Genomic DNA, 57,671 nt, shown 5'->3' on the forward strand with positions numbered 1-57,671 from the left:
TCCGTGCCCATGTGCAGATCCGATGCGACGACCGCACGAGTCCGGTCCGGGTCGAAGACGACGAGGTCGGCGTCGTAGCCGACGGCGATGGCCCCTTTGCCCGGCAACCCGTTGATTCGGGCCGGGGCCGCGGCGAAGACCTCCACGAATCGCTGGAGCACGGCGGGATCCGAGGGCGCGCCCAATGCGTCCGACAACATCGTGAACGTGACCGGCATCCGCGTCTCGACTCCGGGCAGGCCGTGTGGCATCTGGCGGATATCGTCGCGGCGCTCGCGCTTCTGCGTCAGGTCGTAGCAGGAGTGATCGCTGGCGATCGTATCGATCGCTCGGGCGGCGAACCGTTCACGCAGCGCCGCAACGGTTTCCGGCGAGCGCATCGGCGGGCAGCAGGCGAACCACTCCGGGAATTCGGCGGAGTAGACGCGTTCGTCGAGCGCCAGGTAGTGCGGGCAGGTCTCGGAGTGCACATCGAGCCCGGCGGCCCGCGCCGCGCCGACCAGATCGACCGCGCCGGGAGTAGACTGATGCACGAAATACACTGCTGCACCGACATATTCGGCCATTGCGAGCACCTCGCGCACCGATGTCTCCTCGGCGAGTTCCGGGCGGGTCCGGTGCAGATGCCGGATTCCCGCCTCCCCCGCGGCGGCGTGGTGCTCGGTGCAGTCCACGATCATCGCGTCGTGCTCGGCATGGACGTAGGTCAGGCCATCCAGCCGGACCATCTCCCGCATGACCTTCAGGACGGTGTCGTCGTCGGCCATCGTCGTCCCGCGATTGGTCGTGTACACCTTGACCGATCGGATGCCGAGATCAGCCAGTTCCGCCAGTTGGTCGGGAACGGTTGGGTCCCAGGCGATCACGCACGCGTGCAAGGCGACATCGCAGCGGGCCTGCCGGGCCAGTTCCAGCTTGTTGCGAGCCGCGGCGAGCGGGGTTTCGGTGCCGTCACGAGGGATACCGAAGTCCATGATCGTGGTGGTGCCGCCCCACAGCGCGGCACGGGAGGTGAGCGCATAGTCGTCGAGAGTGCGGTAGCGGCCGGTGATCTGAGCTACGTGACAATGTCCGTCGACACCGCCCGGGATGACGACGCGGCCCGCCGCCTCGATGACCCGGGTGGCCGCCGGGACCGGCTCCGTGGCGTCGAGGACCGCTGCGATCCGGCCGCGATGGACGACTATGTGCGCGGGTCGCGCACGAGTCGCGTCGACGGCGAGAGCATGGGCGACAACGAGATCCGGTATGCGTCCCTCGATCACAGCGTCACCCCGTTCCCGGGCGGCGGCCCGGTTCTGCGCACTCGTTGCACGATAGCCTCCCGTCGGAATCAGTTTGGTATACCAAAGAGTGCCCAGCAGGGCGCCCCGCGTCAAGATTGCTTGGTATACCTTAATCAGGGATTAACATGGTCAGGACCGGTGAGGACCTACCCGGGAGCACTGCTCACGATCGCCGAAGCCGCCTGACCGCGAGCGACCCGGTAGTGTGGAATCACTTTGGTATACCGCAATCCCGACACAACAGGGCGATACCGAGATTCGACGGATGAGGTGATCAATCCAGTGACGACAGAGCAGACCGCGACCGTCCTCGAATGGACGCGACTGCGCGACGAGGTCTGCGAACAGCTGCGGGATCGGATCATCGCCGGACAGTTCGAGCCTGGGCACCGGCTCGTGGAACGCGATCTCGCCGAGCAGTTCGGGGTCTCCCGGATTCCCGTCCGGGAGGCGATCCAGACCCTGATCACCGAGGGTTTCGTGGAGGTGCTGTCCCCGCGCAAGATCGTGGTGAAACGGATTTCGCAGCGCGATGTCGAGGAATTGTTCGGCGTCCGCGAGGCGCTGGAGACATACGCGGCCCGCGAGGCCACGCTACGCGCCGACGCCGGCGACCTGCGCACGCTGGCGCGCCTGGTCGAGAAGGCGCGGCGGGCGACCCTGTCCGGCCATCCCGACCGGATCAGCCGGGCCAACGCCGAATTCCACCGGCACATCATCGATATGGCCGGGAATCGGCTGTTGGCCGACCTGCTGCGGCCGCTCGAGGGGCGGCTGCGGTGGCTGTTCCAGCAGACCGACGACCCGGGCCAGTTGTGGTGCGAGCATCGGGCGTTGTACGAGGCGATCGCCTCGGGCGATGCGCAGATCGCCGCCGACCACGCGTTGCGCCATGTGCGGGAGAACCGTGCCATCGCCTTGAACCTGCTATTCGGCGACGACCGGATGCAGTGAGCGCGTGGCGATCTCGGCGTCGTCCAGGATCTGCGCAATCGCGTCCACCGCGACGTGCAAGGATTTGCGGTCCGCCTCGCCCCACTCCCGTTCGCGCAGACTGTGCACCGACAGCCATCCCGCCATGGCCTCGCCGCGCACGACCGGGCCGAGCATCTGCGCCCGCACGCCGTAGACCTCGCGCAGTGCGATCGGCGGCAGCGGATCGTCACGGAAGTTGGTCTGCACCAACAGCTCCCGATGTTCTTCCAGCCACTCGACGGTGTTCAGCCGACGCTGGTCGAGCGAGGCGTCCCGCCGGATCGAACGCACCCCGTCACGCAACGCCTCGGCAGCGGTGAGATCGACCTGCAACCCCAGTTCGGGCAGATCGATGCGCAAGGTGGTTCGGTCTGCTCCGGTCGCATCCAGTAGCGCCTCGGCCGTGCGCTGAAATTCATTGCGCACGTTGCCCGCCCACAGCAGCTCCCCCCAGCCGGGCACCCTCGCCCCGGTGGCCCGCAGGGTCCGCCAGAGCGTCGCGGTGACGCTGTCGAAGACCGGAATACCCAACTCGGCCTCGGCGCCCGCGGCCACCGCGGCCCCGAAGACGTTCGTGCACACCACCGCGACCGCGTGCGCGCCACCGGTCCCCGCCGCGGTCACCATCCGCCGCACCCGAGCCTCCGGCACCTCGGCGAACGCCGCGTTGTCGGTCAGACCGAGATGTTCCTGTGCGACACAATCGATTCCCGCATCCCGATACACCGCGCGAATACGTTCGGTCACCTCGGTCGTATACGGCACGACGAGCCCGAGGCGGGTGACGCCGTAGGCGCGGCAGGCTTCCAGCAGCGCCAGAGTCGATGTGGTGACCTCGATTCCGGTCGCCTCCGCGAGCGTGGCACACAGTGCGCGGTCGTGGTCTATTCCCAGCCACGATCCCGCGGTGCCGTTCCAGGCGATGATGTCCACGCCGGCGTCGGCCAGCGACCGCGCGGCCGCCAGCATCGGTTCGGTGGCGAACTGCCTGTCGGCGGCGGGGTCGAGTCCGATCCGGGTGACCGGCACGCGAGCGAAATGTACTGACACCCGGTCGATCTCGGACAGCATCCGCGACGTCGTCGGCTCCAGGCAGGTGTTCGACGAGGGGACGATCATTCCGACTCGGTACACGTGTCACTCCTCCATACGTTGAACCGGACCTTCGCACCGAGTTTGGTATGCCAAATCGCCGCACCTGTTACAGGCAGGTTCTCACTCTGTTTCCCCGGAAAACGGCACGTTAAGTTTGGTATTCCAAATTGCTTGCACAGTTCGCCCAACGAAGCCATAAGCACAGGTAGAGGGAAATTTTTGCGACGAGGAAACCGGCGGGAGAACCGGTTGACATCCGGCGCGACGCCCCCGAATCTCAGTGCTGTCCGGCTATTTGGAATACCAAAGAGGCCCGAGGCGTCCCCTCTCTTCCGCTGGAGCAGTCATGTCCGCAAACTCCCACGAGCCGCACCTCGAACTGGCCGAGGAATACGAGCACGAACCCGTTCCCCACACCGCCCGCCGCAGCACGCTGTCCATCGCCGCGGTGTGGTTCGGCTTCCCGATGAACCTGGGCAACGCGGTCTTCGGCGGCGTGATCGTCTACAACCTCGGCGTCATCGCGGGCCTGTCCGCGCTGCTGCTGGGCAACCTCATCCTGTTCGGCTACGTCGGCGCGCTGAGCTACATCGCCGGACGCACCGGCAAGAGCTTCTCGTTGCAGGCCGCGGCCACCTTCGGCAGTACCGGCCGCCGGATCGCCGCGGCTTTCCTCGCGACCGTCGTCATCGGCTGGTTCTCCTTCCAGATCGGGCTCACCGGAACGACTCTGCGCGATGCGCCGGGCTGGCCCGCACTGCTGGCCGCCGCGGCCGGCTGTGTGCTGTACACCCTGGTGACCATCGTGGGCATCCGGGCGCTGTCCTGGCTCGGGATGATCGCGGCGCCGCTGTTCGTCGTGCTGGCCGCCGTGGCACTGTGGTTCGGGGCGGCCGGCAACGGGCTGACCGTGCACCAGGTGCTCGGCTACCACGGTGGCGGGACCGCGCTGTCGTTCGGCGCCGCGGTCAGCATCGTCGTGGCCGGATTCGCCGACTCCGGCACCATGACAGCCGATTTCACCCGCTGGGCGAAGAACGGCCGGGCCGCGGTCGGGGCCACTTTCTGGGCCTTCCCGATCTCGAACTTCATCGCCTACGCCATCGGCGGTCTGGTGGTCGCGGTCGGCGGATCGGCGCATCCCGCCACCGACGGTGGCGGCTTCCTCGGACTGCTGACCGGGCACGGCCCGCTGCTGACCGGCATCGCGGTCGCGTTCGTGTACATCAACCTCGGCTCGGTGGCCTCGCACTGCCTGTACAACGGGGCGCTGGGGTGGTCCGGCATCACCCGCCTCGGGATGCGGCCGGTCGCGGTGATCCTCGGCGTGGTCGGCCTGGTCACCGCACTCACCGGGGTGTGGAGCCATTTCCTGGACTGGCTCAATCTGCTCGGCATCTTCGTACCGCCGATCGGTGCGGTCCTGATCGTCGACCAATTGGTGCTGCGCCGCGCGATCGGGCGAGAGTCGTTCCGCCCCACCGCCTTCGCCGCGTGGGCACTGGGCGCCGCGGTCGCCACCGTGGCGCACTATCTGGTGCCGGGCTCGGTCGACGCCGTGATCGGCATCGTGGCCGCCGGACTGGTGTACGCCGCGATGGAGAAGCTGCGGCGGCCCCGAACCGTCGCCGCGCTGGTCACCGAAACCCAGGTGGCACAGGCATGATCGATACGCGAACAACGCAGCCGAGCGCCACCGAACTGGCACGCGGACTCGCCACCGGTGCACTGTCCCCGGTCGAGATCGTCGAGGACGCTCTGGCGCGCGTCGCGGAGGCCGACTCGCAATTGCACGCCTTCTGCACTCCCACTCCCGAGATCGCCCGAGAGCGGGCCCGGCAGTCCGAGCGAGAACTGCGCGCCGGAACGGCCGGGCCGCTGGCGGGGATCCCGTACGCGGTGAAGGATCTGATCTGCACCAAGGGAATTCGCACCACCTCGGGTTCGGTGGTGTACGCCGATTTCGTCCCCGAGCAGGACGACGTCTGCGTCGAGCGGCTGGACGACGCCGGTGCGATCAGCTTGGGCAAGACCAATGCCAGCGAATTCGGTTACAGCGCAACGGGAGCCAATCCGTTGTTCCCGACCACTCGCAACCCGTGGGATCCCACGCGCACCCCCGGTGGGTCCAGCGCCGGATCGGCGTCCGCGGTGGCGGCGGGCATGGTTCCGTTCGCCCTCGGCAGCGACGGCGGCGGCTCGATCCGCATCCCGGCAGCGCTCACCGGAACGGTCGGGTTCAAACCGTCGATGGGACGAGTGCCGGTGTATCCGGGCTGCCGGGACGAGCGCTATCCGGGCGTCTCGGGATGGGAGAGCATCGAACACATCGGTCCCATCGCGCGCACCGTGCCGGACATCGCCCTGGCGATGACCGTGCTGGCCGGGCCAGATCCACGCGACCGGCACACGCTGCCCGCAGGTGACCTCGACTGGCAGGCCGCCGTCCACGATCCGGACATCCGCGGCATCCGCATCGGCTACAGCGCCGACTTCGGCTACCTCACCGTCGATCCGGAGGTGCGCGCGGCGGCGGACCGCGCCGCCGCCGCATTCGAATCCGAACTCGGCTGTGTGGTAACCGAATTCGTGCCGGACTGGGAGGATCCCGCGCAGCACTTCACGGCACTGATCATGGCCGAGACCGATCTGGTGGGCATGCGCGCGCTGCTGCCCGAGTTCCGGGAGCGGATGTCCCCGCACCTGGTGGCCATGCTGGAAACCGACTGGACCGCAGAGGATTTCACCCAGGCGAACCTGATGCGCAAGTCCGTGGTCAACCGGATGGCCCGGATCATGAGCCGCTTCGACCTGCTGCTCACGCCCACCGCGGCCGTCCCCGCCTTCCCGCTCGGCATCGAGGGCCCCACCGAAATCGACGGCCGGGCGGTATCGGCGACCGCCTGGCAGGGCTTCACTCCGATAGCCAACCTCACCGGCCAACCCGCGATCAGCCTCCCCGCGGGCACGACCGCCGCGGGCCTGCCCATCGGCATCCAGCTCATCGGACGACACCTCGCCGATGCCTCCGTGCTGCGCGCGGCGACAGCCTACGAACAGACCGATCGCTGAGCCGATCCGTATGGTGCCGCACACGTTTCCCCTGGTGCGGGTCGGCCCCGGGAGGCCGCGGCTCGTCGATCGGTGTGCTGTCACCCGCAACGGCGAGGCGCGATGGAACAGCACCGTAATGCGGCCGAAATATGGTGTGCCGATTCGCAATATCAGCGCAACCGACCGCTCCTAGGGTGGCCGCATGAACAAGCAAGCCGCGGGCACCGGGATTCACATCAGCGGCCTGAGCAAGACGTTTCGAGCGGGACGGCGCACGGTGTCGGCGCTGGATTCGGTCGACCTGCACACCGAGCAGGGCGCATTCGCTTCCCTGTTGGGCCCTTCGGGGTGCGGAAAGTCGACGGTGCTCAGGATCCTGGCCGGACTCGAGACACCCACCGCGGGTGCGGCGAGCATCGACGGTGCGACACCGGCGGAACTGCGGCGGCGGCACGGATTCGGGATCGCGTTCCAGGACTCGGCGTTATTGCCCTGGCGCAGTGTGGAATCCAATATCAAACTGCCGTTGCAGGTGGCCGGGCTGGCGGTGGATCCCGCGACGATCGCCGAACTGATCGCGCTGGTCGGGCTGGAAGGCTTCGAGAAGGCCAAGCCCGCGCAGCTCAGCGGCGGCATGCGACAACGGGTCTCGATCGCGCGGGCACTGGTGCTCGAGCCGAGCGTGCTGCTGCTCGACGAGCCGTTCGGCGCCCTCGACGATATGACCCGGCAGCGGCTCAACCTGGAACTGTTGCGGATCTGGACCGAGAAACCCGCCACCACACTGATGGTCACGCACGGTATCGGTGAGGCGGTGTTCCTGTCCGACGTGGTGGCGGTGATGAGTCCCCGGCCCGGCCGGGTCGTGGAGACGGTGAAGATCGACCTGCCGCGGCCCCGGACACCGGAGATGATGCGCAGTCCCGAATTCCACCGGCTGCACGACTACCTGTCCGAGCTGCTGTTCGGCCGCGGCGGACACGGTGGTATCGAGGCGGAAGCCGAAGCCGCCCTGGATGTTCCGGAGGCTGCGCAGTGAGGCGCGTCGGCGGCCTGCTCGGACTGGCATTGCTGGTCGCGCTGTGGTGGCTGCTGGCCGACCTCGAGGTCGGCGGTGGCACCATACCGAGCCCGTGGCGGGTGCTGCACGTCATGTACACCGACGGCTGGGCCCTCTACGGGCCGAACTTCCGGATCACGGCTTCCGGTGCGCTGCAAGGGTTCGCGTGGGGCAACGGGCTGGCGATCGCGCTGGCGATCCTGGTGATGCTGGTGCCGCCGATCGAGTCGCTGGCCACCCAGCTGGCGATACTCAGTTATTGCACACCGCTGTTGGCGCTGGGGCCGATCATCCTGGTGGTCTTCGGCGGCCGCACGCCGACGGTCTTCCTGGCAGCCATGTACTGCTTCTTCACCACCATGGTCGGCACGGTGTCGGGCCTGCGCTCGGCCGACCGCACCAGCCTGGATCTGGTCCGAGCCTACGGCGGCGGGCGCTGGCAGCAGCTGCGACGGGTGCAGCTCATCGCCGCACTGCCGAATACCTTGGCGGCGTTGAAGATCGCCGCGCCCTCGGCGGTGCTGGGTGCGATCATCGGCGAGTATCTCGGTGGCATCGATAGCGGCATCGGCGTCGCCTTGACCGCGGCTCAGACCTCCTACAACGTGCCGCGCACCTGGGGTATGGCCCTGGCCGCCGCCGCACTCGCGGGGATCGGCTATGCGGCGGTGGCCCTGGTGGCGCGACTGGTGGCGCCCTGGACAGCACAGGAGGTGCGCTCGTGAACGCACTGTGGCGGATCGTGAAATTCCTGCTCCCGCTGGTTGTTTCACTGATCCTGATGTTGGCGATCTGGTACGCGTTCCTGAACGCCTTCCCGCAGGTCGGGCCGCGGGTCGGCAAATCCCCGGGCGACGTGTGGAACTATCTGGTCACCGGCCCCGGCTCCGATACCGCCCGCCAGGCGATCCTGTCCGATCTGCGGATCACCCTGCGCGATGCCGCGGTCGGGTTCGGCGGCGGGATGGCCGCGGCACTGGCGGTGGCGGCACTGTTCGTCACGCTGCCCGCGGTCGAGCAGTCGCTCATGCCGGTGGCGATGCTGTTGCGGTCGGTCCCGCTCGTGGCACTGACGCCGATCATCGTGCTGGTCTTCGGGCGCGGGGTCCTCGGGGTGACGGCGCTGGCGGGGATCGTGGTGTTCTTTCCAGCATTGGTGATGATCATCACCGGTCTGCGCTCAGCCTCCCGGCAGGCGATGGAACTCGTTGCCGTATACGGCGGTTCACGCTGGACTCGGCTGCGGATGGTCGCGGTGCCAGCCGCGCTGCCGTCGGTGTTCGCGGCGGCGCGCGTCTCGGTGCCGGGCGCGCTGATCGGTGCGCTGCTGGGCGAGTGGCTCGGCAGCGGAACGGGTTTGGGCGCCGGTCTGATCCGGGCCATCCCCACCTTCCAGTACAACAAGCTCTGGGCATCCATCGTGCTGGTGACGATCGTGTCGGTCCTGCTGTACGCGATCGTGGGCGTGCTGGAGAACCTGGTCCTGGCTCGTTTCGGTCCGGCGGCCTAATTTATCCAGCGGCAAAGTATTCGAAATCGAAGCACCTTACATTTCCGACATGACACGCATGAGTGGCCTCTCGTCGGCCCAGAAGTCTCCATCCCTGGACCGCCGGTCCTTCCTGCGCTTCTCCGCGTTCGCCGGTGTCGCACTCGGCGGCTCCGGTGTATTGGCAGCCTGCGGTAAGAGCTCGTCGGGCGGGAACAACGGCACCACCGCCGACGGGTCGAAATACGGAACCGTCGCGATCCAGTTGTCCTGGCTGAAGAACATCGAATTCGCCGGTGAGTACTTCGCCGACAGCAAGGGCTACTACCGCGACGCCGGATTCGGGCACGTGGATCTGATCTCGGGCGGCGCCGCAAGCACGTCGGTGGAGGCGGGCCTGGACACCGGCAAGATCTGGCTGGGTACCTCGGCGCCGCAGACGACCGCGCCGGCGGTTCTGGACGGGCTGAAGGCCAAGATCGTCGGCACGACGTATCAGAAGAATCCGTTCTGCATCGTGAGTTCGGCGGCGAGACCGATCACCTCACCGACGGAGATGAAGGGCCGGAAGATCGGTGTGCAGGACACGAATCAGTTGATCTTCCAGGCATTGCTCGCCGCGAACGGCATGACGCCCGGCGATGTTCGGATAGTGCCTGCCCAATTCGACCCGACCCCGCTGGCCAGCGGTGAGGTGGACGGCTGGGTCAGCTACGTGACCAACGAGCCGATCACCCTGGCGGCCAAAGGTTTTCCGACCGCGCACTTCCTGTTCGCCGATTACGGTCTGCCGCTGACCGCCGAAACGCTGACCGTCCGCCAGCAGACCATCGACTCCGAGCGCGACAAGTTGAAGGCTTTTCTCACCGCGGAGATCAAGGGGTGGAAGGCCGCGGTCGCGGACCCGGCACAGAGCGCACATCTCGCGGTCGACGTCTACGGCAAGGACCAGCGCCTCGACCTCGGTGAGCAGACCGACGAGGCCAAGGCGCAGAGCGATCTGGTCGTCTCCGGCGACACCGACGCCAACGGCCTGCTCTCCATGACCGACCACCTGATCGCACAGAACATCGAGGCCCTGTCCAAAGCCAAGATCGACATCAAGGCCGAGCAACTGTTCGACCTGTCCGTGCTGCGCGAGCTCTACTCCGAACACCCTGAGTTGAAGTAGAACTCCTTCGATTCCGCGCGGGCGTTTCAGGCGAGTCGGGTGATCTCCACGATCACATCCAGATCGGTGGAACGACCGCCGTGGAATATCCCCTTCAGGGGCGGGACGTCGGCGTAATCGCGGCCGACACCGACGGAGATGTGTTGTTCATCGATGTCGGTGGCATTGGTGGGGTCGTAGCCCCACCACGTTCCGGTGAACGCCTCGATCCAGGCATGGCTCTGACCGGCGACGGTCTCACCGATACCGGCATCGGGGTCGGGGTGCAGGTAGCCGGAGACGTAGCGGCAGGGAATTCCCATGGCGCGCAACAACAACAGCGTCAGGTGGGCATAGTCCTGACAGACGCCTTTGCGATCGGTCCACGCCTGCACCGCGGACGTGTGCACCGAGGTGGTGCCGGGGACGTAGGTCATCTGCGAATACACCCAGTCGGCCGCGCGCAGGACCGCCTCGTGCGGATCCACGCCGCGCGCGAGTTCCTCGGCCGCACCGGCCAGTTCGCTGTCGGCGGGGACATACCCGGTGGGAACGAGGAATTCGGCGTAGAGATCGAGATTGTCGTCGGAATGTAGTTCCGCCCAGGACCAGTGCGGTCCCGGAGGCGCGGCGCCGGACTCGGTCTCCACCACCGAGAGTCCGGTCACCGCCAGGGCCGAATGCGGGACGTGCAGGTCGAAGGCGGTGACCGCGCTACCCCAGTAATCCGTGTACCGGTACGGACGGGTCGCGGGAGTGGTCTCGATGCGGTTCAGGATCACGTTCTGCCGACCGTCGGTCAGCGGCGTGAGCCTGGCTTCGTTGAAGGAGCGGGTGACCGCGTCGTCGTAGGCGAAACCCGTGGTGTGCACCACCCTCATACGCCGGCCCATGGCTGTTCCTCTCTCACAGTTCCCCGTCCACCACCGCGGTGGCGCCGAGACAGTGGCGCGCGTCGGTCCAGGCGACCCACGGCGCGGCATGGAAATACTGCAGGGCGATGGCCTCGTTGACCTCCCGGCAGGTCTGCTGCAGATCGGCCAGCCGGGTCTGCAGGGCTTCCAGAAGTACTCCGGGAGCGAGGAATTCGAGTTCACTGCGGGCCCGGCCGAGCAGGCGCCGCGCCTCGTTGCGGGACCCGACCCGGCCGCCGGGGACCTGGTCGAGTTCGTGCAGGCAGGTCTCGGCCAGCTGCACCGAGTGGAAGACCGAACGGGGAAAGAGCCGATCCAGCAGGATGAACTCGGCCACCAGACGTGCGTCGAGCACTCCGCGATGAGTCCGCAGATACGCGTCGTGCGCCCCGGCCGAACGCAGCACACTGACCCACGCGGGGGAATTCGCGGGCTCGCCGCCGCGCGAAAGCAGCAGGCGCACAGTCATATCCACGCGCTCGAGCAGGCGCCCGAGCAACAGGAAGCGGTACCCGTCGTCGCGGCTGAGAGTGGAGTCGGCCTGACCGGCGAACATCGCCGCGCGGTCCTCGACGTAGCGGAAGAACTCGTAGGGCCCCAGATCCCGGGCCGCGCGCATCGCGCCGCCGAGCCCGTTGTAGGCGGTGTTCAGGCATTCCCACAGTTCGGCCGAGGTCGCCTCCCGCGCACCCCGGGCATTCTCCCGGGCCGCCGAGATCGACGCGACGATCGAGGCCGGCTGGCCATGGTCGAAGGCCACCAGTTCGGTCAGCGACCACACGTCGAGCTGCCCGTCGGGCAGGTCGATTCCTAATACCCGCAACAGTTTTCGTGCCGCCCGGTCCGGATCGACGGTGACGTCCTCGAGGAGTTGGTGAACCGTGACGTCGAGGATCCGGGCGGTGTCGTCGGCTCGTTCCACGTAGCGGCCGATCCAGAACAGTGATTCCGCGTTCCGCGCCAGCATCACGCCTCCTACTGCTGTTGTTGCTGTTGCGACTGGGTGACCGCCAGGGTGGGGCTCTGGTCGGCGTGATCGGTCACGTCGGGTTCACCCACGAGTTCGAGGGCGGCCTCCTCGCGCTCGCCGATGCCGCGCGAGGACAGCACCCAGGTGTCCTTACTGCCGCCGCCCTGACTGGAATTGACCACGAGCGAGCCCTCCGGCAACGCGACCCGGGTGAGACCACCGGGCAGCACCCACACGTCGTTGCCCTCGTTGACCACGAACGGCCGCAGATCCACGTGCCTGGGCGAGAGCGAGTCGCCGATCTTGGTCGGCACCGTGGAGAGCTGGACCACGGGCTGGGCGATCCAATTGCGCGGCTCCGAGCGGATCTTGCCGCGCACGATCTCGAGTTCCCGCGGGGAGGCATCGGGCCCGAAGACGATGCCGTATCCGCCGGAGCCCTCCACCGGTTTGATCACCAATTCTTCGATCCGGTCGAGCACTTCGGCACGTTCGTCGTCGAGCCAGCAGCGGAAGGTGTCCACGTTGGGAATCAACGGGCGCTCGCCGAGGTAATACTCGATCATGGTCGGCACATAGGTGTAGACCAGTTTGTCGTCGGCGACACCATTGCCGACGGCGCTGGAAATCACCACATTGCCCGCCCGCGCCGCGTTCAGGATTCCGGCCACGCCCAGCACCGAATCCGGATTGAAGTGCATGGGGTCGAGAAAATCGTCATCGATGCGTCGATAAACCACGTCGACCTGACGTTCACCGTGCGTGGTACGCATGTAGACCACATTGTCGCGGCAGAACAGATCCCGTCGCTCGACCAGCTCCACACCCATCTGCCGGGCCAGCAGCGAATGTTCGAAATACGCGGAATTGAACACTCCCGGCGTGAGTACCACGACGGTCGGATCGGCGGCATTGGTGGCCGCCGAGGCGCGCAGGGCCCGCAGCAGATGGCTCGGATAGTCCCCCACCGGACGCACCCGATGGGAGGCGAACAGATCCGGGAAGACCCGGGCCATCGTGCGCCGGTTCTCCATCACATAGGACACCCCGGACGGCGAGCGCAGATTGTCCTCGAGTACCCGGAACACCCCCTTTTCATCACGCACCACATCGATTCCGGCGACGTGGATGCGCACGCCGTTGGGCGGTGCGATACCCATCGCCTCGCGGTGGAAATTCGGGCAGGTGGTGATCAGCCGCCGCGGGATCACGTGATCCCGCAGAATATTCTGCTCACCGTAGATATCGGCCAGGAACATCTCCAGAGCCTTCACCCGCTGTTCGAAACCCTTTTCCAGCAGTGACCACTCCGTCGCCGCGATCACCCGCGGCACCAGATCCAGCGGAAAAGGCCGTTCCTGTCCGGAAAGGGAGAAGGTGATGCCCTGATCGATGAACGCCCGGCCCAGGGCATCCGAACGGGACACCAGCTCACCGACGTCCATCCGCATCAATCCTTTGTGCACACCACGGTAGGGCTGACGAATCCGCCCCACCCGGTCGAACATCTCGTCGTGGGCATCCGAGTGCTGCTCGACGTGGTAGCCGTCGAAAATCCCCGGTGAATACTGCATGGGCTTGGCGACCGCTGTCATTGTCCGATGGTCCCGCATCGCGCGGCCCCGGTGTCGTCACACAGGTAAAATTTTCGAACCAACCATGTTTCGCCGCAAAGGTTTTCGGTGCTATCCCCGCGCCAGCCGACGCATTCGCACGCCGAGCGCCGCGACGTGCGCGGCCGCGGCCCGCTCGGCGCAGGCCGCGTCCCCGATCTCGATGGCATGCACGATCGCGACGTGCTCGGCGACCGCGAATCGACGTCCGGCCTCGTCCGACCACAGCCCGGTGTTGTACAGGTGCGCCTTCGCGTCGAGCCGGTGCAGCGCATCGCTCAGCGCCCGGTTGCCCGCGAGATCGCGGACGGCGGTGTGGAATTCGAGGTCGTGGCGCGCCTCGGCGAGCGCGTCGGCCGGTTCGGCCAGCCGTGCCTGCTGACCCTCGACCAGCGCGGCCAGTCGCCGCACGTCGGACGTCGACGCCCGCAGTGTCGCCTCCCGCGCCGCATACCCGTCGAGCAGCTCCCGCACGGCGAGCACGTCGGCGATTTCCCGCTCGTCGACATGCGCGACGCGCGCCCCCGCGTGCGGGGTGTGCACCGCCAGACCGTCGGCCACGAGCCGCTGCACCGAATCGCGCACCGGGCTCCGGCTCACATCGAGCGCGGCGGCGAGGGCGGGGACGCTCAGCGGTGCGCCCGGTGGCAGTTCGCCGGTGAAGATGCGGTCCAACAGCTGCTTGTACACCGCCTCCCCGAGCAGGGAGTCCGAACCATCGCCCATCAGCGACGTCCTCCTCCCACGCCCGGCTTCGACCGGCGCGCTCACGCCGTACGGCCCGCGTAGTTCGCGGCAACCCGCTGTCGAAGGTACTCGGCCGCGGTGATCGGCGGGTAGGTGCCGCGCGGCGGTGCGATCACGACATCGCGGTTGGCCTGGGCGAAGAAGGGGATCGAGTAGCGCGACCCGGCGTACTCGCCCGCGCCGGGCACCCGGACCCGGTGGAACGTCGACAGCAGTGCGTCGTCACTCCATCGCATGAGCATGTCGCCGATGTTGCAGGTGATCACGTCATCGGACGGTACGACCGGAGTCCACTCCTGGGCGTCCGCCTCGCGGCCGGGACAGACCTGCAGGCCGCCCTGCCCGTCGCGCTGGAACAGCAGTGTGAGGCAGTCGAAGTCGGTGTGCGCGCCCGCCCGCCAGGTGCCGGAGCGACCGCGCAGCTCGTCCGGCAGCGCGTAGTAGTGGATCAGCCGCAGCGTCGACTGGTACTCCGCGGAGCCGGGATCGTGTGCGCGAGCGAAGAACTCGCGATCGAACCCGAGCCGGTCGGCGAAGCAGGACAGCACCCACATCGCCAGCTCCCAGCAGTGCCGCTCGAACTCCAGCATGAAGTCCCGGAACCCCGGCAGCTCCTGTTCGACGGGCCACAGCCCGGCCATGTGCGGGCGGGTGATCTGGTACGACTCCTTCTGGTCCGGAGTGCCCACCGACGGGCGGACCTGACTCGAGTACTCCCATCCCGCGTTGTTCGGTTTATCCAGCGGCAGTGCGGATTTGGCCGGTTCGGGCAGTGTGAAGAACTGTGCGGCACGCGCGAACGCCGCGTCCACCAGAGGCTGCGGGATCGAGTGATTCACCAGCTGGAAGAAGCCGATCTCGGTGGCGGCGTGCCACAGCTGATCGGTGATCTCGGCACGCCGTGCCTCGCGGTCGGTCAGATCGATCCGCGGGACGCTGCGCGCCGTCTCCACTCCCGGGCCGCCCATCCGGCTCTCCCGGTCCAGTTCCTGCATGCGGTTCTGCTCGGTCATCGTATGTCTTCTCCTGTCGGGAAGGGCTTGTCGAAGTCAGGTGCGGGCGCCGCGCACCCGGGCGGCCTCGCGGTCGGCCCCCGCGGGCGCGGTGCCGAGCTTCATCCCGGCCAACTTGGCCTGTAGGTGTGCGGCGATGGTGATCGGCGGGTAGGCCTCCACCCCCGGCTCCACGGTGCCGGGCAGCGGCTCGATCACCGCATCGTGGTTGCCGTCGAAGAAGAAGGCCGCGGACCGGCGGCGCTCGATCCGGCCGTCGACCACCGGCGGATCCACCCGGTGCAGGGTGGAGCGCCACCGGTCGTTCGTCCAGCGCGCGAAGGCATCGCCGAGGTTCACCAGGAAGGCCCCCGGAGCCGGCGAGACCGGGTGCCACACCGCATCGGGTCCGAGCACTTCCAGCCCGGGGACGCGGTCCGCCCACAGCACGGTGAGAATTCCGAAATCGGTGTGCGCGCCCATTCCGGTGAGTGGGCCGTCCAGCTCGATCGCGCCAGGCGCCAGCGCGTAGTTGTTCATCTTGAGGGTGTCGATGGAGTGGTCGACGAGGTCGTCGAAATGGTGCGGGCCCAGCCCCAGTGCGTCCGAGCAGGCCCGCAGCAGGGCCCGAGACAGGAATGTCACCTCGCGCAGGTAGGCCGCTACCGAGCTGCGGAAGCCCGGCACTTCGGGCCAGCGGTTCGCCGGGTAGTCGGCCTCGGGCAGGTCCAGGCCGGGATATGCGGCGGCCTCGGTCCCGACGGTGAACGACTCGTAGAAGTCGTGCATCCGATTCGCCGGGGCCACACCGAGACTCATACTCAGCGACTCCGATTTCGGTGGCGTGTAACCGCGGTTCTCACCGGGGCGACGGAGCTGTCGCTTGCTCTGCGCGGGCGCACCGAAGAAGCCGTCGATCGCCGCGGCCAGCCCGTCGATCGCGGATGCGGACACGCCGTGCCCCACGACCTGCAGGAAACCGACCGTGCGGCAGGCGTCATCGATACTCGCCGCGACCGCTTCGCATGCCGCGTCCGTGGCGGCGCACGCCGACGGGTCGAGGTAGGGCGCGATGTCGACGGTGGGGACGACGAAAGCGCTGTCGGGAGTGGTGATTTCGCTCATCGCACACTCCCCGAGCCGTGCCAGCGCCCCACGGCGAGCCGGGACACCACGGAGCAGACGACGAAGACGGCCACGCCGAACGCCGCGGCCAGCACGATCGCCGCGATCAGGTCGGTGGAGCGCAGCTGGGCCCGATAGTCGTCCATGAGGGTGCCGATGCCCGGCTCACCCTGTGCGAAGAACATGTCGCCGATGATGGCGCCGATGATCACCTGGCCGGATGCGATCCGCAGCCCGGTCAGGATCGCGGGCGAGGCCGCGGGCAGCTCGAGCCGGACGAGGCGTTGCAGGCGCGACGCCCGGCCCAGCGTGAACAGCTCGTGCAGTCCCGGGTCGACCGAACGGAACCCGAAGTGGGTGTTGGTGATGATCGGGAACAGCGCGATCATCACGCACACGGCGACCCGGGAGGTGGTGCTGTAGCCGAACCACAGGCCGAGCAGCGGGGTGATCGCGAGGATCGGAACAACCTGCAGCACAACGGCATACGGGAAGATCACCCGTTCGAGCCACCAGGTCTGACTCATCAGCGCGCCGACGGCGATGCCGATCACGGCCGCGGCCACGAACCCCATCCCGGCCACCTCGGCGGTCACACCCAGCGCAACGAGCATGGGACGCAGGTGCACGGAATCGAGCAGGGACTGTGCCAGCACCGCGTGCGGAGGCGGCAGCAGGAACCGGCGCTGCGGGCTGAGCACCAGATAGGACACCGCGTACCAGAGCCCGATACCCGCAGCCAGCGCGGCCACGGCCACCGACCCGCGCCCGAACCGGGCCGCGAGCCCACGCGACGCGACCGGGTCCGCCTGCGCGACCGGGGCGATCGGCAGATTCAGCACGGTACTCATGCCACACCTCGCAGCAACCCCGAGATCCGCGCGACGGTATCGGTGTACTCGGGCGCGAACCGCAGCTCCGCGCCCCAGGATCCGCCGTCACCGCGTGCACCTCTCGGCCGCGGCAGATCGACCTCGATCTCGGCCGCGATCCGGCCGGGCCGGGCCGACATCACGACCACCCGGTCGGCGAGCAGCACCGCCTCGGACACCGAGTGGGTCACGAACACCGCGGTGAAACCGCCGCGCTCACACAGCCCCAGCAGTTGGAGCTGCATCTCCTGCCGGGTGAGCTCGTCGAGTGCGCCGAAGGGCTCGTCGAGCAGCATCAGCTCGGGCTCGAGTGCGAGCGCACGAGCCAGCGACACCCGCATTCGCATGCCGCCGGACAGCGCCTTGGGCAGCTGGTCGGCAAAGTCCGGCAACCCGACCGCGGCCAGTGCGGCATCGACCCGGGCGCGGCGCTCGGCGGCGGGCATGCCGGCGAGTTCGACCAGCAGAGATGCGTTGCGGCGCACCGAGGCCCACGGCAGGAGCGTCGCTTCCTGGAATATGAAGGCGACCGACGAGGTGTCCACGGCGACCGTGCCGGCGGACGGTCGCTCCAATCCGGCGGCCAGACGCAGCAGGGTGGATTTACCGCAGCCCGAAGGCCCGACGATCGCCACGAACTCGCCGCGTCGCACCGACAGCGAGACCGAGGACAGCGCGGTGGTCCCGGTCGGGTAGGTCATCGACACCTCATGGAACGACACCTGGTCGTCCGCTCTCAGGTGCCGCGCGTCGACATCGTTTCGCGTGTCGACCAGCGGGGCGAAGGATGGCAAGGGAACCTCCGATATGGGAACGATCTGCGGGCAGATTCGTCTGGTGTTGTGCATCAATGTTCTCGATTGCATGTAATTATTGCGTGAACTACGCCGTGAACATCTTGTTACATGCATCGTCCGGGCTTGTGGACCATCGTCCGGTACGCGACCGTGGAGACGCCCCCGACGCCGCTCGCCTCTTCGGGCCACCACACCCGCGACCGCCTCCGGTCCCTCGAACCCGCTCTCGATCACGTTGCAGGAGAACAGATGTCCCCATTCCACAACCGCATCGCGCGACGCGCGGCCGGTATCACCGCCGCGCTGACCGTGGGCCTGTGCACCCTCACCGCGTGCGGCTCGTCGAGCACCCCCGCCCCCTCGGTTTCCCTCGCCCCGGCGCCCGCCGCGCAACGCCTCACCGGCGTCTGCCCGGACACGCTCACCGTGCAGCTGCAATGGCAACCGCAGGCGGATATGGGCGGGATGTTCCAACTGCTCGGACCGGACTACACCGTGGACACCACCACCAAGTCGGTCACCGGAACCCTTGTGGCGCAGGGCAAGAGCACCGGGATCAAGCTGCGGCTGAAGTCCGGCGGCTCCGCCATCGGGTTCCAGTCCGTCGCGTCCCAGATGTATGTCGACTCGTCGATCGACCTCGGGCTGGTGCACGGCGACCAGATCGTCTCGGCCAGTGCGGATCAGCGCGTCGTCGGGGTCACACCGCTGCTGACGCACAACCCGGCGATCCTGATGTGGGACCCGGCCAAGCACCCCGGGCTCACCCTGCGCGGCCTCGCCGCGACACACGCCACCGTCGTGGTGTCCAAGGAGCAGGCGTTCCCGACCTGGCTGCTCGCCAAGGGGTACGTCACTAAATCGCAGCTCGACAAGAGCTACGACGGCAGTCCCGCACGGTTCGTGGGCGACTCGTCGATCGTCCAGCAGGGATACGCGGACGCCGAGCCGTGGGAGTACGAGCACAACACCCCGGCCTGGAACAAGCCCGTCGCCCACGGTCTGCTCTCGGAGCTGGGCTTCGACCCGTACGCGTCCAACCTGTCCGTCCGCGCAGACCGGCTCGCCCAGCTGACGCCGTGTCTGCAGAAGCTGGTGCCGATCGTCCAGCAGGCCGACGCCGACTTCGTCACCGCGCCCACGGCCACCGACAAGCTGATCGCCGACGTGGTCGCGAAGGACCCGACCTACTCCACCTACTCACTCGCCGAGGCCGAGTACGCTTCGGGAATCCTGAAGTCCGAGAACATCATCGCGAACGAGAACGGCTCGGTCGGCACCTACGACCCCGCACGCGTACAGGCGTTCGTGAGCGACCTGGCACCGTTGCTCGCCGCGCAGGGCGCGAAGGTGGACCCGAAGGTGAACTCCGCCACCCTGTTCGACCCGCAGTTCGGCGATCGATCGATCGGCATCCGGTGAGACCCGTGGTGCTGCGGCCGGACGCCGCGCAGACGCGGATCGACACCATCTCCGACGTGACGGTGTGGACCGGCGCCGCCTGGCGCCCGCACACCGACGTGCTGATCACCGACGGCGTCGTCACCGAGGTCCGCGACCATGTCCCGGGTACCGCCGGGCCGGGCGTGCTCGACGGCGTCGGCGGCCACCTCATCCCCGGTTTCGTCAATACGCATACGCACGTGCAGCAGTCGCTGTGCCGCGGTGTGGGCGAGGGCCGACCGCTGCTGGAGTGGTTGCTCGCGGTGGGCGAGGCGATGAACGCTGTCACCCCCGAGCGGGCGTACCTCGCCGCCGTGGCCGCCGCACTCGAGGGCCTGCTGTCCGGCACCACGACCCTCGTGGAGCACATGTGGCCGCATCCCGACCCCGAGGTACACGACGCGGTGCTCGCCGCACTCTCGGACGTCGGGGTGCGGGCCGTCCTGGGCCGGGGTATCGCCGACCGCGAAGATCCCACTCGCCGTTGGGGTTTCGACCCGAGGCTGATCCAGCCGCTGGATACCGCGCTCGCCGACACCGACCGGCTCGCCGCGGCCGCCGGCGACCGCATCACCCTGGGGCTGGCCGTCCCGAACGCCCGCTCGATGACGATCGAGGGCATGCGCACCGCAGCCGCATTCGCCCGGGACCGCGACCTCACCGTGATGATCCACCTGTCCGAGACGGGCACCGACGACGCGATGTGCCGTGCGAATGCCGGTCTGTCAGCGATCGACTATCTCGCCGAGGGCGGTCTGATCGGCGAGCGCCTGCTCGCCGTGCACGGTGTCGAACTCGACGCGCACGCACGCCGGGCACTGTCCGCCGGAGGCGTTGCCGTGTCGTGGAACCCGGTGTCCAACATGCGACTCGGCTCCGGGGTCGCCCCCGTCCGCGAACTGCTCGCGGACGGGGTCGCCGTCGGGCTGGGCGTGGACGGCGCCGGGTCCAATGACCGCCAGGACATGCTGGAAACGCTGCGCGCGGGCGCATATGTCCAGCGCGCCCACGCACGCCGAGCCGACCTGTTCGATATCGGGTCGATGCTCGCGATCGCCTGCGATGGCGCCGCACGGGCACTCGGGCTGCCCGTCGCGCCCACGCCGGGCGGGGTGAGCGTCGGACGCCTCGCCGACCTGACGCTGCTGCGGTTCGATCGGGACTTCGCCTGCCTACCGGTGAGCGATCCCGGTGCGACGCTGCTGACCTGCGGCACACCACGCATCGTCGACACCGTGCTGGTGGGCGGCGATGTCGTCGTGGCTGACGGCCGTAGCGCGCGCATCGACGTCGACGCACTGACCGCGGCGCTCGTCGCGCTCGGCCCGCACGGGACACTGTGAGGACAGGGGCAGATCACCAAAAATGTTGGCCGCGTGAGCATCTTGATGCGGCCGATATCGATTTCGCACGTGCCGGCGGTCCGGCTCACGGCCCCGGGGACGTCGCGGGGCGCGGGGCGCTACTCGCCGGATCGGACGAGTTGCTCTGTTGCGGTGCGGTATTCGACCGTGGCGCCACTTGACAGTTGTCGGCCGCCGGGACACCGGACAACCGCTCGCCCAGCCAGTGCGTGGACCCCAGGAACCCGTCGAAGTACCCGAGAATGTGCTCACCACCCACGATGCTCTTCGTGGCCGGGACTCCGAGGGCACACTGCTGGTCGAAGAACGCATCGGCATTCGCGACGGGTATCCAGGGGTCGTGCAGGCCGTTGTAGACGTAGATCGGCATGCCCGCCTTCTTGCCCTTCAGGCTCAATCGCCGGAACAGCATGTCGGCGAATTCGGTGTGCAGCGGATCGCGCATATTCGCCAGGGCCGCATAGGGTACGAACACTCCGACGTCCGCCATCGTGGAGCTGCACACGTCTTTGAGCGGCGAGATCGCCGCCCACTGCGCGAGATGATTCATGCGGCCGAGGATTTCCGGATGTTCTCGGGCCAACGCGAGGGTGACGCTCAGCATCAGTCCCGAGGCGTAGGTGCCGTCGAAGGTCCTCGCGAAGGATTCGTAGTCGACGGGCAGCCCGCCCATCGCCGCGCCGACCAGGTAGGGGCTCAGTTCCGGCGCGTATTCGCTCGACAACATCGACGCCGAGTAGCTGGCGATGGCGCCGCCGGAGTAGCCGGTCATCGCGAATCGGCTCTCGCCGAACTGATCCGGCATCAGGTGGCGCACCGCACGCACGGTGTCGAGCATGATGTGCCCGGCCACGGTCGGCTCGGCGTACGACATCAAGGGACCTTCGTGGTCCGGGATCACCACCGCGTAGTTCTGACTCGCGGCCCACATGGTCGGCGACGGGACGAAATCGTTGCCGTTGCCGGAGGTGAGGTCGTATCCGTGGGAGAACACATAGCCGGGTGTGCAGCGCCGGTTGAGCGCGTTGATCGGCGGCGCGTTCAACAGCACCGGGCGACTTCCCGGCCCGGTCCACTTGTTGAAGGGCAACAGGAGCGTCGCGGTCCCGAACGAGGGCTCACCGGCGGAGTTCGTGGTGCGGAACTTCAGCTGAACCGCGTGCTGAACCGGCGTCAACACCGTCAGGAAGACCATCGGCACCGCGGGCCAGGTGACATCACGCGTTTGGATGATGTCACCGGGTGCGTACTGCGCAAGATTCGCCGGTGCGACATCGAAGAACGGATCTCCGGTCGGACTGGACTGAATCGCCTTCCACAACCCGCCCGGCGATGCCTCGGGCGCGGCGGCAGCGGATCCGGTCCGGGGCAGGATCGAGGCCGGTCCCGGAATATGGTCATCGATCCATCGCTGGAACGCCGACGGCCCCGGATCCGCTTGTGCGGCAGGAGGAGTCGGTCCGACGGCAGGCGGCGCGGTCGGATCAGCGGCGGAGGGCGCAGCCGGAACGGAGGTGGCGGGAACAGCCGGGTCCGGCGTGGACGGCGCGGCCTGATCGAAGGTGGACCGCGCGCCCGGTTCGGGGGTCGACGACACGCTCGAACCGGGTGCGGACGGAGCTGCCGGTTCGGCAGTGGTCGGTGCAGGAGTCTCGGACGACGGGTCGGCCACCGCGGCGGGCACCTGCCCGAGCGTCAGCGAACAACCCATCACCATCGAGACCGCAATGCTCCGTACACGTTTCACGACAACACACCCGCCCTGTAGGAGTTGTACTCGAACCGAAGACTGTGCAGCTGTGGAGAGTCCCGGTAGTCCGGCAAGCACGAAAACGAGTCGGCAAAAGGCCGAGGCCGCACCGACTTCCGAAAGATACCCCCGGACCAGCACAATTCCGCGGATCTGCGACGACACACCGAATCGTGTCGGCCCGCCGATCCTGGTCGAGAGATGACCGCCGGAGGCGGACAACCATGTTCAGGCAGACTGGACGGATGCCACATTCCGCCGCGTACCGCCCCACACCGGCAGATCTGGCCGCAGCGGAGGGCCGGACCATTCCCGATCTGCTGGCGCCGGATCTGCGGGTTCTGTTCTGCGGGATCAATCCGGGCCTGTGGTCGGGGGCGACCGGTCACCATTTCGCCCGGCCCGGAAACCGCTTCTGGCCCGCGCTGTTCCGGTCCGGCTTCACCCCACGTTTGTTCCGTCCCGACGAGCAGGAAGAACTGCTCGCCCTCGGGCTGGGCATCACCAATGTCGCCGCGCGTACGACGGCGAAAGCGAACGAACTCACGTCGCAGGAATTGCGCGAGGGCGGCCGCGCGCTCACCGAACGAGTGCGAGACAATCACCCGCGCATTCTGGCCGTCCTCGGCCTGGGCGCCTACCGCACCGCGTTCGGCCGACCGAAGACCACTGTCGGACCACAGTCCGAGACATTGGGCAGCACCCGTATCTGGGTGCTGCCCAACCCGAGCGGTCTCAATGCCCACTACACACTGGATGCGTTGGCCGTCGAATTCCGAAAGCTGCGGGAGACAGCAGAATTCGAGTGAGATCGACGGACCCCTCGCCCGCGACGACCGGACTCATCCGCTCGTCGCGGGCAGGGGCTGCCGGGTGCGAGTCCGGCACACCCGGCATCAGTTGCGGTACCGGAACAGGATCCGGCCGCGCGTGAGGTCATACGGACTCAGCTCGACCAGTACCCGATCCTGCAGCTGGATCTTGATGTAGTTCTTCCGAATCTTCCCGCTGATATGCGCGAGCACCTGGTGCCCGTTCCGAAGTTCCACCGTGAAAGTGGCGTTGCGCAGGCACTCGATGACGGTGCCCTCGATCTCGATTCCCTTCCCGTTGTTACTCATCGCAGCACCAGCTCGAGGTTGCTGCTGACACGCTGCGCTCCGACACCGTCGAACAACGCGACGGCGGCAGCGTTCGATTCGTTCACTTCCGCTGTCGCCCTTGGTATCCCGCGCTCGTGTAGCGCACCCAACGCGTGCGCCAGCAGCGTCCGCGCGATGCCGCGCCGCTGCTGATCGGCCCGCACGGCGATCAGCCCGATCCGCGGCAGCCGAGTCACCTGCACGACGCGGATCAGTCCGACATATCGATCGGGCTGTGCCGCCACCGCGTATTTCGACGGATCCACCAGGGTGTCGCCTCCGGCGCGCGGCAGCACCTCGGCAGGCATCTCCCGCCACCCGACGGTCGCGGCCACCTCGTCGCGAATCGCTCGATCCACCTCGCGCAGTGCGGTTTCCACTGCGGCACCGGCAGCCACGATCGTCGTATCCGACGGCGGGACAACCGAATCGAGCCCGGTGACCCGCGGATCGGTCGGCACGAGACATTCCCATTCCCGGCGACGGATGGTGAAACCCGCACGCTCCCAACAGGTTGCCAGGTCCCGATCGGCCTCGTCGAGCACCGTGTACAGCGGTCTGGGCAGCTCTGCCAGCATCGCGGCGGCCAGCGGCGCGAAGGCCTCGTCCAGCCAGGTGTCGATGCTGACGAACAGCCGGCCGTCGGGCCGCGGCGAAACATCACCGGACCCGATCAGCAAACCGCGATTCACCGCCTGCCACTGCGTCTTCGAGACGCGTGTAATGACAGTGGTGTGTCCGTTGGAACCGGACGTGAAATCTACAGAATTCAAATTTATCGCCCTTTCGGAGCAGCCTTGACGACAGGCGCTCCCGGCGACAGCTAGATCGTTCGCCCAACCGTGACGTCGAGAGGGAGCTCCCACTTCGATACAACGTTCATGGGTCTCACCTCCTCGGGCATTGTCACGGTCCGGATGACGCTACCGGCCACTCCCACACCGGGCAAATGATTTTCCGCCGATCTCCCCGGCGGCAGCCTCGGCGGGGAATCAGGCGGCCATCGTCGCGTGCATCTCCCACACGATGACCTCGGCGCCCGTATCCGTGGTCAGCGCCTGTCCGCCGCCGCGCAGGCGAACGGCGTCACCCTCGTCCAGGACCCCGGCGCCTTCCATCGCGACCCGCCCTCGCGCGAGGAAGACGTGTAGGAAGGGCGCGTCCGGGAGCGTGATCGGATCCTGCCCCGGCTGCATCCGCGCCACGTGCATCGTGGCGTACCGGTTGCTGATGCGGATCGCAGCGTGGTCGGCGTGCTCGGGCATGCCCGATGCCACGGGAACCAAACCGCCGGACAGCAATTCGCCGTCGATCTCGAGCTGCTCGTACGACGGCGTGATTCCGGCCTCGTCGGGCAGCACCCACATCTGGACGAAGTGCACGGGATCCTCGTGGCGGGCCGCGTGTGCGGAATCGGCGGCGGACAGGCGCCAGGAGTCGTTCTTCTCCGAGTGCAGGATGCCGGTACCCGCACTCATCCGCTGCGCGAGCCCGGGGTAGATCACCCCCGAATTACCCATCGAGTCCTGGTGCACGAGCGACCCCTGCAGGACCCACGTGACGATCTCCATATCCCGGTGCGGGTGCGTCTCGAATCCCATTCCCGGCGTGACGATGTCGTCGTTGTTCACCAGGAGCAACCCGTGGTGGGTGTTGTCGGGGTCGTAGTGGCCGCCGAACGAGAACGAATGCTTCGAGTCCAGCCACCCCGCGTCGGTGGCGAACCGCTCGCCCGCGCGGCGGATGTCGACGGATGGTTCGGCGTGCTGCATATCGGTACCTTTCACGCTCACAGGATCCGGCTTCCGTACATCTGGCCCAGCGGGTCGGCGATCAGCTCGATCCGGGCGCCGTCGGGGTCGCGGAAGTACATCGACACCTCGCTGTGCTCGGCGAACTCGACCTCGGCATCGGTCAGCCTGTCGCGCAGCCTCTCCCACTGCGAGAGTTCGAGGCTGATCGCCACGTGGTGCAGGCCCCCGAGAACCTCCTGGTACGGACCGAGGTCCAGGCCCGGAAAGTCGAAGAACGCCAACAGATTCCCGTTACCGATGTCGAAGAAGAAGTGCGAAGACCCCGGGTAGTCGCGGTTCTCGATCAGCTCGACCAGCGGGAATCCGAGCAGGTCCTGGTAGAACCGGACGGTCCGTTCGACATCCGCGGAGACCAGCGCCGTGTGGTGCAGCCCGCGAGCGGTGGATGCGGGAGCGGCGTCGTGCGGGCGCATGTACTTCTCCCGCAGCCGCGCACGCATCGTTTCCTGCTCCGCGGAACGCCGCTGCTCGGTCTCGTTCATCTCTCCCGCTCCTCCTGCCCGTTATCGAGGCGACTCCCTAACGGTACTCCAAGTAGTTTCCTAGTCAACTATTTCGCGACATGGGTCGACACATGGCCGGCAGGGGGATGCCGTCAGGCCCGGTGTCGGGCGGCGGCTCGCTGCGCGGCAGCGGGGTCCATATGTTCGACAACTCGGGTCAGGACATCGCCGAGCCGGGCGACCTCGTCGGGGGTCACGGCATCGAACAGATGCTTGCGAACCGTGTCGACATGCCCTGGAGCGGTGTCGACCAATTTCTCCCAGCCCGCGGCGGTCAATACCGCCCACACGCCACGGCCGTCGTCCTCGCAGTCGACCCGCTCCGCCCACCCGGCGCGAACCAACCGGGCCAGCGCACGAGAGACTCCCCCGCGGGTCGTCATGATCCGGTCGGCGACATCGGCCATCCGCAATCGCCGATCGGGAGCCTCCGACAACGCGACGAGAATCTCGAAGTCCGCGAACCCGATCCCGCTGTCCCGGGACAGCTGCCGCTCCATCGCTCCCTGCAGCAGTCGCGATGCGTCGATATACGCCCGCCACGTTCGCGCCTGCTCCGGCTCGAGCCACTGCGGTTCGGATACCTCCACTCCCCCACCGTACCCGGATGGTTGACGGCGAAATTACCCACTGGAAATGGCTCGTCGCACACCCACGCCGTAGCCGACCGCATTCTGATTCGTGCTCGAAACCGCTGGCGGTAGTGCGAAATGCGGCCCCGGGCCCTACGGTCGGGAGATCTTGTGCACTGGCGGCGAGGCCCAGGAACCGTTGAACGTGAGGAGAGATCGGTGGACACCGAGCGACGGATCGGTATCCTCGCGTTCGACGGGGTGAAATTGCTCGACGTCGCCGGTCCCAGCGAGGTCTTCCAGGAAGCCAACCGATTCGGCGCGCACTACCGGCTGGTGATGTGCTCGCCCGACGGCCGCGACGTGTCCACTTCCACCGGCCTGCGGATCAGTGTCGACACGGCAGCGGCCGAGGCCACGCACCTGGATGTGGCGATGGTGGCCGGTGGCGACGCGCTGCCCACCCACCCGATCGATCCGCAGCTCACCGCCGCGGCCGCGACACTGCACCGACAGGCCCGGCAGACGGCCTCGATCTGTACCGGCGCGTTCATCCTGGCCGCCGCGGGTCTGCTCGACGGCCGCCGGGCCACCACCCATTGGAAGCACGCCGGCACGCTCGCCCGCGCCTATCCGGCCATCCGGGTGGAGCCCGATGCGATCTATGTGACCGACGGACCCGTCCTGACCTGCGCGGGCGTCACCGCAGGTATCGATCTGTCGCTCGCTCTGGTCGAACGTCATCACGGTCCGGAGCTGGCCCGCGAGGTCGCGCGTTCGCTGGTGGTCTTCCTGCAACGGCCGGGCGGGCAGTCGCAATTCTCCCCCGCGATGCGCGCCCCCGTACCGCGCACCGCGCAACTGCACGAACTGTGCGCCACCATCGCCGCCCAGCCCGTCGGCGACTACTCGGTCGCCGCGCTGGCCGCGCTCGTGCACCTCAGCCCGCGCCACCTCACCCGGATGTTCCGCGACGAACTGGACACCACCCCCGCGAAATACGTCGAGTTGATTCGGCTCAACACCGCGAAGGATCTGCTCGACGCCGGGGAGTCGGTGACCGCAGCCGCCGAACACAGCGGATTCGGCAGTTCGGAAACCCTCCGCAGGGTGTTCCTGCACCATTTCGGCGTCTCCCCACGCGCCTACCGGCACCGCTTCCACAGCGCACTGCGCGAGTGACCCGAACGGTAGCTGCGGAGTAGCCTGACACCATCTGTCCGGCGAGTTGTATTCGCCGGGATCGGCACACAGTCGGGTCCGTGCACGACGTCTCGATCTGTGGGATGTCCGGCGCGGATCGCGGGGCGCGGAAGCTGTCCAGCGCGAGAAGCTGCATCAACGGTATTCGTCCACACCGATCGAGGAGATGATCCGATGACATCCGAGCAGACGCACCGCACGACCACGGAGGCAGGCATTCCGGTCGCCTCCGACGAGCATTCGCTCACCGCCGGTCCGGACGGCCCGATCCTGCTGCACGACCACTACGTGATCGAGCAGATGGCCAACTTCAACCGCGAGCGCGTGCCCGAACGGCAGCCACATGCCAAGGGCGGCGGCGCATTCGGCCGGTTCGAGGTCACCGGCGACGTCAGCGGGTACACCAAGGCCGTGCTGTTCCAGCCGGGCGCGGAGACCGGCGTGGTGGCTCGGTTCTCGACCGTGGCCGGTGAACACGGCAGCCCGGACACCTGGCGTGATCCGCGCGGTTTCGCGCTGAAGTTCTACACGCCCGAGGGCAACTACGACATGGTCGGCAACAACACCCCGGTGTTCTTCATCCGCGATCCGATGAAGTTTCAGCACTTCATCCGTTCGCAGAAGCGCCGCGCCGACAACAACCTGCGCGACCACGACATGCAATGGGATTTCTGGACGCTGTCCCCGGAGTCGGCGCATCAGGTCGCCTGGCTGTTCGGTGACCGTGGCATCCCGCGCAGCTGGCGGAATATGAACGGCTACTCCAGCCACACCTACATGTGGGTCAACGCGGCCGGTGAACGGTTCTGGGTGAAGTACCACTTCATCACCGATCAGGGCATCGAGTGCCTGACCCAGGCCGAGGCCGATGCCCGCGCCGGATCGGATTCGGACTTCCACGTCCGGGATCTGTGGACCGCGATCGAGCGGGGCGACCACCCGGCCTGGACGCTGAAGGTGCAGATCATGCCCTACGCCGACGCGGCGGAATACCGGTTCAACCCCTTCGATCTGACCAAGGTGTGGCCGCACGCGGACTATCCGCTGCACGAGATCGGGCGGATGGTGCTGGACCGGAACCCGCAGGACTACCACTCGCAGATCGAGCAACTGGCCGTCGAGCCGAGCAACATGGTCCCCGGCATCGGCCCGAGCCCGGACAAGATGCTGCTGGGGCGCATGTTCGCCTACCCCGACGCGCACCGCGCCCGGATCGGCGTCAACTACAACCAGCTCCCGGTCAACAGCACACTCGCCCCATCGCACAGCTACGGCACCGCCGGGCACATGCGCTACCGCTACGCCACCGACCCGGTGTACGCACCCAATTCCAAGGGCGGACCGAGCGCGGCCACCACCGGCCCGGTGGACAACGGCTGGCACGTCGACGGCGAGATGGTGCATGCGGCCAACACCCTGCATCCCGCCGACGACGACTACGGCCAGGCCGGGGAGCTGGTGCGCCACGTCATGGACGACGCTCAGCGAAACCGCCTGGTGGACAACGTCTCCGGCCATCTCACGGCCGGAGTGAGCGAGCCCGTGCTCGAGCGCGCCTTCCGGTACTGGCGCAACATCGACGCCGACATCGGCAACCGGATCGAGAAGAACGTCCGAAACCCGCACAGCTGAGCCGAATCTCGACACCGAAGGCGTAAACAATGACTCTCATGCACGAATCCGTCGCCGGGATCACGATCCCGGACACCATGCTCGCCCGCGAAACCACCGAACTCGTCCGCGAGAGCACCAGCGAGCTGATCTACCACCATTCCCGTCGCGTCTACCTGTTCGGCAGCCTGCAGGGGCGCAACCGCGACCTGAGTTACGACCCCGAACTGCTGTACATCGGCGCGATGTTCCACGACATCGGACTGAACGAGCGGTTCCACCACAGCGGACACCGCTTCGAGGTCGACAGCGCCGACGAAGCCCGCCGCTTCCTGCGCAGCCACGACGTCCCCGAGGACAGCATCCGCCGCGTGTGGACGGCCATCGCCCTGCACACCACCCCGGGCGTTCCCGAATTCATGGAACCCGAGATCGCGCTCGTGACCGCGGGCGTCGAGTACGACGTGCTCGGCATCGGCTACCACGACGTCGACGCGGCCGACCGCCGGGCGATCACCGCGCTGCATCCGCGGCCGGACTTCAAACGCGACATCCTGCGAGCGTTCACCAATGGTGTCGCGCCCAAACCGGATACGGCGTTCGGCACGGTCAACGACGACGTCCTGGCCCACTTCGTGCCCGGCCACCAGCACACCGACTTCGTCGACATCATCCAGAACTCCCCCTGGCCCGACTGACCGAAACAGGAGCCCGTCATGACCACCATGCACACCGCCACCGGATTCCGCGCCTCGGTCCGGCTCAGCGCCCACCTGCAGCGCATTCTGATCGATCTGATCACGTTGCAGCTCAACGCAAAACAGACACACTGGAATCTGGTCGGCCGCAATTTCCGCGATCTGCACCTGCAACTCGACGAAATCGTCGATCTGGCGCGCGAATCCGCCGACACCGTCGCCGAACGCATGCGCGCCGTGCACGCGGTCCCCGACGGCCGTCCCACCACCGTCGCGGCCGACACCGATCTGCCGCAGCTGCCGCCCGGCGAGCAGAACACCAGCACGATCGTGGACCTGATGACCGATCAGCTGTACCGCACCGCCGGCGCACTCCGCACGGTCCACGACGAGGTGGACGCCGAGGATCCCACCACCGCCGATCTGCTGCACCAGATCATCGGTGGCATCGAGAAGCAGGCCTGGATGCTCGGCTCGGAGAGCCGGAGCGTCTGATCACTCGCGGGCACCGAACCGGGGGCCGCCGAGGAATGTCAGGGCTTGTGCGCCACCACTGCGAACATGGTCACCGAGAAGTGATAGTCGCCGGACTCGGTGCCGCGCTCGATGTCGGCAAGGACGCGGTCGCGCTGGGCAGCGGTGATCAGCCCGTCGGCGAGGCCCCGTTCGGTGACCGCGGTGTACATCGGGAGTATCGACTCCGGTTCCCAGATCACGGCCTCGGAACCAACGTCGTCGATCACCAGCCCCGCCTCGACCAGTCGGCCACGCAAATGCCTGCCGGAGTTGCGATTCGGGCTGTTGGTCTCCATTCGCTGCTGCAACGCCGCGATCACTTCCGGATCGCCGGGATGGAAGATCGCGGTGGACCAGTCGCTGTCGATCAGCACCGCGCGTCCGCCCGGTCGCAGCACCCGCGCGATCTCGGCGGTGGCCTTCGCCGGATGGTCGAGGTGCTGATAGACCCGTTCGCAGCGAACCGCGTCGACGGAGGCGTCCGGCAGCGGCAGGTCGTAGGCCGATCCCTCGATGAACTCGGCCTTCACATCCGCGGCGCGCTCGCGTGCCACCGCGAGCATCGCCGGATTCGGATCGATACCGATGGCCCGTCCGGACTCGCCCACCAGGGCGGCCATATCCACGACCTCGGTTCCGGTCCCGGAGCCCAGGTCGACGGCCGTATCCCCGGGGTGCAGGGCCAGCGCGGCACGCGCCCACTCGCGCATCCGCACCACACCCGGTAAGGCGGCCTGGTTGTCGAGTATCCGGACGATCAGGTCCTGCTCCGGGTGGTCGACTCGGTCGATGTGGAAGGACGGGAGGCCCTGTTGATCGCTCACCCACGCCAGTATGCCCGCGCGTCCGGTCGAACACGCTCAGCGGCGGGCGGGTCAGTACCTCCACCGGGACGCGTCGGTGATCTCTTCGGGCGTGGCGTCGGCGAACAGTGCGATCTCACCGCGCCGGACACTGCCGATGGTGTCGGCGAGTTCGTCGCCGAATGCCGCGCACAGCACGTCATCGGTGGCGAACGCGGCCACCGCGTCCGCGAGCGTCGTCGGCAACCGGGTGATCCCCCGCGCGGATCGGGTGGCGGAGTCCAGCCGGGCCGGGTCCCCGTCGACCGGCTCGGGCAGGGTCGCGCCCGCGCGCAGACCCGCCCGGCCCGCCGCCAGCAGGCCCGCCAATGCCAGGTAGGGGTTGGCGGCGGCGTCGAACGTCTTGACCTCGATATTGGCCGCGTGATCGCGTTCGCCCTCACTTCCGGTGATGTAGCGCACGGCGGCCTCCCGGTTCTCCAGACCCCAGCATCGAAAGACACCGGCCCAGTGACTCGGCTGCAGCCGCAGATAGCTCGCCACCGCCGGGCAGCCGACGGCCAGCAGCGCGGGCAGATGCTCCAGGATCCCCGCGGCGAAGTTCTCCCCTTCCGCACCGATTCCGAAAGGCCCGGGGCCGCCGCACATCCGGTTCATGCCCTCGCGCCACAGACTCAGATGTACGTGGCCGCCGTTACCGACGACACCGGGCACGACCATCGGGCTGAACGTGGCCCGCAATCCGTGCGCGCCGCTGACGGCCCGGACGACCTCGCGCACCAGCACCGCGTTGTCGGCGGTGTGGACGGGATCGCCTGCGGCAACGGATAGTTCGAACTGACCGACCTCGTATTCCGGATGGATCTGCTCGACGGCGACGCCGCTGTCACGCAACTTCGACACCACGTCGCGCAGGTAGGCAGCAAGCTCGCTCACTCTGGCCATGCCGTACGCGGGCGCCGAGGTGGCGGGGTGAAAAGTGTCGGGGTCGTGCGGGTCGGGGTGTGCGACGGTCCATTCGAACTCGATCGCGGTGCACAACTCGTAGCCGTCGTCGGCCAGTTCGGCGACGAGCCGACGCAGCAACAACCGGGGGTCGCGCGGATGCGGCGCGCCGCTCTGCGCGTAGCGGTCCGCGGGGGCCCACGCCCAGCCCGGGAGCGCGGCTACCGGGGTGACTCGTTCGACATCGGGGTACAACCGCAGGTCGCCGGTCGGGCCACCGGCGACATGGCCACTCAGGATGGAGTCGTCGACCAGGAAGGCGTCGAAGACCGGCGAGGCTCCGACGCCCCACGCGGCGGCATGGGAGAACCGTTCCACCGGAACGGCTTTCATGCGGACGATACCGCTGGTGTCGACCCAGGTGACCGCCACGAGGTCGATGTCCCGGGAACTCAGTGTGGCGGCGACGGCACTCGCCCGATGAGCGCGGTCGCGGCGCAGTTGCTCGGTCAGTGGTTCCATATCGACTCCCCGGAGTTCGATGGAAGCCGGCACAACCAGACATTCACCGGCAGATCGGCGTACTCGAGACTACGCGCCTACGTGAAAAAGGAAATTTCGATGCGTAACCGATGCGCACATCCTACTCGATGGCGAACCACAGGCACAGGCTGCCAATCCGGCAGCAGATGACCGAGGTTCCGCAAACCAGGAATGAGCCCTCGTCGCACCTCGATACCGCACCCCGGCCGAAGTCGATGATTTCCATCCACTGATGCATCGTTCATGCATCGATTGCTGTAGTATTGGCTGCAGACGTCGAGGGAGGACCCCCATGGGCCGAAACGCATCCGACCAGCCCGCTCCCGACCTCGGAGAACCGTCCGGCACCCATATCGCCGCAACGCCGACCCGAGGAGCGGACGTGCGCGCCACCGTCGATAGTTGGATTCAATTGTGTTCTCCCGCAAAGCTTCTCACTGACCATCCGATGGACACGGCGGATGGCGTCGCGTGGTGGCGTATCGCGGTGCGGGATCGGGTTCTCACCGAACTGGACGCATTTCTGCGCGAGAACCGGATCGGCGCCGTGCACGGGATCGCGCTCGACCAGGTCGCCCGCCGATACGTGGCGGGCGGCAAATGCCTGCGATCGACGTTCATGTACATCGGCTGGTTGTGCGGCGAGGCGCCCGATGCCGCCGCACTGCGAGCCGCCGCCGCGCTCGAACTGGTCCATGCCTTCGCGATGATCCAGGACGATGTGATGGACGAGTCGGCGCTGCGCCGTGGCGCGCCCACGGGACACATCGCCTTCGCCGACGCACACCGGGATCGGCGGATGCCCGGCGACGCAACGCGTTTCGGCGAATCAGCCGCCGTGCTACTCGGCGACATCTGCTTGGTGTGGGCCGACAAGATGCTGCGCGACAGCGGGATTCGTCCCGAGTACCTGCACCGCGTGTGGCCCCGCTTCGACGCGATGCGCATCGAGCTGGCCGTGGGCCAGTTCGGGGACCTGCTCAACGACGTCCGCACGGATCCAGATTTCGCACAGGTGTTGGCGCTGGCACGGGCGAAATCCGGCAACTACACCGTGCGCCGCCCGCTCGAACTCGGTGCGGCGATGGCCGGATGCGACGAGGCGACCCTGTCGGCGCTGAGCCGGTACGGGCACGCGGTGGGCGAGGCATTCCAGATGCGCGACGACCTGCTGGGCGTATTCGGAACCGCCGCCGCCACAGGCAAACCGGGTGACGGAGATCTGACCCAGCACAAGGCGACCACCGTGGTGATCGCCGCCCGGCAGTTCGCCGCACCTGCCGCCCGGCGCCAAATCGACACGCTGCTGTCCGCGCCGGTCCTCGATGCCGCGGCGACCGACAGACTCCGGGCCCTGATCACCGCATCCGGAGCGCCCGCCCGAATCGAGAAGATGATCGGCGATCGCCTCGGCGAGGCGCGGCGCATCACCGAGGGCGCGGCCCTGGCCGAGCCGATGCGGCGCGTGCTCGACGGTATGGGACTCATCTGCGTCACCCCCCACTCATGAGGAGGAAGCCCCATGCGCACGACCACTGGTCGTAGCGAACGCGTCGTCGTGGTCGGAGCCGGCCTGGCCGGACTGTCGGCGGCGCTGCATCTCACCGGTCGTGGCCGTGAAGTCACAGTGCTGGAACGTGATTCGGTCCCCGGCGGCCGCGCGGGTCGCCTCGACGTGGGCGGCTACCGCCTCGACACCGGCCCGACCGTGCTGACGATGCCGCACGTGGTCGAGGAGGCATTCGCCGCCGTCGGCGAGCGGATGGAGGACCGTCTGTCGCTCGCGGCGGTGGATCCGGCCTATCGCGCCCATTTCGCGGACGGGCGGCACCTCGAGGTCCACAGCGACGGCGATCGGATGGCAGCCGCGATCACCGAATTCGCCGGGACCGGGCAAGCAGCGGGATACCGGCGTCTGCGCACGTGGCTGACCCGGCTCTACCACGCCGAATTCGACTCGTTCATCGCCGCGAATTTCGATTCACCGCTGTCGGCGCTGCGTCCCTCGCTGGCCCGGCTGGCGGCGCTGGGTGGATTCCGCCGTTGGGACCGCGCGGTCGCAGCGCACATCGATGATCCGGATCTGCGGCGGCTGTTCACCTTTCAGTCGCTCTACGCCGGCGTCGCGCCCGGCCGGGCGATAGCGGCATACGCGGTGATCGCCTATATGGACACCATCGCCGGCGTCTGGTTCCCGCGCGGCGGTATGCGGGCGCTGCCCGACGCCCTCGCTGCCGCGGCACACGACGCCGGTGTGACGATCCGCTACGACACCGCCGTGACGAGCCTGGAACGCACCGGCTCCCGGATCCGCGAGGTCGTCACCTCGACCGGCGAGCGCATCGCATGCGATGCGGTCGTGCTCACCACCGAGTTGTCCGAGACCTACCGGCTGACCGGCCATTCCCCGCGCCGCCCCCTGCGTCCCACGGCGGCGCCGTCCGCGGTCGTGCTGCACGTCGGATGCGAGGCGATGCCCCGGGCGGCGCATCATCACCTGCTGTTCGGCCGCGTCTGGGACGAGGCGTTCGACGACATCATCACCCGCGGCGGCGTCATGACCGATCCGTCGCTGCTGCTCACCAGGCCCACCGCCGCGGATCCCACCCTCGCCCCACCCGGTCGCGACCTGCTCTACATCCTCGCTCCGGTACCCAATCTCGTTCGGGGACCGATCAATTGGGACCGATTCGGTCCCGCCTACGCCGAGGAGATGCTGACCACCGTCCGCGACCGCCTGCCGATCCCGCTGTCCGATCCCCGGTTGCTCCACATCACCACGCCCGCCGACTGGGCCCGGCGCGGGATGCTGGCCGGCAGCCCGTTCGCGTTGGCGCACACCGTCACTCAGACCGGCCCCTTCCGTCCGGCCAATATGATCCGTGGGCTGGAGAACGTGGTGCTGGCGGGCGGCAGCACCGTCCCCGGTGTGGGCATACCACCGGTGCTGATCTCCGGGCGGCTCGCAGCCGACCGCGTCACCGGACCGATACCTTCTGCCCGGCCCGCACGCCGCTCTGTCCGCTCGACACCGACCGCCGCCATCATCCGCTGATCGGAAACTCATGTCCCCCAACGTTTTCGTCGACAACGGCCGCACCGATGCCCAGCTGCAGCGGTCCTATCGGGCCTGCCGGGCCCTCAATGCACGCCACGGCAAGACCTTCTTCCTCGCCACCCGGTTGCTGGCCCCCGATCAGCGTCCGGCGATCCACGCGCTGTACGGCTTCGCCCGCCGCGCCGACGACATTCTCGACGACATCGACCCGAGCCGTGCGGTCACCGAGCGCGCGGCGCGACTGGACGCGCTCGCCGGGCAATTCATCGCCGAGGACGCCGATGCGGACGCGGTCCTGCCCGCCGTCCTGCACACCGCACGCTCCTACCGGATCTCTCCGGAACTGTTCGCCTCGTTCCTGGATTCGATGCGCATGGACCTCACCGTCACCGACTATCCGAATCGGCGCGCGCTGGACCACTACGTGTTCGGTTCCGCCGAGGTCATCGGATTACAGGTGCTACCGGTGCTGGGCACGGTATGCCCGGTCGACGAGGCCGCCCCCTACGCCGCCGCGCTCGGAAAAGCCTTCCAGCTGACCAACTTTCTGCGCGACGTGGATGAGGACCTGGTCCGGGACCGGGTGTATCTGCCGGCGGACGAACTGGCCGCGCACGCCGTCGATCGGGATCTGCTGCAGTGGTGTCAGGCGCATCGCCGCACCGACCCCCGTGTCCGGCGCGCTCTGATGGCCCAGCATGCGTACACCCGCGACGTCTACAACCAGGCCCGCGCCGGTATCGCTCTGCTCGCGGCGCGGTCACGGCCGTGCGTGAGCACCGCGCTGACCCTGTACTCGGAGATCCTGGATCGCATCGAAGACCTGGATTTCGACATCTTCGTGCACCGTGCCCGCGTCGGCACCCCCCGGCGCGCCGCGGTGGGCAGCCGCGGCCTGGCCCGCGCGCTCTGGTCCCGGCACGCCTTTCCTGCGACTACGAAACCGGCTGGGCCACAGCCTCTTCAGCCGCTCCGGTGATATTGCGGGTCATCCCGCCGAAGACGAGCGCGTGGAAGGGAACGATAGCCTTCCAGTACAGATGACCGGCCAGGCCGTGCGGTTCGAACACCGCACGCTGCCGGTAGACCGTGCCACCCGCATCCGTGTCGACGCTCAGCTCCAGCCACGCCCATCCCGGCACCCGCATCTCCGCGCGCAACACGAGGGTGTTCGACCGTTCGATGCGTTCCACTCGCCACCAGTCCAGTGCCTCACCGGCGTGCAGCCGGTGCGGGTCCCGTCTCCCCCGGCGCAGTCCGGCGCCTCCGGCCAGGCGGTCGATCCAGCCACGCAACGACCAGGCCAGCGGAAACGAGTACCAGCCGTGTTCGCCACCGATGGATTCGATCACCGACCACAGCGTCGCCGGATCGGCCCGGGTGTGCCGTTCTCGAACGTCGAGGTAGACCGACCCGCCCGACCATGCGGGGTCGGTGGGTAGCGGCGAGGACGGTTCACCACCGAGTTGGTCGGCATCCGACCAGCGGGTGGGCACGTCCAGTTCGCGGATGCGCGCCAGCGCCAGTTCGACCGCGGTGCGATAGCCGATCGGCCCCCTCGCCGGATCGGGTATGTGCTCCGCGATCACGTGATCCGCACAGATCACATCGTTGACCAGCGATTCCATCAACGGCACCGCGATCGCCCTGGGCACCGGGGTGACCAGATCGACCCACTGCGCCGACAGCCACGGGGTGAGCACCGGGACCGGCAGAATCACCCGCCGCGGCAGCCGCGCCACTTCCGCGTAGTCGCGCATCATCTGCTCGTAGGTCAGGACGTCCGGGCCGCCGATATCGAACGCGCCCCGCACATCCGGCGGAAGTTCCGCCGCACGGGTCAGGTAGTACAGCACATCCCGCACCGCGATCGGCTGGATGCGGTTGCGCACCCAGCGCGGGGTGACCATGACCGGCAGCCGTTCGGTGAGATAACGCAGCATTTCGAAACTGGCCGAACCGGATCCGATGATCACCGCGGCCTGCATCGCGATGGCCGGCACCGACCCCTGGAGCAGAATTCTGCCGACCTCGGCACGGGAGGACAGGTGCCGGGACAGCCGCTGGCCGGGCGGAACGATGCCGCCCAGGTACACGATCCGGCGAATCCCCGCCCGCGCCGCCTGTTCGGCCACCAGTGTCGCCGCCTGGCGGTCGATTTCGTCGAAATCCGCTCGCGTCAGCGAATGCACCAGGTAGTAGAGCACATCCGCATCGGCGCACGCCGCGGCCACATCGTCGACGCAGAGCACGTCACCGCGCAGGACTTCCACCTGGTCGCGCCAGCGGGCGTCGTCGAGTTTGGCCGGTGTGCGGGCCAACACCCGCACCTGGTGGCCCGCGGCCAGCAGCTCGGGTACCAGTCGGCCGCCGATGTAGCCGGTCGCACCGAACACCACACATCGCATACCGTCTCCTGATCACCGAATCGGTTACATGCCGGGCACTTCCACGATCGGCGCGGGATAGGTCGCACGGTCGACGTCCTCACGCCACGGCCGGTGTATCGCCGAGCCCGGCAGCTGGGCGAGTTCGGGCAGCCAGCGGCGGACGTACGCACCGTCGGGATCGAAACGTTGCGCCTGACGCAGCGGATTGAGCGTTCGATCGGGGCGGGTGTCGGTTCCGGTGCCCCACCCATTGCCAGTTCATCTGATTGTCGTGCACACGCAGATCGCGGGTGAACAGGGCTACCGACACGCCCATCGCTGCGCACCTCCACTCACCGCACCTGCCGTGGCAGGTGATTCGCATCGAGTTCGACGCATCGCTGTTGCAGCGAATACCGCCGGGCGACCGATACCACCGATCAGCGCTTCCGCCACTTTCCCGCCGAAGCCACCGAGTAGATCCACCTGCGAACGATGTCCGAGCACCCGCCCCTCCTTCGTTCAATGAGCACGGACGTGACGACCTACCCAATCCTACATCAATCGATGCATGATCGATGCATACTGGGGGTATCGCCGCACGCTCCACCTCAACGGCGCGGCCGCCGCAACATTGCGATGTTGCGGTGTCCAGGCCCGCGAAAGGCAGAATGATCGTCATGTCCGATGACTCGCCCCCCGACACCGACGCAACCGGATTCTCGGTACGCACCGTCGCAGAGCGCATCGGAATTCCCACCGCGACACTGCGCAGTTGGAATCAGCGCTACAGCATCGGCCCCTCCGAGCATCGGCGCGGTCGCCACCGCCTCTACTCCGAGGCCGATATCGCCCGGCTCGAACGCATGGTCCTGCTCGTACGAAGCGGCTCGAGCCCCGCGCGAGCGGCCGAGTCCGTGCGCGGGCGGCTGTCCGTCGCCGGTGACCACGCCTCACTCCTCGAGGCCGCCTTCGCCTCCGACCCCGGCACCGTACAGTCGTTGCTGCTGGCCCACATTCGCGCGTCCGGCGTCGTCGACACCTGGGATCGACTGTGCCGCCCGGCATTCGCGGAGATCGTCCAGCGACAAGGGGCGGGCGAAGGCTGCATCGACGTCGAACACGTACTCTCCTGGTGCATCACGGCCGCACTGCACCGCGCGATCCCGCCGCCGACCGATGCATCCGCGGCCACCGTCCTGCTCGCCTGCACCAGCGGCGAAGCGCACTCCCTGCCGCTCGAAGTCCTGCGCGCAGCACTCGCCGAACGCCACGTCGCGGCCAATATGCTCGGCCCCAACGTCCCCACCCCCGCCCTCGGCGACGCCCTCGATCGCAGCGCGCCGGGCTCGACGGCGGTGCTGTGGTCACAACAGGAATCCACCGCCCTCCTCTCGGCCGTACGCAAATGCGCCGAACGCGGCGCCCGAGTCCTACTGGCCGGCCCCGGCTGGCAGGACATCCCCACCCCCGACCCCGCCGAATTCGTCGACGACCTCCAGTCCGCGCTCTCGGAGCTACTCGGCGCCCACACGGCCGAGGTCACCGTCTCCGGAGGGTGATCGCCCCTCGATCCTCCTACTGCCTCACTCGTCCTGCGGGGTCGCTGATTCGTGCCAGCGGTGCAGCAGCAGCCACTCGATCAGCGTGACGAGGCCGAAAAGGACGAGGGCGATCACGCTCGCGACGATGACGGCGGCGAACAGCTGCGGAGTCTGCAGTTGGTTCGCGTACCGGGTGATCGCGTAGCCGAGGCCACCGGCGCCGCCTCCGATGCCCGCGGCGAACTCGCCGACGATAGCGCCGATCGCGGCCGAACTGGCGCCTATCTTCAGTCCGGTCATGATCTGCGGCACGGCGTGCGGGATCCGCAGGGAGAACAGCTGAGTACGCGGCGGCGCCCCGGCCATCCGGTACAGCTGCACCAGGTTCCGGTCGGTCGAGCGCAGTCCCTGGAGCGTGTTCGCCGCGATGGGGAACACCGCCAGCATGGCCGCGATGATGATGTTCGTCGCATTGCCCGCGCCGAACCAGACCACGAAGATCGGCGCGACCGCGATGATCGGCACGGTCTGCAGGATCACCAGGTACGGGTAGACACCGAGCTCCGCGACACGCCACCGCGCCATGACGAGTGCCACGGCGAAACCGCTGACCGCGGCGAGCAGGAATCCGAGATACGCCTCCTTGATCGTGACGATCGTCGGCTCGATGAGGTCGCTCGCGCCGGTTCGCAGCGCATCGAGGACGTCCAGGGGCCCCGGCACGAGATAGGCCGGTTGTCCGGTCACCTTGACCACGAGCTGCCACAGGGCGATCGCCACGACCGCGAACACCAGCGGGATTCCGATGCGGGCCAGCTGTTTGGCCCGGCTGCGCCGCGGCGGCCGTACCAGTTCCCGGTCGTCGGCGACGTCAGGGTGTTCCGCCGCCGCTTCCATCACGGTCACGGCGGTGGCCGGATTCTCTTGCGCTACATGGACAGAGCGTGTCATCGAACCATTCCTCTAATGCGTACCGGCGAGCATGCCGGCGATCTCACGTTCCATCTCGGCCAGCGCATCACGATCACGCGGCGCTGCGGGGTCGGCCGTGGGCGGGCTCGGGGACGTCAGGACCTGCTCGACCCGGCCCGGATGGGCGGCCATCACGACCACACGGTGAGCGATGTTCACCGCTTCCGCGATGGAGTGGGTGATGAACAGGGCCGAGAAGTCCTGCAGCCGCCACAGATCGAGCAGGACCTCGGACATGTGCGCGCGGGTGAACTCGTCCAGGGCCGCGAACGGCTCGTCGAAGTACATGATCTTCGGTGCGCTCGTGATCGCCCTCGCCAGCGAGACCCGCATCTTCATCCCGCCGGACAGCTGACGGGGCAGCGCACTCGCGAAGTCCGTCAGTCCGACCGTCTCGATCGCCTGCCGCGCGGCCGAACGGCGTTGCTGCTTCGGCATTTTCTTCAGCTTCGCGACGAGTTCCACGTTGCTCCGGACGTTGCGCCACGCCAGCAACGTCGGATCCTGGAACACGTACGCCTGCTCGGTGGCGTGCCGGGTGAGCGTGCCGCGGCTGACCTCGGTGAGCCCGGCGGCCATGCGCAGCACCGTCGTCTTGCCGCACCCGGAGGGTCCCACGATGGACACGATCTCGCCGGTGCGCACCGTGAGGTCCAGGGGCGTGATCGCGTGGTAGCCGTTGCGGAAGATCTTCTCCACCCCGCGGAACTCGAGCATCGGGGCCCGTCCGCGAGTCCCGGAGGTCGTCGTCTCGGTGGCGCTGGTCGTCATCAGTACGTGATGGGGTCGTAGGAACCGCTCGGGGCGGCCGGTTGCTCGGCGGCGGGAGCCAGGTCGCCGGTTACGTCGAAGTCCGCGACATCGTCGACCGAAATCGACTTCTTCACGACACCGAGCTTTCGCATCTGGTCGATCAACGCCTGCCACCGTTCCCGGTTCATCGCGCCGATCCGCCGCGCGCCGTCGCCCGCCAGGATGTACTTGCGCTGCGCGTCCCATTCGAACCACACCAGCGCGGCGTCCAGAGTTTTGTCGACGTCCTTGGTCAGGTGAGTGTTGACGTCCGTGGCGACCTTGACGTCGCCGACGTAGTCACGCCAGCCCTGGTTGCTCGCGGACACGAACTTCTTCACGATCTCCGGCCGAGTCTTCAGGAAGTTGTCCGTGACGTAGGTGACCGTGTTGTACGGGTTGAAGCCGATGTCGGAGAACGGGAGGAACTTCACCGCCGCACCCTGCTCGTGGGCGACGTAGGGCTCGTTCGAGGCGATGCCCTGCTGGACGAGCTTGTCGTCGTGCAGGAAGTTGGCGAGGCTGCCGGTGTACTGCTGCTGGGCGAAGGTGATGCCGAGCGTTTTCTTCGCCCACTCCGGGCCCAGGACACCCGGCGAGTTGAGCCACGTCATGCCCGCGGTGTCTTTCAGGCTGGCGATGCCGGTGTCCGCGTGCACCATCATGCCGGTGGCGCTGTCCTGCATGATGGCGTTGACGGCTTTGAGGGGGATCCCTTGTTCACGGGCAGCGACGATCTCGTTGGACCCGGAGCCGGTGATGCCGAATTGCACTTTGCCGCTGGCGACCAACTGCGTCCCCGAGACCTGCGGGCCGCCCGGTTCGATCGTGACGTCCAGGCCCGCGGCCTTGTAGTAGCCGAGTTGCTGTGCGGCGTAGAACCCGCCGCTCTCGGCGGTGGGCAACCAGCCCAGCACGACCGTGACCTTGGTCAGCCCGTCCGCGCTCTCGGCAAGGGTGCTCGCCGTGCTCGAACAGCCCGTCAGGACGAGAGCCGTGGTGGCCGCGACGGCGGCGACGCCACGCAATCTGGTGAGTATCTTCGACAAGGCGATCTCCTCGGTGGGGTGGTGAACTCGACGCCTGGCCCGGCTGCCGGCGGGTTGCGGAGGTAGGTGAACTTCGTTCGGGCTCAAGGTAAGACGACGGTGTAACGCGATCGTTCGGCGATAATTGCGCCGACGTTTCACACCGACCGGTTCGGTTACTTCCTGGGTCAGCTCACGATCGCGAGCGCTGGATTGATGATGGTCAGCTCGTCGAACTGCCGCTCGTCCACACCGCGAGCCAGGAGGCGGGGCCGGATGTTGCTGAACAGGTGGCTCAGCCCCCAACCGCCGTAGTGGGTGAACTGCGGTTTCATCGCGATGTCGTGGCTCACCAGCAGCTGGCCGCCGAAACCGGCGTCCAGCAGGGACAGCAGCAGGTCGATGCGATGGTGGTCGAACGATCGCAGGGGATACTCCCCACCCCTGCGCGCGGAGCTGGCCCACTGTTCCATTCCCCAGGTGTCGAGCTCGACCCAGCAGCCACGCCGGGCGACCTCGAAGGCGAATTCCGGCTCCGGGCGCTCGTCGCAGTGGCTGATGATCAGCTTGGCCGGATCCACGCCCAGGGCCAGTACCTCGTCGATCACCGGCAGCGTCGCGAGTGGATCGGGGTAGATCGTGCGATGGATGTTCAATGCCAGCCCGGATTCGAGCTGAGCCAGCGCCGCGCCGCGGACCACCTTGCGCTCGTCCTCGGTGGCGGGATTGCCGGTGCCGATCTCGCCGATGACCCCGGGACGCACGCCGGTCGCGCCGGCGCCGTCGTTGATCTCCTCGAGCAGCACATCCCGGATCACCTCGGCCGAGCAGTGGCGCACGTACGGCGAATGTGAGTGCTCGACGTACTCCCCGCACCCCATCACGACCGTGACCCCGGTCAGTTCGGCCAGCGCGCGCAACGCCTGCGGATCTCGGCCATAGCCGGGGATGCCCAGATCGACGACCGTGGTTCCGCCCACAGCCGCGAAACCGGCCAGCTCCTCCCGCGCGACGCCGAAATCGAGTTGCCGCATCGCCGACCGGTACGAGAACGGCTCCAGCTGAACCGCTCCGTGCAGCTCCGCCCGGTAGGGCTGGGTGTACTTCGCCAGCGAATCCGCATCGGACGGGTAGATCCACTGCGTACCCGCGTTCGCGATCAGATGCTCGTGCGGCAGCGTCACGCCCAGGGCGGTGGCCGCCACCGGACCGGTCACGCTCATCACGGTCTTCCCGGTCAGCGCCGCGCTCATGCGACCACTCCGGACCGCACCGATGCCTCGACCGGGATGCCCGCGCGACGCCGCACCTCGGCGATCAGCTCGGCTTGCTCGGCTGACGCGGTGAGCGCGTTCTGCCTGCCGGTGACCGGGGCGAGCAGGCATCCCGCCACGCCGTCGGTCTCGTGCAGCTCCCGCACGGTCTCGGCGGCGATGTCGAGTCCGGTGTCCTGTGGATTCTTGGCGTGGCGTAACCGTTCGAGGATCTGTTCGGGAATCGAGAATCCGCGCAGCCCGGCGTTCACCGCCCGCGCGATCGGCTCGCTCGGCATGATCGCGACACCGCCGAGCAGTGCGAAGGGACGCTCGTCGCCACGCAGGGCGTTGACCCCGGCGATGAACTCCCGCCAGCGGGGCAGGTCGAAAATATGTTGCGTGACAATGAAATCCGCGCCCGCACGCACCTTGCGCAGGACCTGCCGCGGGCGGTCGCCCAGTGGTGGCGCGAACGGGTGGGCCACACTGCCGAGGTGCAGATCGGGTTTGACCTCCACCGCTCGGCCGTTGTCGAATCGGCCTTCGGTGCGCAGCCGGTCGGCGATCGCCAGCAGGCGCGGGCTGTCCAGATCGAACACCGCTGTCGCCGAGGGTGAGTCACCGACCAGAACATGGTTGCCGGTGACCAGCAACGCATCCCGGACGCCGAGACTGGCCGCGCCCAGCAGGTCTCCCTGCAAGGCGATCCGGTTGCGGTCGCGGCAGCCGAAGGTGGGCATCACCTCGAGTCCGGCCGCCTTCAGATGCGCCACCGCCGCAATGTTTCCCATATGCACGTTGGCGCCGGAGTGATCGGTGACCGACACGATGTCCGCGACGTCCGACACCACGCGGGCCGCTTCGACGAACGTGCTCGCATCGGCGCTGTCCGCGCCGTTCACCTCGGCGATCACGGCGAACCGTCCCGAGTCCAGGTGCTGTTTGAACCGGCTGCCCGCACCGGCGGGGCCCGGCACCGAAAGATTCGCCAGGAACGCGGTTTCGTCCGCCGTACGCCGCGCCGCCAGGCCGGGATCGAGGAATACACACGTGCTTTCCGGCGCGGTCTCGCAGCCGCCGTCTGCGAAAACCCCGCCGCAGGGACCGATTTTCATGGATTTGGGACAGTTATAGTGAACGGGCAGCGCGGTCTGCATGGTTGTCCTCGATTCGGATTGTGGAGAGTTCAGCGGAATGGCTGCGTCGTCAGCGCGGGTTGGAGTGGCGGTCCCGGCAGCGGACCGGGATGAAGGATGGGTCGGCGGCGCGTGGCACGCGGTCGACCGCCTCACCGCGGCCGGGCTGGAGGTCGAGGCCGCGGTCGGGGACGTGCCTCGCGAATGGCTCGGCCCTACCGCACCCGATGTCGTTGTGCTGCACGGCATCCAGTACTACAACGCGGCGCTCGAACTGCTCGGCGCGACGGAGAGCGCCGTCCGGTCGGTGATCCTCAGCGACGTCCCGCTGGAGTACACCGACGGGACATCGGAGCCGCCGCCCGGCCTCACCCTCGTGGACTGGCGCTGGTGGGTGGGCGCGGAGCACGCGGGCCGAGCCGCGGCAGCGGAGACGGCGGGGCCGATCGGTTTCGTCGCGGGGCCCGCGGTGCCGACACAGCGGCGAACGGCGGCCGCTTTCGTCCGGGGCGTGTCCGATGTGGATGAGCGGCGGTCGGTCGTCGTGGTGCACCTGCCCGATTTCCGTGACGTCGACCGAGGCGCGGCCACCGGCGAACACCTGGCCCGGCATTTCGGGTGCGGCCTCGTCGCGCATTCGGCCGATGAGGCGGGCGCCGCGGCAACGGCTGCTGCCCGAGCGCTCGGCGCGACGACCTACGGATTCCTCACCCCGGTCGGCGATGACGCGGCGAGCATCCGAAGCGCGATCGCGCCGGTGCTGGAAAACCTGGTCCGCACAGCTGTAGCCGGAACGAAACTGCCCGGCATTCATACGTGCACTTGGGAGGCCGGTGAGATCTGGCTCGAACGCGCACCGTCGTGAAGACACCGGGAGTACGGGGAGAAGCACACCCCGAAGGTAAGACAGCGTTGTAAAGGTCTCGGGTCGCAGCGGTTTCATTCCTGTTGCGTCACAGGATGATTCGGCGAGCACCGGCACATCGGCCGGGTTACCCTGCTTTCTCACCACCAGAGGTACCGCGGCAACCGAACGGGAGCATCGATGGCAGACAGGGCAGGATCCGATTCGCTCCACGAGCAATTGCAGCGCATTTGCCGTGAAGCGGCGGAGATGGGGACGCCCCTGCCGCCGGAGATCGAACTGGCCCGGCGACTGGGCGTGTCCCGGCCCATGGTGCGCGAAGCGCTGGTGGGGCTGGAAGCGCACGGGCTCGTCGCCCGCCGGGCTCACCAGGGTACGTTCCCCAACGTGAGCGCCTTCTCCGTGGCGTTGCGGATCGACCAGTCCTACGAGCTGTCGACACTGCTCGAGGACGCTGGTTTCGAGGTCGAGGTGGACGTCATCAGCGTCGAATGGTCCACCGTGAACGATGTCGAGGCCGCGGATCTCGCGGTGCCGACCGGATCGCAGTGCCTGCGAGTGGTCAAGCGCTGGCTCGGCGACGGCACGCCCCGGATCGCCGCCGAGGACGTGATCCCCGCCCGGCGGCGCGACGACGTCGTCTTCGACACCAAGTACTCCGTCTTCGAGATCGTCGAGGTGCTGCGGGGCGAGTCGGTGGAGTGGGAGTCCGCGAAGATCGGGGCGGTGGTCCCCGAGGGCGCGTGGCGTGAGGTGCTGGCACTCGACGACGCCCGCCCGGCTCTATCGATCACGCTGGTGGGAGCGTCGCTGCACGGCACGCGCCTCTACCGGGCACACGAGTTGCATCTGATGGACGGCCTGGAGTACGGGATGGTCCGCCGGGCCGTCCGTCGCGGGTAGCGCAGGGTCGTTTCGTTTCACGGGCATAAACGTCGCGTAATTCCGCCGTCATGGCGCTGTCTGACCATGGATTACACGCGAGAAGTCGCGATCGCACACTTGCCCATCGAGGAGTTCCCTTGGCCGAAGCACCTGTGGTGAAACACGTCGACGACCTCGTCGCGCGCCTCATCGCCCCCACCGACCTCGTCAAACTCGTGCCGTTGACCGGTCCTGCCGACGGCTCGCCCGCGAGTGTGTTCTTCGAGATCTGGGAGCCCGGCGGAGCGCAACCGAAGAACTCCCACCCGGAATCGGTCGAGATCTTCCTGATCCTCAACGGTGAAGCCGAGGCCACGAGCGACGAGCACATGGTGCGACTCACCCAGGGCGATGTCCTGGTGCTGCCCAAGGGATCGACGCACACGATCCGGAACACCTCGGCGACCGAACGCCTCTACGCGGTCACGATCATGGCGACGGACAACGAGGGTTCCCTCCCGGACGGATTCGAGCACCTGGTGACCACGGGCACCCCGACGACGTTCGACGACCAGGACAAGCAGGCGATCTTCGCCGGTCTCCGGCAGTCATGATCCGCCAGTCCTGGCTTCGTTCCGCAACACACGTCGACCTACATCCCCCGGCCCCCGCGCCGCGCATCCGCGGCCTTCCCGCAAGGCCGCAGCAACTCGGCCTCGACCTGCGCCGAGCCGCCGTCGTGGTGATCGACATGCAGAACGACTTCTGCCATCCCGAAGGATGGCTCGGCTCCCTCGGCGTCGATGTTTCCGGTCCTCGCGCGGCCATCGAGCCCTGCCGGGCGTTGACCGAATCGGCCCGTGCCGCCGACATTCCCGTCGTGTGGCTCAACTGGGGCAACCGGCCGGATCGGGCGAACCTGCCCGCGAACGTCGTCCACGTGTACGATCCGGACGGCTCCGGCGGCGGTATCGGCGACGCGGTCGGGCGCAGCGACGCGGTCCTCACGGCCGGGAGCTGGGGCGCCGCAGTCGTCGACGAGCTGACCGTCGCCGAGGACGACATCCAGGTGGCGAAGTACCGGATGAGCGGCTTCTTCGACACCGAACTCGACAGCGTGCTGCGCCTGCGCGGAGTCGACACACTGCTCTTCGCCGGTGTCAACGCCGACCAATGTGTGCTGTCCACACTGTCCGACGCCGCCTGCCTCGGCTATAACACCGTGCTCGTCGAGGGCGCGGCCACCACCTCCTCCCCCGCCTTCTGTCTCGAGGCCACCGTCTACAACGTGCGCCAGTGCTTCGGTTTCACCGCGGCATGGCGGGACGTCGTCGCCATGCTGGAAGAATCCGATGTCTGAGCACACCCCGCGGCGAACCTCGTCGCTGCTGATCGCACACGCCCGGCTGATCACCGGCGCCCCGCCGGAGTCCGGCCTCCCCTACTATCTGGACGACGGGTGGGTACGGATCGAGCACGGGATCGTGACCGAACTCGGCGAAGGTACTCCGGTCCACGGCGATCTTCCCCTGCTCGACGCCGCGGGCCGGTTCGTGGCGCCCGGTTTCGTCTCCTCGCACAGCCACCTGTGGACCTCGGGCCTGCGCGGGCTCGCCGCCGATGACCAGCTCTACGACTGGGCGAACGTCGTGATGAGCGCCGCCCGCGAAGCCACCCTCGACCAGATCTACTGGGCGACACTGCACGGCGCTTTCGACTTCCTCAACGCGGGCGTCACCACGGCGTTCGACTTCACCGACCCGCGCGAACCGTGGGCGGACATGATCGATGGTCACCGCACCGAACCCGGTACTCACCTGCGGCCGCTCGAGCACATCCTGCGTCAGATCGACGCCAAGTACGACGCCGGAATCCGGTTCGTCAACGCCACCCGCCCGGACTCCGACATCGGCACCTTCGCCGAGATCCGCGCACGGTTCCGGGCAACGGTGGAGCACGTGCTCGGACTGGACCGTCGCTACGCGCTGGCCGCCGCCGTCATGGGCGGGGTCCAGTGGGCCGAGAACCGCGACGCCGCACGGCACGAGGTCGCGCTGATGCGGGAGTTCGGCGTCATCAACCAGGCACATTTTCTGGAGACGTCCGTGGCGCTCGCGCGCCACCGGGCGAAGTTCGACTGGTACGACAGCGCGGGCGCGCTCGGGCCGGATTTCATCTTCGGTCATTTCGTGCACCCGACACCGGAGTTCATCGCACGGACCGCGGCGACCGGCGCACGGATGAGCTGGCAGGCTGCCGCCAACGGACGGCTGGGCTCGGGTGTGGCGGACATCCCGGCCTTGGAACGGGCGGGCATCGAGATCGGCATGGGACTGGACGACCAGGCTTGCTCGGACCTCGCCGATCCCTGGCAGAACATGCGCATCGGCGCGTACAGCGTGCGGGCGAGCACGCAGGATCCGACCGCGATCTCGATGCGGCGCGTCCTGGAGATGCACACGCTCGGTTCGGCCCGGATCCTGGGCATCGACGACCGCGTCGGCAGTTTGGAGCCCGGCAAGTTCGCCGATTTCGTGCTCGTCGACCCCACCGCTCCCGACGTCGGCCCCTTGTGGCGACCGGTCGACGCCTACGTGCTGTCCTGCGGGCTGCGCAATCTCGTCGGGGTCTACGTGGGCGGCACGATGATCAGTGACGGGCGCCGGGCGCTGTCCCCGCTGGCAGCCGAGGCGAGCAGGCGGCTCCGCCTCGACGGGCTGGCGCCCGCGACCCGAGCGGCCGTGTGAATCCGGACGCGACGGATTCGGCTGTGCGCAGGCATGATTCAGATACTCGGCGGGGTGAGCAGGGTGACCGGTCCACAGTCGTGGCGCGTCACCGGATGGCCGAGCATGTCGTATCCGGCTGTGGCGGTCGTCGTTCCCTCGAGCAGCGCCGCCGCGGCCCGGGCAACTTCACCGGCAGCACGGCCGGGAAGTTCGCAGACGATGTTGTGCGCGGCCAGGATTCGAGTGACAGGCAGTTGCGCCAAACGCCGCGTCGAGGCGGCGAAACCGACCGGGTCCGCACCCGGACCGTGCAGCCAATGCGCCGCGGAGAGCACGGTATCGCCGGAAAGCAATGTGCCCGAAGATCTTTCGAACAAGCACAGGGCGTCCGGGGCATGTCCGGGCGTGTGCAGCACCTCGAGGCTTCGCCCGCCCAGATCGATGGTCTCGCCGTCGGCCAGGGTCCGGGTGACCGGCGTGGCCTCGACCGTCCAGCGTGTCAGGTCCGGCAGCGGGCGCGGATGACCGACACGAGCAAGGGTGAAGAAATACCGGGCGTCCAACTCGGCGAAACGGCCGAATTCGGCGACCACACGGGTCATCGCCCCCGTGTAGGCACGCAGGAATTCCCGATCCGCCGCGTCGTGCGCACACCCGGATCCGTGCTCGGTCGCGGCGGGATGGGCACAGAAATCCTGCACCTCCAGATGCGCCGCCAGATCGGCATTGCCGCCTCGATGATCGATGTGGTGATGCGAGGACACCACCAGCACAGGCAGATGCGTCAGCTCCCGCACGATCTCGGAGATGGGCGCGATCCCCAATCCCGAGTCGAACAGCAGCGCCGCGCGGGTTCCGATGACCAGATAGCAGGCCGCATGGCCGGGCTCGTTGATCATGTGGATGTCCCGACCGACCTCTCGCACGTCGAACCACGAGTGCGCGTCGATGCACGACGCCGGAGCCGATGGCCTCATCACACCTCACTGATGTTGATCACAGTTACATTTACCACCGTAGCGGCGAGGTATTTCCTCGACGTAAAGCTGCTGCGCCGAATGATCCGGATCACCAGAAGCCCAGCCCGGCAGTCGATCCCGGCACGAAGGTTCACGGCACTGTTACACGCGGAATGTTCATCACATCAACATTATCGGTACAGTCCGACCAGTGACCTTCGACGATCTGGACGACGACCTGCGATTGGCCTTCGCCGAATACGAACGAGCCCTGATGGCCAACGACGTTCCCGCCCTGGACGCCGCGTTCGCCGACGGCCCCCGCACCCTGCGCGGCGACTCCGGCGACGTGCTGGTCGGCCACGACGCGATCGCCGCGTTCCGGGCCGGTCGTGGCGGCGCACCAGCACGCACCCTGCTGCAGGTGCACACCCGCTCGCTCGGTCCCGACGCGCGGGTGATCGTGGCGCAGACCCGGCGCGCGGATGGGATGTGCGGCATCCAAACTCAGGTCTGGGAACGCAGCGGCGGACGCTGGGCGATCACGGTGGCCCATGTCTCCGCCGCACCGACTCCCGTGGCCACCCCTACCTCACCCGATGACCCGATCTGGCGTGTCGCACCGGGACCCGAGCCGCTCGCACGCGGCGGTGACGGCCCGTTGACGAATACCCGTGTCGCGGTGAAAGATCTGTTCGCCGTCGCCGGGCAGGCGATCGGCGCCGGAAATCCGGTGTGGCTGTCCGAGGCTCCGATCGAGTCCCGGCACGCGGCCGCGGTCGAGGCCCTTCTGGCGGCCGGGGCCGACGTCACGGGCATCGCGCACACCGACGAGCTCGCCTTCTCCCTGTCGGGCTCGAACGCGCACTACGGTGACACCCCCAATCCTGTTGCGCCGCAGTGCCTCAGCGGCGGATCGAGCAGCGGTCCGGCCGCCGCGGTCGCGGCCGGGCTCGCCGACATCGGCCTGGGCACCGATACCGCCGGGTCGATCCGCGTCCCCGCCTCGTACTGCGGGCTGTACGGCCTGCGCACCACGCACGGTGTCATCGACCGCACCGGGCTGGTGGGATTGGCGCCGAGCTTCGACAGCGTCGGACTGCTCACCCGCGATGCCGGTCTGCTGGCCCGGGCGGGTGCGGCCCTGCTCCCGCCGCAATCGGTCGAGCCGATCACCCGCGTGGTCGTGGCCGCCGAGTTGGTCGAACTGCTCGATCCGGCGGCACGAGAATCGTTCCGAGCCGCGGTACAGGCACTGACATTGTGCGGAGCGGCCTCCGGGACCGTGCTGGCACCGCCGGTCCCCGGCGCACTCACCTACCCGGACTCGGGCGGACTGGACGCCGTCTTCACCGCGTTTCGCACCGTGCAGACGGCACAGGCATGGGATACGCACGGCGAATTGCTGACCGCACATCCGGACGCGCTCTCCCCGGAGATCGCCGCCCGCTTCCACGCCGGACGTGATATCGACAGCGCCACAAGGCAATCAGCCCAGCGACTGCTGGACGCGATGCGCGCGGAGCTGCTGCGATCACTTCCCCCGGGCACGGTCCTGGCATTGCCGTCCACTTCCTCGGCAGCGCCGCGGCGCGACACCGACCCCGCACTCCTGGAGTCGGTGCGGCAGAAGACATTACGTCTGACCTGCCTGGCCTCCCTCGCCGGACTGCCCGCGCTGAGCATCCCCGCAGTGCGCGCGGACACCCGGCCGATCGGCCTGTGCCTGGTGGCCGCACCCGGACAGGATCACAGCCTCCTGGCCTTCGCCTCGGCACAGACCGACCCTCTCTAGCTCGACAAACCGCCGCCGGAGCTGGACGCGCGGCAGATATCCCGGGCGGACATCACAACTCGAGTACCAAACGTTCTCCCGCACATCGGGATACGCAGATCATCATGGACTCGTTCTCGGCGCGCTCCTGCGGGGTCAGCACCGAATCGCGGTGGTCCACCTCCCCGCTCACCACACCCGTCTCACAGGTGCCGCAGGTCCCCTCGCGGCACGAGGACAGTGCCACCACACCGGAGGCTTCGGCCACCTCCAGGATCGATCGGCGCGCGGGCACGCTCAGCGTCAGACCCGATACCGCCAGGGACAGCTCGAAGGCACGCGAGTCGGCGCCGCGGAGGTCCGCGGCGGTGAATCGTTCGGCGAACACGTCCACCGCTTCGAGCCCGGCGCAGGCGGCCTCGGCGGCGGCGATCAGACTCCTCGGACCACAGGCGTACACGGCCGTTCCCGGCGAGGATCCGGCCAGGTCGGAGGCCAGGTCGAACCGCCCGTCGCGGGTGGAATGGTGCAGGGTCACCGAATCCCCGTAGCGCTCGCGCAATTCCCGGGCGTACGGCATGCTCGCATCGTCCCGGCCGGTGTACACCAGCCGCCAGGGCCGTCCGCCGCGAGCGGCAGCGGCCACCAGCGGCATCATCGGCGTGATCCCGATCCCGCCGGCGACGAAGACGTAGCCGAGTGCACGGACCAGCGGAAAGTGGTTGCGCGGCGGTCGAATCGAGATATGCGCTCCGACCCGGAGCATCTCGTGCGCCCGAGCCGAACCGCCCCGCCCGTGCGGTTCGCGTAGCACCGCGATCCGGTACGTGGACGGGTCGCCGGGATCCGAGCACAGCGAGTACTGCCGGACCAGCGCATCCGACAGCAGCAGGTCGATATGGGCGCCGGGCTCCCAGGCAGGGAGGGCGCCGGAGCCGGGGCGCGCGAGCGTGAATTCATCGATATCGCTTGCCACGCAGTGTCGTTCGCGCACGACGACATCGATAGGGGTCGTATCGGCGGAGGTCGAGGTGATCATCGGGTGCTCCCGGAAAGTCGGGGCCCCGCCGGACTATCCATCCCAGCCACGGGATCCGCCTCGCGCCCGGCCGCTTTAACGACGATCAGCCTGGCCTGCGGGGCGTCCACCACACGCCACCGGTGTGGTGTGCCGCCAGTGTAGTAGAGGCTGTCCCCCTCCGCGAGCCGCGCGTCGCCGTGATCGCCCAGATCGACCACGATCGCGCCGTTCACGACGTACACCCACTCGTCCTCGTCGTGCACGAAGTACGGGCCGAAATCGCCACTCACGTCCACGAATTCCTGCGGATAGAACGCGGCCCGACCGTGCACCAGCAGCCGGGTCGAGCCCTCCTCCCGGCCCGATCGGGCGATGCCGCGCGGCAATTGCACGCCCTCGTGCGACCGGATCACCTGGGACTGCGCCGTATCCGCGGATTCACCGCGACCCGCGGTGTCGGCGGCCAGCATCAGCTCCACCTGCGTGGTGCCCAACGCCTCGGCGATCCGGGCCAGGGTCAGCATGCTGGGCCGGGCCAGGCCGCGTTCGAGCTGGCTCAAGAACGGGTGCGAGATCTGTGCCTGTTCGGCGAGCCTGACCAGGGTGAGCCCGGATTCGCGCCGCCGCCGGCGGATCTCGGCGCCGAGCAGCACCCGGGGATCCGCGCCAGCCGGTCCGGATCCGTTCTGCGCCTTCATATCCCGCACCTTCCCTCATCGTCACCCGCGGAGTTCGCCGAATCTCGCCCGAGCGAGGGACGAATTAACAAGACCGTAGCCAGGTGGTTCATCTACCGGAAACACCCCGGCTGAATAGTACTGAATGTTGATCACATCAACATTACCTGTTCCGCTACGCCTCGCCGACCAGCCACGCCGCGAGCCACCACCACCCGCTCAGCGAAGGATCTCCATGGATCATCATCTACCGCACCGCATTTCGCGGATCTGCGGCGCGAGTACCCCGGACGGCGCGGTGGTCGACGTCGAGCTGGGCCACGACGGGCCGCACGCGAGGGTCATCGCGGTGCGGCCGAGTACGTCCCGGCCTCCGCACGAAGACCCCGAGACCCTGGATCTGACCGGTTTCGTCCTGCTCACCGCGCCCGCCGAACCCCACGCCCATCTCGACAAGGCCCTGTCCTGGGATGTGCTCGCGCCACCGGAGGCGGATCTGGCCACCGCGATCGAGGTGTGGCGGCGCGGCAGCCCGGAGCTGGACGAGGAGTCCTTTCATCGGCGTGCCACCGCGGCCGCCCTGGCCCTGCTGCGCAACGGCACCACGGCGATTCGCACCCACGCCGACATCCTCGGCGGGCCGGACCCGTTGCGCGGCATCCGCGCGGTGGACCGCGTGCGCCGGGAGCTGCGCGGCCTGGTCGACATCGAGATCGTCGTCCTGGCGCCGCCCGGTTCCGATGCCGCCGTGCTCGACGCGGCCCTGACGGCCGGGGCCGATCTGCTCGGCGGCGCACCGCATCTCGCACCGGACCCCACCGCGGAGCTCACCCGGCTGCTCGACTTCGCCGAATCCCGCGGTGTCGGAACGGATCTGCACGTGGACGAATTCCTCCGGGGCGACCATCACACGCTCGCGCACTACGCCCGGCGGGTAGCCGCGTGGCCGGCGGACCGCATCCGCACCGCGGGGCACTGCTGCCGCCTGGGCACCCTGCCGGCCGACGAACTCGCACCCGTCCTGGCGTTGCTGGCCGAGGCAGGCATGGGGATCGTGAGCCTGCCGCTGACCAACCTGTACCTGCAGGGCCGGGACGAGCCGATCGCCACACCGCGGGGACTCACCGCGCTCACCGCGCTGCTCGAGGCATGGATCCCGGTGGCCGCGGGCGCGGACAACGTGCGCGACCCGTTCAACCCGCTGGGTCGCAGCGACGCCCTGGAAACCGCCGCCCTGCTGATCGCGGCCGGACATGTTCCGCCGCGCACGGCCGTGCACCTGGTCACCGACGGTGCGCGCGCGGTACTGGGTCTGCCCGAAGCAGGCGCGAAACCCGGTGCGCGCGCGGAGTTTCTGGCTGTGCGCGGCACCAGCCTGCTCGACGTCGTCGCCACCGCGCCGGCCGACCGGATCGTCATCCGCGACGGCGCGATCATCTCGATCGGCCGCACCGAGTACCGCACGGCCGATGTCGTCCCACTGGAGGTCTGATGTCTTCTGAGCTCATCCACCCCGCCATGCACGAGGCGCCACCGCGCCCCGGCACGCAGGTCCTGGGTTTCTCCTCGACCCGGCTCAGCTATCCCAACGGCACTCTCGCCCTGGACGGCGTCGATCTGACCGTGCGCGCAGGCGAATTCGTCAGCGTGGTCGGGCCATCGGGGTGCGGAAAGTCGAGCCTGCTGCGGATCGCCTCCGGATTGGAGTCCGCCACCGGGGGCTACGCCCAGGTGGGCGCGAACCGGATCGGCTACGTCTTCCAGGATCCGACGCTGCTGCCGTGGCGCACCGTCCGCGACAACGTCGCCCTGCTGGCCGAGCTGGACCACGTACCCAAGGCCGAACGCTACCGCCGCGCCCGGGAGGCCATCGAACTGGTCGGCCTCACCGGCTTCGAGGATCAGCTGCCGCGCATGCTGTCCGGAGGCATGCGGATGCGCGCGTCCCTGGCCCGCTCGCTGAGCGTCGATCCCGAATTGTTCCTGTTCGACGAGCCTTTCGGCGCGTTGGACGAGATCACCCGCGAGCGCCTGGGCGACGAGATCACCGAACTGTTCGCCACCCGCCGGTTCGCCGGACTGTTCATCACCCACTCGGTCGCCGAGGCCGTCTACCTGTCCACCCGCGTTGCGGTGATGTCACCGCGTCCGGGCCGGATCGTCGCCGAATTCGAGGTCCCGTTCGAGTTTCCGCGCCGACCGGAAATCCGCTACACCCACGCCTTCACCGACCTGGCGAGCCGAGTCTCGCAGTCACTGCGAGGAATTCACGCATGAATACCGGAACACACACCTCCCCGGCCCCTTCGGACACCCCCACCGGACCCACCTCCGAAGGAGCCGCGAAGAATGACGAAATATGCTCTGCCGCTGATATTTCCGCAACAGTGACCCGATCGGCCGAGCCGACCGCACACAGCGGTGAAGATCGAACCATTTCCGCCCAGCCGGCAGCTGGCCCCTCCGATACCGCGCGCACGACCCCCCGTCGGCTGCGCACAGTGATCGCCCCGCTCACGGTGCTCGCCCTGGTGATCGGCGTCTGGTACGCCATCAGCTACGCGCTGCTCACCCCCGCGCGCCGGTTCCTGATGCCTCCGCCTCAACAGGTGATCACCGACGGGCTGCTGGGCCCGCAAGCCCAGGAGATGTGGCAGGCGCTGGGACGCACCGCCACCGTCGCCGGGGTCGGGCTGGTGATCGCCGTCGTGTTGGGGATCGTGTGGGCGGTGCTGATGGCGCAGGCGCGCTGGGCCGAGACGGCGCTGTTCCCGTACGCGGTGGTCATGCAGTGCATCCCGATTCTGGCGCTGGTGCCGCTGATCGGATTCTGGTTCGGATTCGGTTTCATCTCCAGGGTTTTCGTGTGCGTGCTGATCGCGCTGTTTCCGATCGTCTCCAACACCCTGTTCGGCCTGAAATCGGTGGACAAGGGGTTGCGAGAGGTGTTCGCGCTGCGCACCAGCAGCCGGTGGACCGTACTGCGCAAGCTCGAATTCCCGGCCGCGATGCCCGCGATCTTCGCCGGTCTGCGGATCTCGGCGGGACTGTCGGTCGTCGGCGCGATCGTCGGCGACTTCTTCTTCAAGCAGGGCGATCCGGGCATCGGCATCCTGCTGGACAACTACCGGTCCCGGCTGCAGGCACCGCAGCTGTTCGCGGCCATCCTGCTGGCCTCGGCCCTCGGTGTGGTGGTGTTCGTGCTGTTCGGCCGACTCGGCCGCAGGATCGTCGGCGCCTGGTACGACGACGCCCGTCACTGACCCGTTCCCTTCTCCCGGAAGCGACCCCCCATGCGAAAGATCCCCTTGCCGCGCGCTGTCGGCGCAAGTGCCGCCGCGGTTCTGCTGAGCCTGACCGCGCTGACCGGATGCGGCCAGAGCAGCAGCGCCACAGCGGGTTCCGGCTACACCGGACCGATCGGCCCGGTGAACCTGAAACAGGTGTGCCCGGCCAAGATCGTCGTGCAGACCGACTGGAACCCCGAAGCCGAACACGGCTTCACCTACGAAATGCTCGGCCCCGATCCGAAGATCGACGCCGCGGCCAAGCGGATCGTCGGTCCTTTGTTCGCGCACGGG

The 57,671-nt window shown here is 68.0% G+C and carries 56 protein-coding genes (2 of these 56 cut by a window edge); 28 read left to right on the forward strand and 28 right to left on the reverse strand.

Going from position 1 to position 57,671, the window contains the following annotated elements; genetic code table 11:
- Positions 1–1,265, reverse strand: partial view of a dihydroorotase gene (locus ON40_RS18660; RefSeq protein WP_245567876.1) — the 5' portion only. The gene continues 220 nt to the left of window position 1, outside the view; 1,265 of the gene's 1,485 nt are visible here — the first part of the coding sequence; its start codon is at positions 1,263–1,265; the stop codon falls past the left edge of the window.
- Between the two features lie 303 nt (positions 1,266–1,568).
- On the opposite strand from ON40_RS18660, the gene ON40_RS18665 reads away from it, so the two are divergent.
- Complete coding sequence (locus ON40_RS18665; RefSeq protein ID WP_051193295.1) at positions 1,569–2,240, forward strand: GntR family transcriptional regulator; 672 nt, start codon at positions 1,569–1,571, stop codon at positions 2,238–2,240.
- Here ON40_RS18665 and ON40_RS18670 read toward each other — a convergent pair.
- Positions 2,214–3,395 (reverse strand): maleate cis-trans isomerase family protein, encoded by a 1,182-nt coding sequence (locus ON40_RS18670; RefSeq protein ID WP_051193279.1) that lies wholly within the window; start codon positions 3,393–3,395, stop codon positions 2,214–2,216. The two genes, ON40_RS18665 and ON40_RS18670, sit on opposite strands and share 27 nt — an antisense overlap.
- Positions 3,396–3,702: 307 nt before the next feature.
- Between ON40_RS18670 and ON40_RS18675 the strand changes: the two genes are divergently transcribed.
- From ON40_RS18675 to ON40_RS18700, 6 genes are all read left to right on the forward strand, one after another.
- The gene (locus tag ON40_RS18675) at positions 3,703–5,022 is read left to right on the forward strand and encodes a purine-cytosine permease family protein (RefSeq protein WP_040824742.1); all 1,320 of its coding nucleotides are present in this window, start codon (positions 3,703–3,705) and stop codon (positions 5,020–5,022) included.
- Positions 5,019–6,428 (forward strand): amidase, encoded by a 1,410-nt coding sequence (locus ON40_RS18680; RefSeq protein WP_040824743.1) that lies wholly within the window; start codon positions 5,019–5,021, stop codon positions 6,426–6,428. Before ON40_RS18675 ends, ON40_RS18680 begins: the two co-directional genes overlap by 4 nt.
- 184 nt (positions 6,429–6,612) lie before the next feature.
- The gene (locus tag ON40_RS18685) at positions 6,613–7,449 is read left to right on the forward strand and encodes an ABC transporter ATP-binding protein (protein ID WP_040824746.1); all 837 of its coding nucleotides are present in this window, start codon (positions 6,613–6,615) and stop codon (positions 7,447–7,449) included.
- Positions 7,446–8,195 carry an ABC transporter permease gene (locus tag ON40_RS18690; RefSeq protein WP_040824748.1) on the forward strand — a complete coding sequence of 250 codons (750 nt, stop codon included), beginning with the start codon at positions 7,446–7,448 and terminating at the stop codon, positions 8,193–8,195. Before ON40_RS18685 ends, ON40_RS18690 begins: the two co-directional genes overlap by 4 nt.
- Entirely contained in the window at positions 8,192–8,980 is a 789-nt protein-coding gene (locus ON40_RS18695; RefSeq protein ID WP_040824751.1) for an ABC transporter permease, read from the forward strand. Before ON40_RS18690 ends, ON40_RS18695 begins: the two co-directional genes overlap by 4 nt.
- A 58-nt stretch (positions 8,981–9,038) precedes the next feature.
- Positions 9,039–10,130 carry an ABC transporter substrate-binding protein gene (locus ON40_RS18700; protein WP_085997740.1) on the forward strand — a complete coding sequence of 364 codons (1,092 nt, stop codon included), beginning with the start codon at positions 9,039–9,041 and terminating at the stop codon, positions 10,128–10,130.
- Positions 10,131–10,156: 26 nt separating this feature from the next.
- Here ON40_RS18700 and ON40_RS18705 read toward each other — a convergent pair whose 3' ends face one another.
- From ON40_RS18705 to ON40_RS18740, 8 genes are all read right to left on the reverse strand, one after another.
- On the reverse strand, positions 10,157–11,002 hold the full coding sequence (locus tag ON40_RS18705) for a transglutaminase family protein (protein ID WP_245567877.1): 846 nt from the start codon (positions 11,000–11,002) through the stop codon (positions 10,157–10,159).
- Positions 11,003–11,015: 13 nt separating this feature from the next.
- Positions 11,016–11,990: an alpha-E domain-containing protein gene (locus ON40_RS18710; RefSeq protein ID WP_040824755.1), complete on the reverse strand. Its 975-nt coding sequence runs from the start codon at positions 11,988–11,990 to the stop codon at positions 11,016–11,018.
- 8 nt (positions 11,991–11,998) lie between these two features.
- Positions 11,999–13,588: a circularly permuted type 2 ATP-grasp protein gene (locus ON40_RS18715; RefSeq protein ID WP_040824757.1), complete on the reverse strand. Its 1,590-nt coding sequence runs from the start codon at positions 13,586–13,588 to the stop codon at positions 11,999–12,001.
- A 90-nt stretch (positions 13,589–13,678) separates the two neighbouring features.
- A complete protein-coding gene (locus ON40_RS18720) occupies positions 13,679–14,332 on the reverse strand; it encodes a GntR family transcriptional regulator (RefSeq protein WP_040824759.1) in 654 nt (217 codons plus the stop codon).
- A 41-nt stretch (positions 14,333–14,373) separates the two neighbouring features.
- Complete coding sequence (locus ON40_RS18725; protein WP_040824761.1) at positions 14,374–15,366, reverse strand: isopenicillin N synthase family dioxygenase; 993 nt, start codon at positions 15,364–15,366, stop codon at positions 14,374–14,376.
- 36 nt (positions 15,367–15,402) lie between these two features.
- Positions 15,403–16,470: an isopenicillin N synthase family dioxygenase gene (locus ON40_RS18730; protein WP_040824762.1), complete on the reverse strand. Its 1,068-nt coding sequence runs from the start codon at positions 16,468–16,470 to the stop codon at positions 15,403–15,405.
- Complete coding sequence (locus tag ON40_RS18735; protein ID WP_083895758.1) at positions 16,467–17,321, reverse strand: ABC transporter permease; 855 nt, start codon at positions 17,319–17,321, stop codon at positions 16,467–16,469. Before ON40_RS18735 ends, ON40_RS18730 begins: the two co-directional genes overlap by 4 nt.
- The gene (locus ON40_RS18740) at positions 17,318–18,043 is read right to left on the reverse strand and encodes an ABC transporter ATP-binding protein (protein ID WP_245567878.1); all 726 of its coding nucleotides are present in this window, start codon (positions 18,041–18,043) and stop codon (positions 17,318–17,320) included. The genes ON40_RS18735 and ON40_RS18740 overlap by 4 nt, the downstream gene beginning before the upstream one ends.
- Before the next feature lie 345 nt (positions 18,044–18,388).
- Here ON40_RS18740 and ON40_RS18745 point away from each other — a divergent pair, with 345 nt between their 5' ends.
- Entirely contained in the window at positions 18,389–19,561 is a 1,173-nt protein-coding gene (locus tag ON40_RS18745; RefSeq protein ID WP_040824764.1) for a hypothetical protein, read from the forward strand.
- Positions 19,562–19,569: 8 nt separating this feature from the next.
- Positions 19,570–20,925: an amidohydrolase family protein gene (locus ON40_RS18750; protein ID WP_245567883.1), complete on the forward strand. Its 1,356-nt coding sequence runs from the start codon at positions 19,570–19,572 to the stop codon at positions 20,923–20,925.
- Between the two features lie 85 nt (positions 20,926–21,010).
- Here ON40_RS18750 and ON40_RS18755 read toward each other — a convergent pair whose 3' ends face one another.
- Positions 21,011–22,693, reverse strand: a complete 1,683-nt coding sequence (locus ON40_RS18755) for a lipase family protein (protein WP_051193280.1) — start codon at positions 22,691–22,693, stop codon at positions 21,011–21,013.
- Between the two features lie 248 nt (positions 22,694–22,941).
- Between ON40_RS18755 and mug the strand changes: the two genes are divergently transcribed.
- Positions 22,942–23,505 (forward strand): G/U mismatch-specific DNA glycosylase, encoded by a 564-nt coding sequence (gene mug, locus ON40_RS18760; RefSeq protein ID WP_040824766.1) that lies wholly within the window; start codon positions 22,942–22,944, stop codon positions 23,503–23,505.
- An 87-nt stretch (positions 23,506–23,592) separates the two neighbouring features.
- Here the strand turns inward: mug and infA are convergent, their stop codons facing one another.
- From infA to ON40_RS18785, 5 genes are all read right to left on the reverse strand, one after another.
- Positions 23,593–23,817, reverse strand: a complete 225-nt coding sequence (infA, locus tag ON40_RS18765) for a translation initiation factor IF-1 (RefSeq protein ID WP_040824768.1) — start codon at positions 23,815–23,817, stop codon at positions 23,593–23,595.
- A complete protein-coding gene (locus ON40_RS18770; RefSeq protein WP_245567879.1) occupies positions 23,814–24,530 on the reverse strand; it encodes a GNAT family N-acetyltransferase in 717 nt (238 codons plus the stop codon). Before ON40_RS18770 ends, infA begins: the two co-directional genes overlap by 4 nt.
- A 300-nt stretch (positions 24,531–24,830) precedes the next feature.
- Positions 24,831–25,610, reverse strand: a complete 780-nt coding sequence (locus ON40_RS18775) for a pirin family protein (RefSeq protein ID WP_040824775.1) — start codon at positions 25,608–25,610, stop codon at positions 24,831–24,833.
- 17 nt (positions 25,611–25,627) lie between these two features.
- On the reverse strand, positions 25,628–26,134 hold the full coding sequence (locus ON40_RS18780) for a VOC family protein (RefSeq protein ID WP_040824777.1): 507 nt from the start codon (positions 26,132–26,134) through the stop codon (positions 25,628–25,630).
- A gap of 113 nt (positions 26,135–26,247) precedes the next feature.
- Positions 26,248–26,745 carry a MarR family winged helix-turn-helix transcriptional regulator gene (locus ON40_RS18785; protein ID WP_040824779.1) on the reverse strand — a complete coding sequence of 166 codons (498 nt, stop codon included), beginning with the start codon at positions 26,743–26,745 and terminating at the stop codon, positions 26,248–26,250.
- Positions 26,746–26,946: 201 nt separating this feature from the next.
- Here ON40_RS18785 and ON40_RS18790 point away from each other — a divergent pair, with 201 nt between their 5' ends.
- From ON40_RS18790 to ON40_RS18805, 4 genes are all read left to right on the forward strand, one after another.
- On the forward strand, positions 26,947–27,909 hold the full coding sequence (locus tag ON40_RS18790) for a GlxA family transcriptional regulator (RefSeq protein WP_040824782.1): 963 nt from the start codon (positions 26,947–26,949) through the stop codon (positions 27,907–27,909).
- Between the two features lie 195 nt (positions 27,910–28,104).
- On the forward strand, positions 28,105–29,562 hold the full coding sequence (locus ON40_RS18795) for a catalase (protein ID WP_040824785.1): 1,458 nt from the start codon (positions 28,105–28,107) through the stop codon (positions 29,560–29,562).
- Positions 29,563–29,600: 38 nt separating this feature from the next.
- Positions 29,601–30,239 carry an HD domain-containing protein gene (locus ON40_RS18800; protein ID WP_083895762.1) on the forward strand — a complete coding sequence of 213 codons (639 nt, stop codon included), beginning with the start codon at positions 29,601–29,603 and terminating at the stop codon, positions 30,237–30,239.
- An 18-nt stretch (positions 30,240–30,257) separates the two neighbouring features.
- The gene (locus tag ON40_RS18805; protein WP_040824791.1) at positions 30,258–30,734 is read left to right on the forward strand and encodes a Dps family protein; all 477 of its coding nucleotides are present in this window, start codon (positions 30,258–30,260) and stop codon (positions 30,732–30,734) included.
- Between the two features lie 38 nt (positions 30,735–30,772).
- Here the strand turns inward: ON40_RS18805 and ON40_RS18810 are convergent, their stop codons facing one another.
- Together ON40_RS18810 and ON40_RS18815 are read right to left on the reverse strand one after the other, a co-directional pair.
- A complete protein-coding gene (locus ON40_RS18810) occupies positions 30,773–31,579 on the reverse strand; it encodes a methyltransferase domain-containing protein (RefSeq protein ID WP_040824794.1) in 807 nt (268 codons plus the stop codon).
- 51 nt (positions 31,580–31,630) lie between these two features.
- Positions 31,631–33,025, reverse strand: a complete 1,395-nt coding sequence (locus tag ON40_RS18815; protein ID WP_040824796.1) for a type I glutamate--ammonia ligase — start codon at positions 33,023–33,025, stop codon at positions 31,631–31,633.
- 469 nt (positions 33,026–33,494) lie between these two features.
- Between ON40_RS18815 and ON40_RS18820 the strand changes: the two genes are divergently transcribed.
- From ON40_RS18820 to ON40_RS18830, 3 genes are read left to right on the forward strand one after another with little or no spacing between them, the layout of a single operon-like run.
- Positions 33,495–34,556, forward strand: coding sequence for a polyprenyl synthetase family protein (locus ON40_RS18820; RefSeq protein ID WP_083895772.1), 1,062 nt, complete (start codon positions 33,495–33,497; stop codon positions 34,554–34,556).
- A 12-nt stretch (positions 34,557–34,568) separates the two neighbouring features.
- Complete coding sequence (gene crtI / locus ON40_RS18825; protein WP_040824797.1) at positions 34,569–36,101, forward strand: phytoene desaturase family protein; 1,533 nt, start codon at positions 34,569–34,571, stop codon at positions 36,099–36,101.
- Positions 36,102–36,111: 10 nt separating this feature from the next.
- Positions 36,112–37,083 carry a phytoene/squalene synthase family protein gene (locus ON40_RS18830; RefSeq protein ID WP_051193282.1) on the forward strand — a complete coding sequence of 324 codons (972 nt, stop codon included), beginning with the start codon at positions 36,112–36,114 and terminating at the stop codon, positions 37,081–37,083.
- Here the strand turns inward: ON40_RS18830 and ON40_RS18835 are convergent.
- Both ON40_RS18835 and ON40_RS54695 read right to left on the reverse strand, forming a co-directional pair.
- Positions 37,040–38,512: an SDR family oxidoreductase gene (locus ON40_RS18835; RefSeq protein WP_040824801.1), complete on the reverse strand. Its 1,473-nt coding sequence runs from the start codon at positions 38,510–38,512 to the stop codon at positions 37,040–37,042. The genes ON40_RS18830 and ON40_RS18835 overlap by 44 nt on opposite strands.
- A 24-nt stretch (positions 38,513–38,536) precedes the next feature.
- The gene (locus tag ON40_RS54695) at positions 38,537–38,695 is read right to left on the reverse strand and encodes an FAD-binding domain-containing protein (protein ID WP_306305392.1); all 159 of its coding nucleotides are present in this window, start codon (positions 38,693–38,695) and stop codon (positions 38,537–38,539) included.
- Between the two features lie 458 nt (positions 38,696–39,153).
- Between ON40_RS54695 and ON40_RS18840 the strand changes: the two genes are divergently transcribed.
- Positions 39,154–40,035 (forward strand): MerR family transcriptional regulator, encoded by an 882-nt coding sequence (locus ON40_RS18840; RefSeq protein ID WP_040824883.1) that lies wholly within the window; start codon positions 39,154–39,156, stop codon positions 40,033–40,035.
- Positions 40,036–40,059: 24 nt separating this feature from the next.
- Here ON40_RS18840 and ON40_RS18845 read toward each other — a convergent pair whose 3' ends face one another.
- From ON40_RS18845 to ON40_RS18865, 5 genes are all read right to left on the reverse strand, one after another.
- A complete protein-coding gene (locus ON40_RS18845; RefSeq protein WP_083895763.1) occupies positions 40,060–40,968 on the reverse strand; it encodes an ABC transporter permease in 909 nt (302 codons plus the stop codon).
- A gap of 12 nt (positions 40,969–40,980) precedes the next feature.
- Positions 40,981–41,760 (reverse strand): ABC transporter ATP-binding protein, encoded by a 780-nt coding sequence (locus ON40_RS18850; RefSeq protein ID WP_051193284.1) that lies wholly within the window; start codon positions 41,758–41,760, stop codon positions 40,981–40,983.
- Complete coding sequence (locus ON40_RS18855) at positions 41,760–42,830, reverse strand: ABC transporter substrate-binding protein (protein ID WP_169541878.1); 1,071 nt, start codon at positions 42,828–42,830, stop codon at positions 41,760–41,762. The genes ON40_RS18850 and ON40_RS18855 overlap by 1 nt, the downstream gene beginning before the upstream one ends.
- Positions 42,831–42,997: 167 nt before the next feature.
- Positions 42,998–44,062 (reverse strand): phosphotriesterase family protein, encoded by a 1,065-nt coding sequence (locus ON40_RS18860; RefSeq protein ID WP_040824802.1) that lies wholly within the window; start codon positions 44,060–44,062, stop codon positions 42,998–43,000.
- Positions 44,059–45,222: a methylenetetrahydrofolate reductase C-terminal domain-containing protein gene (locus ON40_RS18865; RefSeq protein ID WP_051193286.1), complete on the reverse strand. Its 1,164-nt coding sequence runs from the start codon at positions 45,220–45,222 to the stop codon at positions 44,059–44,061. The genes ON40_RS18860 and ON40_RS18865 overlap by 4 nt, the downstream gene beginning before the upstream one ends.
- 37 nt (positions 45,223–45,259) lie before the next feature.
- Between ON40_RS18865 and ON40_RS18870 the strand changes: the two genes are divergently transcribed.
- From ON40_RS18870 to ON40_RS18890, 5 genes are all read left to right on the forward strand, one after another.
- The gene (locus ON40_RS18870; protein ID WP_169541880.1) at positions 45,260–46,066 is read left to right on the forward strand and encodes a BMP family ABC transporter substrate-binding protein; all 807 of its coding nucleotides are present in this window, start codon (positions 45,260–45,262) and stop codon (positions 46,064–46,066) included.
- A 180-nt stretch (positions 46,067–46,246) separates the two neighbouring features.
- Positions 46,247–46,969 (forward strand): GntR family transcriptional regulator, encoded by a 723-nt coding sequence (locus tag ON40_RS18875; protein WP_083895767.1) that lies wholly within the window; start codon positions 46,247–46,249, stop codon positions 46,967–46,969.
- 119 nt (positions 46,970–47,088) lie between these two features.
- Positions 47,089–47,544 (forward strand): cupin domain-containing protein, encoded by a 456-nt coding sequence (locus ON40_RS51210; protein ID WP_063713043.1) that lies wholly within the window; start codon positions 47,089–47,091, stop codon positions 47,542–47,544.
- Positions 47,541–48,290, forward strand: coding sequence for a cysteine hydrolase family protein (locus ON40_RS51215; protein WP_085997742.1), 750 nt, complete (start codon positions 47,541–47,543; stop codon positions 48,288–48,290). Before ON40_RS51210 ends, ON40_RS51215 begins: the two co-directional genes overlap by 4 nt.
- Complete coding sequence (locus ON40_RS18890) at positions 48,283–49,677, forward strand: amidohydrolase family protein (protein WP_051193288.1); 1,395 nt, start codon at positions 48,283–48,285, stop codon at positions 49,675–49,677. Before ON40_RS51215 ends, ON40_RS18890 begins: the two co-directional genes overlap by 8 nt.
- Positions 49,678–49,715: 38 nt before the next feature.
- Here ON40_RS18890 and ON40_RS18895 read toward each other — a convergent pair whose 3' ends face one another.
- Positions 49,716–50,636 (reverse strand): MBL fold metallo-hydrolase, encoded by a 921-nt coding sequence (locus ON40_RS18895; RefSeq protein WP_040824810.1) that lies wholly within the window; start codon positions 50,634–50,636, stop codon positions 49,716–49,718.
- Between the two features lie 193 nt (positions 50,637–50,829).
- On the opposite strand from ON40_RS18895, the gene ON40_RS18900 reads away from it, so the two are divergent.
- Positions 50,830–52,413 (forward strand): AtzH-like domain-containing protein, encoded by a 1,584-nt coding sequence (locus ON40_RS18900; protein WP_051193289.1) that lies wholly within the window; start codon positions 50,830–50,832, stop codon positions 52,411–52,413.
- 52 nt (positions 52,414–52,465) lie between these two features.
- Here the strand turns inward: ON40_RS18900 and ON40_RS18905 are convergent, their stop codons facing one another.
- Both ON40_RS18905 and ON40_RS18910 read right to left on the reverse strand, forming a co-directional pair.
- A complete protein-coding gene (locus ON40_RS18905; RefSeq protein ID WP_040824813.1) occupies positions 52,466–53,431 on the reverse strand; it encodes a PDR/VanB family oxidoreductase in 966 nt (321 codons plus the stop codon).
- A complete protein-coding gene (locus ON40_RS18910; protein ID WP_051193290.1) occupies positions 53,428–54,111 on the reverse strand; it encodes a helix-turn-helix domain-containing protein in 684 nt (227 codons plus the stop codon). The genes ON40_RS18905 and ON40_RS18910 overlap by 4 nt, the downstream gene beginning before the upstream one ends.
- A gap of 214 nt (positions 54,112–54,325) precedes the next feature.
- Here ON40_RS18910 and ON40_RS18915 point away from each other — a divergent pair, with 214 nt between their 5' ends.
- The 4 genes from ON40_RS18915 to ON40_RS18930 form a co-directional block, all read left to right on the forward strand.
- A complete protein-coding gene (locus tag ON40_RS18915) occupies positions 54,326–55,582 on the forward strand; it encodes an amidohydrolase family protein (RefSeq protein ID WP_040824814.1) in 1,257 nt (418 codons plus the stop codon).
- 26 nt (positions 55,583–55,608) lie between these two features.
- Positions 55,609–56,367: an ABC transporter ATP-binding protein gene (locus ON40_RS18920; RefSeq protein WP_040824816.1), complete on the forward strand. Its 759-nt coding sequence runs from the start codon at positions 55,609–55,611 to the stop codon at positions 56,365–56,367.
- Positions 56,368–56,591: 224 nt separating this feature from the next.
- Positions 56,592–57,353: an ABC transporter permease gene (locus tag ON40_RS18925; RefSeq protein ID WP_373281932.1), complete on the forward strand. Its 762-nt coding sequence runs from the start codon at positions 56,592–56,594 to the stop codon at positions 57,351–57,353.
- Between the two features lie 30 nt (positions 57,354–57,383).
- Positions 57,384–57,671, forward strand: the start of a protein-coding gene (locus ON40_RS18930; RefSeq protein ID WP_040824818.1) for a hypothetical protein. The gene runs 888 nt beyond the window's last position; 288 of the gene's 1,176 nt are visible here — the first part of the coding sequence; its start codon is at positions 57,384–57,386; its stop codon lies off the right edge, out of view.

Source organism: Nocardia jiangxiensis NBRC 101359, assembly GCF_000308615.1.
Taxonomy (GTDB): Bacteria; Actinomycetota; Actinomycetes; order Mycobacteriales; family Mycobacteriaceae; genus Nocardia; species Nocardia jiangxiensis.

Coding starts and splice junctions, on each gene's coding strand:
- ON40_RS18675 (WP_040824742.1), top strand. CDS start 3,703: ATGTCCGCAAACTCCCACGAGCCGCACCTCGAACTGGCCGAGGAATAC.
- ON40_RS18680 (WP_040824743.1), top strand. CDS start 5,019: ATGATCGATACGCGAACAACGCAGCCGAGCGCCACCGAACTGGCACGC.
- ON40_RS18685 (WP_040824746.1), top strand. CDS start 6,613: ATGAACAAGCAAGCCGCGGGCACCGGGATTCACATCAGCGGCCTGAGC.
- ON40_RS18700 (WP_085997740.1), top strand. CDS start 9,039: ATGAGTGGCCTCTCGTCGGCCCAGAAGTCTCCATCCCTGGACCGCCGG.
- ON40_RS18705 (WP_245567877.1), bottom strand. CDS start 11,002: ATGGGCCGGCGTATGAGGGTGGTGCACACCACGGGTTTCGCCTACGAC.
- ON40_RS18710 (WP_040824755.1), bottom strand. CDS start 11,990: ATGCTGGCGCGGAACGCGGAATCACTGTTCTGGATCGGCCGCTACGTG.
- ON40_RS18715 (WP_040824757.1), bottom strand. CDS start 13,588: ATGACAGCGGTCGCCAAGCCCATGCAGTATTCACCGGGGATTTTCGAC.
- ON40_RS18720 (WP_040824759.1), bottom strand. CDS start 14,332: ATGGGCGATGGTTCGGACTCCCTGCTCGGGGAGGCGGTGTACAAGCAG.
- ON40_RS18725 (WP_040824761.1), bottom strand. CDS start 15,366: ATGACCGAGCAGAACCGCATGCAGGAACTGGACCGGGAGAGCCGGATG.
- ON40_RS18730 (WP_040824762.1), bottom strand. CDS start 16,470: ATGAGCGAAATCACCACTCCCGACAGCGCTTTCGTCGTCCCCACCGTC.
- ON40_RS18735 (WP_083895758.1), bottom strand. CDS start 17,321: ATGAGTACCGTGCTGAATCTGCCGATCGCCCCGGTCGCGCAGGCGGAC.
- ON40_RS18740 (WP_245567878.1), bottom strand. CDS start 18,043: ATGACCTACCCGACCGGGACCACCGCGCTGTCCTCGGTCTCGCTGTCG.
- ON40_RS18745 (WP_040824764.1), top strand. CDS start 18,389: ATGTCCCCATTCCACAACCGCATCGCGCGACGCGCGGCCGGTATCACC.
- mug (WP_040824766.1), top strand. CDS start 22,942: ATGCCACATTCCGCCGCGTACCGCCCCACACCGGCAGATCTGGCCGCA.
- infA (WP_040824768.1), bottom strand. CDS start 23,817: ATGAGTAACAACGGGAAGGGAATCGAGATCGAGGGCACCGTCATCGAG.
- ON40_RS18775 (WP_040824775.1), bottom strand. CDS start 25,610: ATGCAGCACGCCGAACCATCCGTCGACATCCGCCGCGCGGGCGAGCGG.
- ON40_RS18780 (WP_040824777.1), bottom strand. CDS start 26,134: ATGAACGAGACCGAGCAGCGGCGTTCCGCGGAGCAGGAAACGATGCGT.
- ON40_RS18795 (WP_040824785.1), top strand. CDS start 28,105: ATGACATCCGAGCAGACGCACCGCACGACCACGGAGGCAGGCATTCCG.
- ON40_RS18800 (WP_083895762.1), top strand. CDS start 29,601: ATGCACGAATCCGTCGCCGGGATCACGATCCCGGACACCATGCTCGCC.
- ON40_RS18805 (WP_040824791.1), top strand. CDS start 30,258: ATGACCACCATGCACACCGCCACCGGATTCCGCGCCTCGGTCCGGCTC.
- ON40_RS18815 (WP_040824796.1), bottom strand. CDS start 33,025: ATGGAACCACTGACCGAGCAACTGCGCCGCGACCGCGCTCATCGGGCG.
- ON40_RS18820 (WP_083895772.1), top strand. CDS start 33,495: ATGGACACGGCGGATGGCGTCGCGTGGTGGCGTATCGCGGTGCGGGAT.
- crtI (WP_040824797.1), top strand. CDS start 34,569: ATGCGCACGACCACTGGTCGTAGCGAACGCGTCGTCGTGGTCGGAGCC.
- ON40_RS18830 (WP_051193282.1), top strand. CDS start 36,112: ATGTCCCCCAACGTTTTCGTCGACAACGGCCGCACCGATGCCCAGCTG.
- ON40_RS18835 (WP_040824801.1), bottom strand. CDS start 38,512: ATGCGATGTGTGGTGTTCGGTGCGACCGGCTACATCGGCGGCCGACTG.
- ON40_RS18840 (WP_040824883.1), top strand. CDS start 39,154: ATGTCCGATGACTCGCCCCCCGACACCGACGCAACCGGATTCTCGGTA.
- ON40_RS18845 (WP_083895763.1), bottom strand. CDS start 40,968: ATGACACGCTCTGTCCATGTAGCGCAAGAGAATCCGGCCACCGCCGTG.
- ON40_RS18850 (WP_051193284.1), bottom strand. CDS start 41,760: ATGACGACCAGCGCCACCGAGACGACGACCTCCGGGACTCGCGGACGG.
- ON40_RS18860 (WP_040824802.1), bottom strand. CDS start 44,062: ATGAGCGCGGCGCTGACCGGGAAGACCGTGATGAGCGTGACCGGTCCG.
- ON40_RS18865 (WP_051193286.1), bottom strand. CDS start 45,222: ATGCAGACCGCGCTGCCCGTTCACTATAACTGTCCCAAATCCATGAAA.
- ON40_RS18870 (WP_169541880.1), top strand. CDS start 45,260: ATGGCTGCGTCGTCAGCGCGGGTTGGAGTGGCGGTCCCGGCAGCGGAC.
- ON40_RS18875 (WP_083895767.1), top strand. CDS start 46,247: ATGGCAGACAGGGCAGGATCCGATTCGCTCCACGAGCAATTGCAGCGC.
- ON40_RS51215 (WP_085997742.1), top strand. CDS start 47,541: ATGATCCGCCAGTCCTGGCTTCGTTCCGCAACACACGTCGACCTACAT.
- ON40_RS18890 (WP_051193288.1), top strand. CDS start 48,283: ATGTCTGAGCACACCCCGCGGCGAACCTCGTCGCTGCTGATCGCACAC.
- ON40_RS18895 (WP_040824810.1), bottom strand. CDS start 50,636: ATGAGGCCATCGGCTCCGGCGTCGTGCATCGACGCGCACTCGTGGTTC.
- ON40_RS18905 (WP_040824813.1), bottom strand. CDS start 53,431: ATGATCACCTCGACCTCCGCCGATACGACCCCTATCGATGTCGTCGTG.
- ON40_RS18910 (WP_051193290.1), bottom strand. CDS start 54,111: ATGAAGGCGCAGAACGGATCCGGACCGGCTGGCGCGGATCCCCGGGTG.
- ON40_RS18915 (WP_040824814.1), top strand. CDS start 54,326: ATGGATCATCATCTACCGCACCGCATTTCGCGGATCTGCGGCGCGAGT.
- ON40_RS18920 (WP_040824816.1), top strand. CDS start 55,609: ATGCACGAGGCGCCACCGCGCCCCGGCACGCAGGTCCTGGGTTTCTCC.